We start from the raw sequence: 57,671 nt of genomic DNA on the forward strand, positions 1-57,671 counted from the left end.
ACGGCCTGCCCGCCCAACTCGACGCCGTGGTGGCCAAAGGGATGGCCAAAAACCCCGACGACCGCTACGACACCACCAAGGAATTGACCGCTGCAGCCCGCGCGGCCATCACCGGCCCTCCTACCGGACCGCAACCCGTGATGACTCCGCAACCGATTCCGCCCGGGCCGGGCGGGGTGGATCCGAGATTCGCTCCCGCTGCCGGGCCGTGGCACGGCGCCCCCGCGGCCGCGCCGTGGCCACCACCCGGGCCCCGACAGCAACCCGTGGCGTTCGCCGCCGGCGGTCAGGTTGGTCGGTGGCAGCGGCACGCGGTCGCTGTCACCGCGGTTTGCGCCGTTGTCGCCGTCGCGATCGCGGTGCCGATCATCTTCGTGGCCACCGGGTCCTCCGAAGCGGCGGGACCGGCGTTGCTGTCGGTGCAGCAGGTCAACAACGTCATGGGCGAAAAGAACTATCGGCTCATCGACTCGGCACGCAAACTCACCGAGCCCGGCTTCACCGTCACGCCGCAACAGTGCGGAGCAATTCAGTCGATCGATATGAAAGCGGCATTCGCTGCCGTCGGCATCAACACGGCCGATTCCCAGACGTTGCACGCCACCGGAAACGACATCCGGGGCAGCGTGGATCAATATCTGGCGAACGCGCCATCGGTGTCGGCGGCGAATCGCTTTCTGCAACAACGACTGCAGGCCTGGCGCAGCTGCAACAACCTCGATTACTCGGCCGGTGGCGTCAAGATGAAAGCGACGATCGTCGCGGACGGGCGCACCAAAATATCCGCGCAATACCATTTCGTCGACGACAGCAGCTTCCTGTGTCAACAGAACGTGGCCACGTCCGACACCGCCATTGCGACCGTCATCGTCTGTGACAACCGGGCCGGCGTCGAGTCGAAGGCAGACACCCTCGTTTCCAAAATCCTGGCGGCATCATGAATCGCAAACTGCTGACATGCGCGCTGATCGCGGTCGCCGCTGTCGCGATCATCGTCACCACCGTCGTCCTGCGGGCCGGTAACAGCCGGGCCAAGCCATCGACCGAGCAACCGTTGGCCCCGGCGCTCACCGTCTCAACGCTGACCGAGGCAGAGATCCGGTCGGCGGTCGGCGACAACTCGTTCGTGACCTCGAGTCGGTTCAGCCGGCTGTCGAAGGATCCGGTCCGGGTGAATCCCGCCACCTGTATCGGAATTTCCATGATCGTGCCGCCCGATTCCCTGACCGGCATCGACTGGGTGGCGCTCAGGGGCGCGGTGGGATCGTCCCCGCAAGGTGAACGGACGCATTACGTCGCGCAGGGAATGGTCGCCCTCGGCACCGAAGACAAGGCCAAGACATATCTCCGGACGGCGACGCAGTCGTGGCAGAAATGCAACGGCCAGTCATACACCGTCGACGCCAGCGGCACCGTCGGCCATTGGTTGATGAAGTCGTTGAAACAGACCGACACCACCCTGACCGCGGCCATTTCGCAGGAGAATTCGCGATACACCTGCCAGCACGTGCTGACATACCAAACGCAGTATGTCATCGACGTGGTGGCGTGCGGTTACGACACCGTCGACCAGGCTCAGGTTGTCGCCAACCGCATCACGAGCAAATTGAGCAGCAATCTCGCCAACCCGTAACGGCTAGCGGTTCTGGAATTGCGGCTTGCGCTTCTCGGCGAATGCGCGCGGGCCCTCTTTCGCGTCGTCGGAGAGAAACACCGAGACCCCGATCTGGGTGTCGATCTTGAAGGCTTCGTTTTCGTGCATGCCTTCGGTTTCGCGAATGGTGCGCAGGATTGCCTGGACCGCCAGCGGCCCGTTGTTCTCGATGATCTCGGCGAGTTCGAGGGCCTTGGTCAGCGCTTGGCCGTCCGGGACGACATGCCCGATCAGCCCCATCTCCCTGGCCTCGGCGGCGGTGATGTGCCGACCGGTCAGCAGCAGATCGCAGGCCACCGTGTAGGGAATCTGGCGCACCAGTCGCACGGCCGAACCGCCCATCGGGTACAGACTCCACTTGGCCTCGGAGATGCCGAACTTCGCGCTCTCGCCGGCGATACGTATATCGGTGCCCTGCAAGATCTCGGTGCCGCCGGCGATCGCGGGTCCTTCGACGGCGGCGATCAACGGTTTGGTGAGTCGGCGCCCCTTGAGTAGCGCATCGATGCGCGACGGGTCGTAGCTGCCGTCCTTGAACGAATCCCCCGGCGGCTTCTGCGTCGCCGTTTTGAGGTCCATGCCTGCGCAGAAGTAGCCACCGGCGCCGGTCAGGATGGCGCACCGAATGTCGGGGTCGTTGTCCACCCGGTCCCAGGCCTCGACCATGATCCGCATCATTTCGGTGCTCAGAGCGTTGCGACGGGCCGGCCGATTCATCGTGACGATCAGCGTGTGACCGCGCTGCTCGACCAGCGCGTCGGCTTCCGAAGAACCGGATTCGTTTGCTGGGCTCTCGCTCACCGGGACCGCCTTTCGCGCGACATCGGGCATCAGCTTGTCAAGAAATGTAACACGTTCTAATTTGGTGGCCGTGGCCCTGAATATTGCTGACCTCGCCGAGCACGCCATCGACGCTGTGCCGGACCGCGTAGCGCTCATCTCCGGTGACGAGCAGTTGACCTACGCCGAACTGGAAGAGAAGGCCAACCGCCTCGGGCACTACCTGATCGACCAGGGTGTGCAGAAGGGCGACAAGGTGGGCCTGTACTGCCGCAACCGCATCGAGATCGTCATCGCGATGCTGGGCATCATCAAAGCGGGCGCGATCCTGGTCAACGTCAACTTCCGCTATGTCGAGGGCGAACTACGCTACCTGTTCGAGAACTCCGACATGGTGGCGCTGGTGCACGAGCGGCAGTACGCCGACCGGGTCGCCAACGTGCTGCCCGACACCCCCGACGTCAAGACGATCCTGGTGGTCGAGGACGGCTCCGACAACGACTATCAGCGCTACGGCGGCGTCGAGTTCTACGCCGCGCTGGAGCAGGGGTCCCCCGAGCGCGACTTCGACGAGCGCAGCGCCGACGACATCTACCTGCTCTACACCGGCGGCACCACCGGCTTCCCCAAGGGCGTGATGTGGCGGCACGAGGACATCTACCGCGTGCTGTTCGGCGGAACCGACTTCGCCACCGGCGAATTCATCAAGGACGAGTACGACCTGGCCAAAGCGGCCGCCGCGAACCCGCCGATGGTCCGCTACCCGATCCCGCCGATGATTCACGGCGCCACCCAGTCGGCCACCTGGATGTCGCTGTTCTCGGGCCAAACCACCGTGCTGGCACCGGAATTCAACGCCGACGAGGTATGGCGGACGATCCACCAGCACAAAGTCAACCTGCTGTTCTTCACCGGTGACGCGATGGCGCGCCCGTTGCTCGACGCGTTGTTGGCACACCAGGGCGCCGGCAACGAGTACGACCTGTCTTCGCTGTTCCTGCTCGCGTCGACGGCCGCGCTGTTCTCGCCGAGCATCAAGGAGAAGTTCCTCGAGCTGCTGCCCAATCGCGTCATCACCGACTCCATCGGGTCGTCGGAGACCGGTTTCGGCGGCACCAGCATCGTCGCCAAGGACGCGCCGCACAGCGGTGGTCCCCGGGTCACCATCGACCACCGCACGGTGGTCCTGGACGAGGACGGCAACGAGGTCAAGCCGGGCTCGGGCGTGCGCGGCTTCCTCGCCAAGAAGGGCAACATCCCGCTCGGCTACTACAAGGACGAGAAGAAGACCGCCGAGACGTTCCGGACCATCAACGGGGTCCGCTACGCGATCCCCGGCGACTGGGCGCTGGTCGAGGAGGACGGCAGCGTCACCATGCTGGGACGCGGTTCGGTGTCGATCAACAGTGGCGGGGAGAAGATCTACCCCGAAGAGGTCGAGGCCGCCTTGAAAGGCCACCCCGACGTGTTCGACGCGCTGGTGGTCGGGGTGCCCGACCCGCGCTACGGCCAGCACGTCGCCGCCGTGGTGCAGGCCCGGCAGGGGGCGCGGCCCTCGCTGGCGGAGCTGGACAGCTTCGTGCGGTCGGAGATCGCGGGATACAAAGTGCCGCGCAGCCTCTGGTTCGTCGACGAGGTGAAGCGCTCGCCCGCGGGCAAGCCGGACTACCGGTGGGCCAAGGAGCAGACCGAGGCCCGGCCCGCCGACGACGTGCATGCCGCGCACGTAACCGCCTGACCAGCCGGCGATCAGCCCGGGGCGCCCACCGTGCCCCGGGGGCCGGTGTTCCCGGCGTCGCCGTCGATGCCGTCGACTCCCGGCGCACCCAGATGAGCCGGATTGGCGGCGGTGCCCGGGGCATTGCCCGCGCCGCCGTCCCCGCCCGCTCCGCCGAGCCCACCGAAGCCGGCGCCGCCGCCCGAGCCGCCGGCGGCCTGACCGTTGGGACCGATTCCGCCGGCCCCGCCCTGCCCGCCGTTCCCGCCCCGGCCGCCGTCGGCGCCGTTTCCGCCATCGCCACCGTTTCCGCCGTTGCCGCTGTAGGCATTGGATGCGGCGGGACCACCCTTGCCGCCGTCACCGCCGGCGCCACCGGCCGCGCCTACTCCTCCGGTGCCGCCGTCGCCGCCCAGGCCACCGACGCCACCGACCGCGCCGGTGAGATCGCCGACGGTGCCGGCGTTGCCCCCGGTGCCGCCCGCGCCGCCGTCGCCGCCGGTGCCGCCGGTGCTGGTCAGTCCGCCGGCGTCGCCGCCGCGGCCACCGGTTCCGCCGTTACCGCCGGGCTCGTAGGCGCTGTAGCTGAGCCCGCCGTTTCCACCGTTTCCGCCGCGTCCGCCCGTCCCCCCGGCGCCACCGTCGCCGCCGTCGCCCGCGTGGTAGTAGAAGTCGATATCCCAGGCGTTCGGACTGAGGACTTCTCCGCCGTCGCCGCCGTTTCCACCGTTTCCGCCGGCACCGCCCCGGCCGCCGTCGCCGCCCTGGCCGCCCTGGCTGGGAAAGTTGTTGTTGACGGTACGGTCGGCGTCGCCGCCGCGCCCGCCGTTTCCGCCGTTCGCGCCGGTGCCGCCGTCGCCGCCGTTGCCGCCGTCGCCACCGACGGCAACGATCATGTTGCCACTGGTGCCGGTGCCGCCACTGCCACCGTTGCCGCCTTGCTGACCGGTCGTCACGCCGTTTGCGCCACTCTCACCGTTCGCCCCCCAGGGGATGCCGTCGGCACCGTCGGCACCGTCGGCGGCGTTGTCGATGTGTATCGGCGGGGGATTGGTGCCCTCACCGCCGGTACCGCCCGACCCGCCCTGGCCGCCGGCCCCGCCGTTGCCGACGGTGCCGGCCTTGCCTTCGACGCCGCCGCCGGCGCCGCCCGCGCCGGCCAAGCCACCGTTGCCGCCGTCCCCGCCGATCCCGCCGCGGCCGCCGTCACCGCCGGTGACGTGCACCGCCGCTCCGGTGCTGGTTCCGCCGGTGCCGCCGGTGCCGCCATCGCCGGCCTTGCCGCCGTTGCCTCCGGTGCCGCCACCCACACCGCCGACACCGTCGCCACCGTCGCCGCCATCACCACCGTTACCGCCCTGGCCGCCGGTGCCACCGGTGCCGCCGGTGCCGCCGTCAGTGCTGTCGGTACCGCGGTAGCCGACAGCGCCCCGACCCCCGTTTCCGCCGTTTCCGCCGAGACCACCCTTGCCAACAGCCCCGGCGGTGCCGTCCGGGCCTGCGTCACCGCCGGCGCCGGCGTCGCCGCCGCGGCCGCCGTCGCCACCGTCGCCGCCGTGCGCGCCGTCGGTGGTGCCGGCCCCGGCCCGGGCGCCTGCACCGCCCTTGCCACCCGAACCGCCCTCCCCGCCGCGGCCGCCGCCGGAGCCGGCAGCGCCGCCCTTGCCAGCGTTGCCACCGTCACCCCCGTCGCCGCCGTCGCCGCCGGCCTGACCGCCGACGCCGCCGTTGTTGCCGCCGACACCGTCACCGCCTTGGCCGCCGTTGCCGCCGGCCCCGCCGTTGCCGCCGCCCGCGCCACCCCGGCCGCCGGTTCCGCCGTCGCCCCCGGCAAACCCGGAGGCACCCGCTGCGCCCGGCGTGCTGGTCGACGTGCCGCCGAGGCCGCCGCCGCCGCCGTCGCCACCCCTGCCGCCGTCGGCGCCGCCGCCTCGTAGTCCGTGTTCGCCGGTGTCGCCGCCGGTTCCGCCGCTGCCGACTGTGCCGCCGCTCCCGCCGTCGCCCGCATCGCCGCCTGCGCCCCCGTTGCCGGCGTCACCCCCGATGCCCGTGTCGTTGGCGACGCCCGACCCGCCGTTGCCGCCATAGCCGCCGTTGCCGCCCTGACCGCCTTTACCGCCGCTGCCGTTCGTACCCCCGGCGCCCGAGTTGCCGCCCTGGCCACCTTCACCGCCCTTGCCGCCGGCGAAGCCGTCGGTGCCGTCTGCGCCGGTATTCGACGCCGCGCTGATGCCGTTGCCGCCGGTCCCGCCCGTGCCCCCGGTCCCGCCGGTACCACCGGTGCCGGCATCGCCTCGGGCGCCGTCGGCACCCCCGTGCCCGCCGCTGCCCGCGCCACCGCCTGCACCGCCTTGACCAGCGTCTCCGCCGGTGCCACCGGTGCCACCCTGGTGGCCGACCCCGCTGGAGTTGTCGGCGCCCGATCCGCCCTGTCCACCGGTGCCGCCCTGCCCGCCGGTGCCGCCCTGGCCGCCGCTGCCGTTGGTTCCGCCCGCGCCGGTCTTACCGCCTGCCCCGCCCTCACCACCGGTACCGCCGACGAAACCGGTGTCGCCCGTGGCGCCGCTGCCCGCAGCCGCGTCGGCACCCTTGCTGCCGGTGCCGCCGTCCCCGCCCCGACCACCGGTGCCGCCGGTGCCGGCGTTGCCGGCCACCCCGCCCTGCCCGCCGGTTCCCGCCGCACCACCGAGCCCGGCATCGCCGCCCGCCCCGCCCTTTCCTCCGGTGGCGCCGTCGCTGCCGGCGACGGTCGCACCACCGGTGCCACCCTTGCCACCCGTGCCACCATTTCCGCCGACGCCACCCGAACCGTTGATTCCGCCGTCGACCGCGTTGCCACCCTGGCCACCGTCGCCCCCGGGGCCCCCGGCGAACCCGTCGCCGCCGGTGAGCCCGGCGGCGGATTTGGTACCGGCTAAGCCGCTGCCACCAGCACCCCCGGCGCCTCCGGTGCCACCGGTGCCGGTGCTGCCTGCGTGGCCGGCCACACCGAACAATCCGCCTGCCTCCCCGCCGGCACCGCCGTGACCGGACACCCCGCCCACACCGCCCTGGCCTCCGGTGCCCCCGATGCCACCCAGACCGGCGACCGCGCCGTCCGCACCAGTTCCGCCGGCGCCCCCGGTGCCGCCCGCTCCGGCCGCCCCGCCGGTACCGCCCGGGCCCAGCAGCAGGGCGCCGTGACCGCCGGCGCCGCCGTCTCCGCCGATACCACCGGTGCCGCCGACCGCTGCGGTGGCGCCGGCACCGCCGGTGCCACCCACACCTCCAGCACCGCCGGCACCACCGCGGGCCAGCAGTCCGCCCGCACCGCCGACTCCACCACGCCCGCCGTCGCCACCGGTACCACCACCCTCGGATCCCGGGTCGCCCGCGCCGCCGGTCCCGCCGGCCCCGCCGGCGCCGAACAGCCATTCCGCGCGCCCGCCTGCCCCGCCCGTGCCGCCACCGGAACCACCGGTGCCACCGGCGCCGCCACCACCCCACAGCAGTCCGCCGTTGCCGCCGGCGCCACCCGTGCCACCGCCGGATCCACCGGTGCCGCCGGCACCTCCGACGCCGAGCAGCCAGCCCCCGCTGCCACCGGCGCCGCCGTGGCTGCCGGCACCGCCGGTACCGCCCGTACCGCCCCGGCCCAGTAGTCCAGCCGACCCGCCGTTGCCGCCGGCCTGCCCGGCGGCCCCGGCCGCACCGTTACCGCCGTCACCGAACAACCAGCCGCCGTCGCCGCCGCTGCCACCGGGCGTGGTGGCGTCGGCCCCGTTGCCGAACAGCGGCCGGCCGAAGATGGCCGGCGGGGTGATCGCGGCAGCCGATGCGGACTCGGTGCCCGAGTAGGCCACGGCCGCCGCGCTGAGCGCACTGGCGAATTCCTGCTGGAACGCGGCCACCTGCGTGCTGACCGCCTGGTAGGCGGTGCCGTGCGCACCGAACAACGCACCGATCTGCGCCGACACCTCGTCGGCCGCCGCTGCGGCCAGCTGGGTGGTGGCCTGCGCGGCGGCAGCGTTCGCGTGCTGCAGGGCCGACCGGATCTCGGCCAGGTTTTCTGTCGCAGTGGCGATCAGATCGGGTGCGGCGGAAAGGAACGTCATCACGCGACTCCGGCATTGTGCACGACTATTCGAGAATCGACGTTTCCGTCAATTGTCACGGAAATCTATCGCGATTTCGCCGGGCACGTAGTGGTTTCGGCGAGAGAACCAGTTCGTCGGACTCAACTCCGGGCCGGTGTCTACAGTCGCGTCGTGAGCGACTTCGTCAAGAGCCGGGTGGGCGCGCCGGACCGTTTCTTCGCGTGGGAGGCCGCCGGTCTGGGTTGGCTCGCCGACGTCGACGGCGGCGTGCCGTGCGCGCGGGTGGTGTCCGTGGACGCGACCAGCCTCACCCTGCAACGACTCGAATCGGTGCGGCCCAGCGGCGCGGCGGCGCGGGAGTTCGGCAGCAGGCTGGCCGTCACCCACGACGCCGGAGCGGCGGCCTTCGGCGTCGGGCCCGACGGCTGGGACGGCCCGGGATTTTTCGGGCCACTGTCCCAGCCGCTGCCGATGTCGCTGCGCGGGCACCGCAGTTGGGGTCTTTGCTACGCCGACGAACGGCTGGCCCCGATGGCCGAGCTGGCCGGCGGCCAACTCGATGGCAGCACCCGTGACGCCGTCGATGCGGTCGTGCGGCGTTGTCGTGCAGGCGACTTCGACGACGACGACCCGCCCGCCCGGCTGCACGGCGATCTGTGGAGTGGCAACGTGATGTGGACACCGGCCGGTGTGGTGTTGATCGACCCCGCCGCGCACGGCGGCCACCGTGAGACCGACCTGGCGATGCTTGCGCTGTTCGGCTGTCCGCATCTGGACGCGGTGATCGCCGGGTACCAGCACGTGCGACCGCTGCGACCCGGATGGCGCAGTCGAGTGCGGCTGCATCAACTGTTCCCGCTGCTGGCGCACGTGGTGCTGTTCGGCGGCGGTTATCTGAGTCAAACGCACGCGGCTGCACGCGAGGCGTTGCAGGCGTGACCTGTTGCCGCTCCGCGGCCGGCATCGTCAGCGAGTTAGAGTCAACGCGCGATGGCGATCGACGTGTGGATGCAGCATCCGACTCAGCGGTTCCTGCGCAACGAGATGCTGGCCTCGCTGCGACGCTGGACCGGGGGGTCGATCCCAGATGCCGAGATACCCATCGCGGCCACGGTGGCCTCGATGGACGCCGGCGGCGTGCAGCTCGGCCTGCTGAGCGCGTGGACCGGACCGGGTGGGTTGGATCTGGTCTCCAATGACGAGGTAGCCCAATGGGTTTCGCTGTACCCGGATAGGCTGGCCGGGTTGGCGGCGGTGGACCTGGACCGTCCGATGCGGGCCGTACGAGAACTGCGTCGCCGCGTCGCCGACGGCTTCGTCGGGCTGCGGGTGGTGCCGTGGCTGTGGAACGCACCGCCCACCGACCGGCGCTACTATCCACTGTTCGCCCAGTGCGTCGAGTCCGGCGTGCCGTTCTGCACCCAGGTCGGACACACGGGTCCGTTGCGGCCGTCGGAGACCGGTCGACCCATTCCATATGTCGACCAGGTGGCACTGGACTTCCCGGAACTGGTCATCGTGTGCGGCCACGTCGGCTATCCGTGGACCGAGGAAATGGTCGCCGTGGCCCGCAAGCACGAGAACGTCTACATCGACACCTCCGCCTACACGGTGCGTCGCCTTCCCGACGAACTCGTCCGATTCATGAAAACCGGTACGGGGCAACGCAAAGTGTTGTTCGGCACCAACTATCCGATGATCTCCCATTCGCACGCCCTCGCCGGCATCGACCAACTCGGACTCAGCGACGAGGCGCGGCGCGACTTCCTGCACGGCAATGCCGAGCGGGTCTTCAGGCTGCAACGAAAGGCGGACAGATGAACGGAGCCCAGGCACTGATCAACACCCTGGTCGACGGTGGCGTCGACGTGTGCTTCTCGAACCCGGGCACCTCGGAGATGCACTTCGTCGCCGCCCTGGACACCGTGGACCGAATGCGGGGCGTACTAACCCTTTTCGAGGGTGTGGCCACCGGCGCCGCCGACGGTTACGCGCGCATCACCGGTCGGCCCGCCGCCGTACTGCTGCATCTGGGACCCGGACTGGGCAACGGGTTGGCCAACCTGCACAACGCGCGGCGCGCCCGCGTCCCGATGGTGGTGGTCGTCGGCGACCACGCCACGTACCACAAGAAGTACGACGCCCCACTGGAATCCGACATCGACGCCGTCGCCGGCACCGTCTCGGGCTGGGTGCGCCGCACCACCGACGTCGCCGAAGTGGGGGCCGACACCGCCGATGCCATCGCCGCCTGCGTGTCCGGCTCGATGTCCTCGGCGCTGATCCTGCCCGCCGACGTGTCCTGGTCCGACGGCGGCCGGCCGGCCAAGACGGTCGCTTCCTCGTTCTCCGGCGGGCACGTCGACAACGGTTCGGTGGCTGAGGTTCTGCGCTCGGATGAACCCACCACCATCCTGATCGGCGGCGACGCCACCCGCGGGCCGGGGCTGGCCGCGGCCGCGCGGATCGCCGCAGCCACCGGTGCCCGCCTGCTGTGCGAGACCTTCCCCACGCGGCTCGAACGCGGTGCCGGCGTTCCGGCCGTCGAACGTCTGGGGTACTTCGCCGAAGCCGCGGCCGCCCAACTCGAGGGCAGCAAGCATCTGATACTGGCCGGGGCCAGGTCGCCGGTCTCGTTCTTCGCTTACCCGGACCTGCCCAGCGACCTCGTGCCGCCGGGTTGTCAAGTCCATCGGCTCGCTGAATTCGGTTGCGCTGGAATAGCTTTGGTTGCCCTGGCCGAGGAGTTGGCGCCGGGAACCGAGGTGCCGGTGGCGGTGGCGTCGCGTCCGGAGCTACCGTGCGGGCCGTTGACGGCGGCATCGGCGGCCGACGTGATCGGAGCGCTGCTGCCCGAGCGCGCGATCGTCGTCGACGAATCCAACACCTCAGGTCTGTTGCTGCCCGCCGCCACCGCCGGCGCCCCGGCGCATGACTGGCTCACCCTGACCGGCGGCGCGATCGGCTACGGCATCCCGACCGCGGTGGGCGCCGCCGTCGCGGCACCGGACCGTCCGGTGCTGTGTCTGGAGTCGGATGGTTCTGCGATGTACACGATTTCGGGAGTGTGGACCCAGGCCCGGGAGAACCTCGACGTCACCACCGTCATCTACAACAACGGCAAGTACGACATCCTGCGCATGGAACTGCAACGCGTCGGCGCCGGGTCGGCGCCCGGCCCCAAAGCCCTGGACCTGCTCGACATATCCCGTCCCACAATGGATTTCGTACAGATCGCGCAAGGTATGGGGGTGCCGGCGCGACGGGCCGGCACCGCCGAGGAACTGGCTGACGCGCTGCGCGACGCCTTCGCCGAACCCGGCCCACACCTGATCGACGCCGTAGTGCCGTCGCTGCTGGGATAGCCGTGCTCAGGTGACCTGACCGTCCTGGCCCGGGTTGCCGGGCGACCCGCTCGAGCCGTTGATGTTGCCACCGCTGATACCGCCGTCGCCACCCTCGCCGCCGTCGCCGCCGGTGCCGCCGGGCGAGCCGACGCCGTTGCCGCCGTCGCCCCCTCTGCCGCCGTCGCCGCCGTCGCCGCCTCGGTCGTACTGCGAACCACCGCCCTCGCCGCCCTCGCCGCCGGTGCCACCGGGGCCGCCCCTTCCGCCGGTGCCGCCCGGGCTGGGGTTGCCGCCGTGTCCACCCCGGCCGCCCTGGCCGCCCGTGCCCCCGTCGCCACCGTCATACCCATTCGCCCCGTAGCCGCCCGTGCCACCGGTCCCACCGAGGCCGCCTTTACCCGCGTCGCCACCATCGCCGGGTGCCCCGCTGCCCAGGCCGGCGTCGCCGCCGTCGCCGCCATCGCCGCCGTAGCCGCCGGGCGAGGCTGATCCGCCGGTACCATCGGCACCTGGCAAGCCGGTCCCACCGGTCCCGCCTGCACCGCCTACCCCACCGTTGCCGTTGGTGCCGCCCAGCGCGGCCGATCCCCCGTCGCCGCCGTCTCCACCGCGACCACCCACGTCGGCGTCATGACCGTTGCCGCCTTTACCTCCGGTCCCGCCTTCTCCGCCGACACCGGCGTTGCCGTTGGTGCCGCCGGTATTGGCCAGCCCGCCGGCACCGGCGTCGCCGCCTTCGCCGCCCCGACCGCCCGCGGCAGCCACGCCGGCACCCGCGTCACCGCCGCGGCCGCCTTCCCCGCCCTTGCCACCGTTGCCACCGAGACCGCTGGCCGCGCTACCCTGCGCGCCGGTGTTCAGGCCACCGATGCCGCCATTCCCGCCGCCACCGCCGTCGCCACCGACTCCGCCCGGAATGGTCGGGAAGCCGTTACTGCCGCGACCGCCGTCGCCACCGTCACCGCCAGTGCCCGCGCCGCCACCGAGAGCGGCCGCACCGACGCCGGTACCGGCATTGCCGCCCTGGCCACCTTCCCCGCCGCTCCCACCGTTTCCGCCGGGAACACCGATCGGGGCCTCCGGCGCGTCACCCCCGTCGCCTCCGTCACCGCCGCGCCCGCCCTCGCCGCCGTTACCGTTGGCGCCGCCGATACCGGCCCGGCCGCCGTCGCCGCCGCGCCCCCCGGTACCGCCGTTCTGGCCGCCGTCACCGTTGCCGTCGGCTGCGTTCGCTCCGTTGCCGCCGTCGCCGCCGCGGCCGCCGTCACCGGCGGTTCCGTCGTAACCCTGCGCTCCGCCGACATTGGCGTCCCCGCCCGCTCCCGCATTCCCGCCGGTCCCGCCCGTGCCACCGGACCCGGCGGCACCCAGGGGCCCCGATCCGCCCTTGCCACCGGTACCGCCCAGGCCACCGTCGCCGCCGTTGCCACTGTTGACACTGCTGACACCGTCGGTGTTGAGGCCGCCTCGACCGCCCTGGCCGCCGTCGCCGCCGTTGCCGCCGAAGCCACCTTCGGAGTAGGCGTCTCCGGCTCCGCCCCGGGCGCCGCCACCACCGTTGCCGCCCTCGCCGCCTAGTCCGCCGCTGCCGCTGGCGCCGTTGCCGGTGCCGGCGTTCCCGCCGTCGCCACCATTGCCGCCGTTGCCGCCATACCCTCCGACGCCGCCCGAAGTGACGACTCCATCCGCGCCGATTCTGCCGTCGCCGCCGTCGCCGCCATGGCCACCGGCGCCGCCGTCGCCGTTGGTGCCGCCGACGCCGGCGTTGCCGCCGTTGCCGCCCAGGCCGCCGTTCCCGCCGTAAAAGCCGCTCTGGCCCAGGTTGGGACCGTCGTTGCCTTCTCCGCCCTTCCCCCCGCTGCCTCCGTTGCCTCCCGTGCCGGCGTTACCCTCAGTACCGCCGAGGTTGGCGACGCCGCCCGCGCCTGCGTCGCCGCCATACCCGCCATCACCACCCGAACCCCCGTTAGTGGTGCTGCCGGCCCCACCCGTGCCGCCGTCACCGCCGCGGCCACCGTTACCGCCGGTTCCGCTTGCGACACTGGTCGGGCTGCCGGACGCGGGGTTGTTCAAGCCGCCGACTCCACCTCGGCCGCCCTGACCGCCGTTGCCGCCCAACCCGCCGGATTGAGTCGGGGCACCGTTGCCACCCCGGCCACCCTCGCCACCGTCGCCGCCGGTTCCGGCTGCGCCGCCACTGGCGACCGCGCCGAGTCCCGAGCCGGCATTTCCGCCGTAGCCCCCTTCTCCGCCGTTGCCACCCTGACCGCCGGTACCGCTGAATCCGTTGGCAGCCGCTTTGCCGGCACCACCGTGGCCGCCGTCGCCGCCGCTGCCGCCGGCACCATTGGTACCGCCTGCGCCGGCATAACCGCCATTACCCCCCAGGCCGCCGCCACCGCCCCCGTAGCCCGCCTGGCCCGCAGCAGAGCCCGCAGCACCGACTCCACCATCGCCACCGTCGCCACCCTTGCCCCCGATCCCGGCGCTGCCTTCGGCACCGCCGACATTGGCGAAGCCGCCCTGCCCGGCGTCACCGCCGTTACCGCCGGTTCCACCCAACCCCGCGGTGTCGAGGGTGCCGGTGCCGCCGGTACCGCCCTCGCCGCCTTGACCGCCGTTCCCACCGGTTCCGCTGCCGGTGCTGCTGAGGGCACCGGTGTCGAGGCCGCCCCGGCCGCCCTGACCGCCCTGGCCGCCGTCGCCGCCTTGGCCGCCACCCTGGTTGAGGCTGCCGTTACCACCGCGGCCGCCACCGCCACCGTTGCCGCCGGTGCCGGCCGCGCCGCCGACCGCCCCTGCACCCACTCCGTCGCCGGCGTCGCCACCGTCGCCGCCGGCACCGCCGTCGCCGCCTTCGCCGCCCTGTCCGCCGAAGCCGGCGGCTGCGGCGTTCCCGGCACCGCCATTACCGCCGGTGCCGCCGGTGCCGCCAACTCCATTGGTGCCACCGGCACCCGCAGCACCGCCGTCGCCACCCCGGCCGCCCTCTCCGCCCTGGTAGCCGGCCTGACCGGCACCGCTGCCGCCGACTCCGACGCCACCGTTACCGCCGCCGCCGCCTTTGCCGCCGGTCCCTGCTTTGCCCTCGATGCCGCCGACGTTGGCCGCACCGCCCGCGCCGGCGTCGCCACCCTCGCCACCGACGCCGCCCGAGCCCGCGGTGCCGATGGTGCCGGTCCCGCCGGTCCCACCGTCTCCGCCCTGTCCGCCGGTGCCGCCGGTTCCGCTGACGGCGCTGCTGGCAGAGCCGGTATCCAGGCCACCGGTGCCACCCTGTCCGCCGCGGCCGCCCGCGCCACCCTGGCCGCCACCCTGGTTGAGGCTGCCGTTACCACCGCGGCCACCTTCGCCGGCGTCGCCGCCGGCACCTGCCGCGCCCCCGCGTGCGGCCGCGCCGGTGCCGTCACCCGCGTTCCCGCCATCGCCTCCGTCACCGCCGTCGCCCCCTTGGCCGCCGGTGCCGCCGAACCCGTTGGGGGCAGCCTTCCCGGCACCGCCTCCTCCGCCGCGACCGCCTTCTCCGCCGGCGCCGTTGACACCGCCCGCGCCCGCCGCGCCGCCGTCCCCGCCCTGTCCACCTTCGCCGCCGGTGAAGCCGCCCTGACCGGCGCCGAGGCCTGCGGCGCCGGCACCGCCGTCACCACCCCGACCGCCCTTGCCGCCGGTGCCGTCGTTGCCGACGGTGCCACCCGTGCCGCCGGATCCGGCGTTACCGCCTGCACCTGCATCACCACCGTCACCACCGGTGCCACCATCGCCACCGATCGTGGTCAAGCTGGCCGCGCCCTTGCCCCCCGTGCCGCCGGTACCACCGGTACCGCCCTTGCCGCCGGAACCATTGACGCCGCCCGGGCCGGAATCGCCGCCCACACCGCCGGCGCCACCCGCACCACCGGCAAAGCCCGCGACACCGTTGGCGCCGGTGCCCGCAACCGCGGACGCGCCGGTGCTGCCGTCGCCGCCGTTGCCGCCCTCGCCACCCAGACCACCGACACCGGCGGCACCTGCTGCACCCGAGGCACTGAACAACTGGCCGGCACCACCGGCCCCGCCCTGGCCGGCGTTTCCGCCGGTCCCGCCGGTCCCGCCGGTGCCGCCGATCCCGCCGAGACCGGCCACACTGCCGGCGCCCCCGTCACCGCCGTGCCCTCCGATACCACCGGAACCGCCGAGACCGCCGTGGCCACCCGCGCCGAGGAACAGCGCACCCTGGCCACCGGCGCCCCCGCTGCCGCCGGCGCCGCCGGTGCCACCGCTGTTCCCGACCGCCGCACCCGTGCTGCCCGCACCGCCGGCCCCACCGCTGCCGCCGTTGCCGCCGGCCCCACCGCCGGCGAACAGGCCACCGGCGCCGCCGGCACCGCCGGTGCCACCGGCGCCACCGCTGCCGCTGCCGGTCGCATCGGTGCCGGCACCACCGTCGCCGCCGGCTCCACCGGCACCCCACAGCAACTCGGCGCGGCCACCCGCCCCGCCGGTGCCGCCGCCGAACCCGCCGGTGCCGCCGGTGCCACCGCCACCCCAGATCCAGCCGCCGCTGCCGCCCGCTCCGCCGGTGCCACCCCCGCTGCCCCCGAGGCCACCCGCGCCGCCCACACCGAACAGCAGCCCGGCCGCGCCGCCGGCGCCACCGGTCGCGCCGCCCGCTCCGCCGGCACCCCCGACCCCGCCGTTGCCCCAGAGTCCCGCCGCGCCCCCGGCGCCGCCGGCCTGCCCGGCGGCCCCGGCCGCGCCGTTGCCACCGTTGCCGTAGAGGATCCCACCGGCGCCGCCGGACCCACCCGGCGTTGTGGCGTTGGCGCCGTTGCCGATCAACGACCGTCCCAGCAGGGTTTGGGTCGGTGAGTTGATGACTGCCCACACGGCTTGCTCGGCGTTGAACGTCTCGGCCGTCGCATAGCTCCCGGAGCCGGCGCTGAGCGCAGCGACGAATTGTGCGTGAAAGGCACCCAACTGGTCGCTGATCGCCAGGTAGTCCCGGCCGTAAGCGCCGAACAGCGCTGCGATGCGGGTGGACACCTCGTCGGTGGCCGCGGCCAGGATCTGCGTGGTGGACGACGCGGCCGCCAGGTTGGCGGCTTCGAGCGTGGACCCGACCTTGGTCAGTTCGCCGGCAGCCGCAGCCACCATGTCCGGCGCAATGGAGACGAATGGCATGCGGCGGTTCCCTTGACTCGACGCGCCGCCAGCAACGCCTGGATACGGCGCACACATTTACGCGGGGGATGGTATTACGCGCCTGCCCAAAAAGGATGAAGTTCGGAACATTTGAAGTTCCAGTGGATTTGGAGCAGATGCTCAACGAAGCCGAATTGTCGAAAGTTATTTCGCACCGCATCACTACTCTGTTTCAGTAAACCCAGCCAGCGGCCGGCCGGCCAGGCCATTGCGGTGCGACTGCCGGGTGCGGGTCAAGCCGCCGAGCTCAGGTGCCCGCGCCATGGCACCGGAGCTCAGTGACGGATCGGGAAGACCGGATCGCCGCAGTCGACGCCCTCGGCCGAGAGCTGTCGTTTGAGCACCTTGAAGGTGACCGTGCCCGGCAACCCGGCGCTGATCCGCACGTACGACGGCCACTGCTTGGGTCCGAGGTCGGGTTGGTCGGCCAGGAAGGCGCGGAACGCGGCCGTGTCGAACTGTGCACCGTCGACCAGCACCAGCGCGGCCATCACCCGGTCGCCGACCACCGGATCGGGCACCGGGTACACCGCGGCTTCGCGTACCTGCGGGTGTCGCAGCAGGACCCGTTCGATCGGCGCGGTGCCCAGGTTTTCGCCGTCCACCCGCATCCAGTCGCCGAGTCGGCCGGCGAAGTAGGCGTAGCCGGCCTCGTCACGGTAGGCGAGGTCGCCGCTGTGGTAGATGCCGCCGGCCATCCGTTCGGCCTCGGCGGCCGCGTCGTTGTAGTAGCCCTCGAAGCGTCCCGGCCCGGCGGTGTTGACCACCTCGCCGACCACGCCCGGCGGGCACGGCTCGCCGGTCTCGGGATCGACGATCTCGATACCGGCCGGCAGCGGGCCCAGCGATCCGGCGGGGGTGTCGGGTGTCCGGGCGATCGCCACGCCACCCTCGGTGGAACCGAACCCGTCCTGCACCCGGCAACCGAACCGGGCGGCGAAGCGGTCGATGTCGGAGGGGACACCCTCGTTGCCGTACACCGCCCGCAACGGATTGTCGGCGTCGTCGGGTTGCTCGGGCGTGGCGAGCACGTAGGACAGGGGCTTGCCCACATAGTTGGCGTAGGTCGCGCCGTAGCGGCGGACGTCCGGCAGGAACTGCGACGCGGAGAACTTGCGCCGCAACGCCAGCGAGCCCCGGCAGGCCGCGGCCACCGCCCAGCCGACCAGCACCGCGTTGGAGTGGAACAACGGCATCGACACGTAGCAGACGTCGTCGCGGCCCAGGCCGAAGCGCTGCGCCATCGTCGAACCGGCAACCGCCACCTTGCCGTGGCTGCACTTCACCGCCTTTGGCTCGCCGCTGGTTCCCGAGGTGAAGATCAGCATGAAAAGGTCTGTGGGACAAGCAGATTGGAAATCAGACTGGGCGTCCCGGTGTGCGGCCAGCTCGGCGGCCCACGAATCGGAGTCGACGTCGACGTAATCGATGTCGTCGAGGGTGTGCGCCGATCCGGAGTCGGCCAGCACCAGCTGACAGTCGGCGTGGTCGATGTCGCGGGCCAGTGCGGCACCGCGGCGTACCGGGTTCAGTCCCACCGGGACGATGCCCGACATCCCCGCGGCCACCAGCATCGCGGAGAAGAACGGGGTGTTCTGCAGCAGCACACCGACGTGCGGCGGCCGGGCCGGATCCAGCCGGGCCCGCACCGCGGCCGCGATCGCCGCGCCGTGCCGCAGGTGATCGCGCCAACTGGTGAAGGAATCCTCGAAGTAGACGCCGCGGTCGCCGATCTCGGTCAGCGGCACCAGCAGGTCGGTGACGGTGGGATCGCACACGGCACTAGGCCGGCGTCTCCGCCAGCTCACGGCCGATCAGACGCAGCTGCCCGGTCGCCCCACCCAGCGCGAACTCGGCCTCCTTGGCGGCCAGGAAGTAACGATGGACGGGGTGGTCGGTGTCCACCCCGACACCGCCGTGCACGTGCACGATGGTGTGCGCCACCCGGTGTCCGGCGTCGGCGGCCCAGAACGCGGCGGACGCCACGTCGATCTCGGCCGGAATGTCCTCGGCCACCTTCCACGCGGCCTGGGTCAACGTCAGTCGCAGTCCCTTGACGTCGATGTAACCGTCGGCCAGGCGCTGACCGACAGCCTGGAAGCTGCCGATCGGGCGGTCGAACTGCTCTCGGGTCCGGGCGTATTCGGCGGTCAGCTGCAGGCCGCGCTCCAGCACCCCGAGCTGGTAGGCGCTGCGGCCCAGGGCCGCGATGGTGCGCAACCAGGCCACCACGACACCGTCGCCCACTTTGCGGTCCGCCGGCACCTCGGTGCCGTCCAGGGACAGCTGCCCGACGCTGCCCAGGCCCGTGGTCTGCAACGGTGTCACCGTCACCCCCGGATCATCCGCGGCAACCAGGAATACCGCTGTGCCGGAATCGGTTTCGGCGGGCACCAGGAAGGCGTCGGCGACCGGCGCGAAACCGACCTGGGTGCGGGTGCCGGTCAATCGGTACCCCTCGCCGGACCCGGCGGCGCGCACCGGTCCCTCGCCCATCTCACCGGCCAGCGCCACCGTCAGGATCTTCTCGCCGCGCACCGCGTCAGCGCCCCAACTGCGCTGCAGCTCCTCGGAACCGAAGCGGGCCAGCGCACCGGACGCCAGCACGATCGAGTCCAGGTAAGGCACGGCGGCCAGCTGGTGTCCGAGCGCGACCAGGATCGCGACCTGCTCGAGCACCCCGAACCCGTCGCCACCCACCTGGGTGGCGGCCGCGCTGGTCAGAATGTCGCTGTCGATCAGCTTGCGCCACAGCTCGCGGTCGAAGCGTTGCTCGAGGCCGTCGAGTTCCCGCTGACGTGCCGGCGTGCACACCGCGTCCACAATGCTGTCGACCAGGCCTCCGAGGTCCTGGGCCGCTTCGGTCGTCGAGAAATCCATGAAAAGGTCCGTCCTGTCAGAGGATTCAGCGGTTGGCCCGGGGCAGGCCGAGAGCGACCATGCCGATGATGTCGCGCTGGACTTCGTTGGTGCCGCCGCCGAAGGTCAGGATCAGGCAGGCCCGGTGCATGCGCTCGACTCGGCCCCGCAGCAGTGCTCCGGGGGAGTCCTGACGCAGGGTGGCCCCGGTGCCCAGCACCTCCATCAGCAGCCGGTAGGCCTCGGTCGCCAGCTCGGTCCCGTACACCTTGGCCGCCGACGCGTCCGCCGGATTCAGCGACTCGGCATCGGCCGAGGCCAGCTCCCAGTTGATCAGCTTGAGCACCTCGGCCTTGGCGTGCACCCGGGCCAGGTTGATCTGCACCCACTCCGAATCGATCAGCCGCGCGCCGCCGTCGTCCTTGGTGTTCTGCGCCCATTCACGAACCTCGCGCAGGGCCACGATGATCGGTTGTGCCGACACCAGTGCGACGCGCTCGTGATTGAGCTGATTGGTCACCAGCTTCCAGCCGGCGTTCTCCTCGCCGACCAGGTTGGTCACCGGCACCCGCACGTCGGTGTAGTAGGTGGCGCTGGTGTCGGGGCCGGCCATGGTGTGCACCGGCGTCCAGGAGAAACCCTCGGCTGTGGTCGGCACCACCACCATCGAGATGCCGCGGTGCTTCTTGGCTTCGGGATTGGTGCGCACCGCAAGCCAGACCCAGTCCGCGTAGGCGATCAGGCTGGTCCACATCTTTTGACCGTTGATCACGTAGTCGTCACCGTCGCGCACCGCGGTGGTGCGCAGGTTGGCCAGGTCGGTGCCGGCGCCGGGCTCGGAGTAGCCGATCGAGAAGTGCAGCTCACCGGCGGCGATCTTGGGCAGGAAGAATTTCTTCTGCTCGTCGGTGCCGAACGCCATGATCGTCGGCGCCACGCTGTTGATCGTCAGGAACGGCACCGGCGCACCCGCGATGGCGGCTTCGTCGGTGAAGATCAACGAGTCCATCGGCGCGCGGTCCTGACCGCCGTACTCCCTGGGCCAGTTCAGCGTGAGCCAGCCGTCCTTGCCCATCTGCGCCACGGTCTCGCGGTACACATTGCCGGTGCCGTATTCGCCCTGCACCGAACTCAGTGCCTCGCGGCGTTCCGGGGTCATCAGCCCAGCGAAGTACGAGCGCAGCTCGCGACGCAGCTCCTCCTGTTCAGGGGTGTAACTGATCTGCATTTCCGCTGCCTCCGATCGAGCGACCGTGCCCAAAGAAAGTCTCAGTGCAGCCGCCGTCTTCGACACCAGCGGATACCCATCCGTCATCCCGGTTGTAACACGTTCTAGTCTGGGAATCCAGCGACCTTTCTGCAGATGTGCCGGGGCCTTATGGTGGTGCAAGATGAAGACCGAGTTCGGATTTACGCGTATTCCCTAACTCCCAGCCCAGGTTCAAGGAGGATGCCGTGCGAGTGAAAGTTGACCGTGACCGGTGCGAAGGTAATGCCGTGTGCTTAGGGATAGCACCGGACATCTTCGACCTGGACGACGAGGACTACGCCGTGGTGAAGACCGATCCCATCCCCGACGGCCAGGAGGATCTGGCCGAGCAGTCGATCGCCGAATGTCCGCGCGCCGCCCTGGTACGAGAAGACTAGAGGTATTCATAAATTGAGTAGCAGCACGAATGCGACCGATCTCTCCGGAAAGGTCGCGGTGGTCACTGGTGCCGCCGCCGGCCTGGGCCGCGCCGAGGCGATAGGTTTGGCCCGGTTGGGCGCCACCGTCGTCGTCAACGACATCGCCGCCGCCCTGGACGCCTCCGACGTCCTCGACGAGATCGGCACCGCCGGATCCAAGGCGGTGGCCGTAGCCGGTGACGTCAGTGCGCGCTCGACCGCCGACGAACTCGTCACCACCGCAGACGGACTGGGCGGGCTCGACATCGTCGTCAACAACGCCGGCATCACCCGCGACCGGATGCTGTTCAACATGACGGACGAGGATTGGGACCAGGTCATCGCCGTGCACCTGCGCGGCCACTTCCTGCTCACCCGCAACGCGGCCACCTACTGGCGGGCCAAGGCCAAGGAAGCGGGCGGCTCGGTCTACGGCCGGATCGTCAACACCTCCTCCGAGGCGGGCCTGGTCGGACCGGTCGGGCAGGCCAACTACGGCGCCGCCAAGGCGGGCATCATCGCGCTGACGTTGAGCGCGGCGCGCGCGCTGGGCCGCTACGGGGTGTGCGCCAACGCGATCGCCCCCCGCGCTCGCACCGCGATGACGGCCGACGTGTTCGGCGCGGCGCCCGACGACGGCGAGGTCGACCCTCTCTCACCCGACCACGTGGTGACCCTGGTCGGGTTCCTGTCGTCGCCGGCGGCCGCCGAAGTCAACGGCCAGGTCTTCATCGTCTACGGCCCGCGGGTGACGCTGGTCGCCGCCCCGACCGTCGAGCACCAGTTCGACGCCGGGGCCGACGCCTGGGATCCCGCCGAACTCAGTGCCGCGATGCAGGGCTACTTCTCCGGTCGTGACCCGGAACTCAACTTCGCCGCCACCGCGCTGATGGACTGACCACCGGTCATCTCCCGGCAACCGCGTGACGGGCCGTAGCCAGACGTCGAAATCACGCGTTTTCGCTGATGGAGGTGGAGTACCAGCTGTGCATCTTCGCCGCAAAATATTTGGGGTTAATCGACACTCGGAACTTGTTCTAGTTAGTATGAGCCCGCTCACACCAGGCAACGAGTCATCCAACGGTGTGTTCCGGTCAAGAAAATGTCGCCGCGAGCCGCAGATTGGGGGACCCGTTTTTGTTGCAGCGAATTGCCGTACCAGCCCGGGCCGTCGGTGGCTTTTTCGAGATGTCGATAGAGACCGCACGGGCCGCCTTCCGGCGGCCGTTTCAGTTTCGGGAGTTCCTGGATCAGACCTGGATGGTCGCGCGCGTCTCCCTGGTGCCGACGTTGCTGGTGTCCATCCCGTTCACCGTGCTGGTCGCCTTCACCCTGAACATTCTGTTGCGTGAGATCGGCGCCGCCGACTTGTCCGGTGCCGGAACGGCTTTCGGCACCATCACCCAGCTGGGACCGGTCGTCACGGTGCTGGTGGTGGCGGGTGCCGGCGCCACCGCGATCTGCGCGGACCTGGGCGCACGCACCATCCGCGAAGAGATCGACGCGATGCGGGTGCTCGGCATCGACCCGATCCAGCGCCTCGTGGTTCCCCGGGTGTTGGCCTCGACGCTGGTTGCGCTGCTGCTCAACGGCCTGGTGTGCATCATCGGGCTGTCCGGCGGCTATGCCTTCTCCGTCTTCCTGCAGGGGGTCAATCCGGGCGCGTTCATCAATGGACTGACCGTGCTGACCGGCCTGCGCGAGCTGATCCTGGCCGAAGTCAAAGCGTTGCTGTTCGGCGTGATGGCCGGGTTGGTCGGGTGCTATCGCGGCCTGACCGTCAAAGGCGGCCCCAAGGGCGTCGGCAACGCCGTCAACGAAACCGTCGTCTACGCATTCATCTGCCTGTTCGTCATCAACGTGGTCATGACGGCCATCGGTGTCCGAATCTCAGCGAAATAGGGACGAGGTAACGGTGGGGGTCAGGCGAGCGATGGTGAGTATGCGATGAGCTACGACGTCACCTTTCGCCTGCGCAATTTCTTCTCGAGGTTCGCCGAACCGGTCGACAACTTCGGCGAGCAGGCGTTGTTCTACGGCGAAACCTTCCGCTACGTGCCCAACGCGCTCACCCGCTACCGCAAGGAGACCATCCGCCTGGTCGCCGAGATGACGCTGGGGGCGGGCGCACTGGTGATGATCGGCGGCACGGTCGGCGTCGCGGCCTTCCTCACCCTGGCCTCCGGCGGGGTGATCGCGGTGCAGGGTTATTCATCGCTGGGCAACATCGGCATCGAGGCGCTCACCGGGTTCCTCTCGGCCTTCCTCAACGTGCGCGTCGTCGCGCCGGTCATCGCCGGAATCGCGCTGGCGGCCACCATCGGCGCCGGGGCGACGGCTCAACTCGGTGCCATGCGGGTGTCCGAGGAGATCGACGCCGTCGAGTGCATGGCGGTGCACTCGGTGTCCTACCTGGTGTCCACCCGGCTGATCGCCGGTCTGGTCGCGATCGTCCCGCTGTACTCGTTGTCGGTGCTGGCCGCGTTCTTCGCGGCCCGGTTCACCACGGTGTTCGTCAACGGCCAGTCCGCCGGCCTGTACGACCACTACTTCAATACCTTCCTGATCCCGTCCGACCTGCTGTGGTCGTTCCTGCAGGCGATCGTGATGTCGATCGCGGTGATGCTGGTGCACACCTATTACGGGTACAACGCCAGCGGCGGATCGGTCGGCGTCGGCATCGCCGTCGGGCAGGCGGTGCGTACCTCGCTGATCGTCGTCGTGGTGATCACCCTGTTCATTTCACTCGCCGTGTACGGTGCGTCCGGCAACTTCAATCTGTCGGGGTAACGGGCATGTCAGACACTGGATCGCGACGCACAGCCGGCCGGGTGGCCGCAGCGGTGCTGGGCGGGTTGCTGGTGGCCTCGGCGGTGTTGACCTATCTGTCCTATTCAGCCGCCTTCACCTCCACCGACACGGTCACCGTCTCGTCCAAGCGGGCCGGGCTGGTGATGGAGCCCGGGGCCAAGGTCAAGTTCCGCGGGATCCAGATCGGCAAGGTCGAGGACATCACCTACAGCGGTGAGCAGGCGCGGTTGAAGCTGGCCATCTACAGCGACGACATGCACTACATCCCGTCCAACTCGACGGTGCAGATCGCCGGCAACACGATCTTCGGCGCGAAGTCGGTGGAATTCATTCCGCCCGCCGGCGACAAAGCCGGGCCCCCGTTGCGCAACGGTGCGCAGGTGGAGGCCTCGGCGGTGCAGCTGGAAGTCAACACGCTGTTCCAATCGCTGCTCAACCTGCTGCGCAAGGTCGACCCGATCGAGTTGAACGGAACGTTGAGCGCGCTCTCCGAGGGCCTGCGTGGCCACGGCGATGACTTCGGGGCATTGCTCACCGGGCTCAACACCCTCACCCGCCAAGCGAATCCGAAACTGCCTGCATTGCAGGAGGATTTCCGCCAGGCGTCCGTCGCGCTGGGCTACTACGGTGACGCGGCACCCGACCTGGACACCGTCGTCGGCAACCTGCCGACGATCAACCGGACCGTGGTGGATCAGCAGCAAAACCTCAACACCACGTTGCTGGCCACGATCGGGCTGGCCAACAACGGCTACGACACGCTGGCCCCGGCCGAACAGAACCTGATCGACACGGTCAACCGGCTGCGCGCCCCGCTCAAAGTGGCCGCCGACTACTCGCCGGAGTTCGGCTGCCTGCTGGCCGGAATCGACCGCGGCATCAAGGAATTCGCACCGCTGATCGGGGTGCGTAAGGCGGGCCTGTTCACCTCGTCGAGCTTCGTGATCGGCGCCCCCGCTTACACGTACCCGGAGAGCCTGCCGCTGGTGAACGCCTCCGGCGGGCCGAACTGCCGCGGCCTGCCCAACATCCCGACCAAACAGACCGGCGGCTCGTTCTACCGGGCGCCGTTCCTGGTCACCGACAACGCGCTGATCCCCTACGAGCCCTACACCGAGTTCCAGTTCGACGCGCCCTCTACGCTGCAGTTCCTCTTCCACGGCGCCTTCGCGGAACGGGACGACTCTGATGGCCAGCGGGGCAATGCCGTCGCACCGGTCGATGGTGATCAAGGTCAGCATCTTCACGGTGGTCATGTTGCTGGTCAGTGCGGCGCTGGTGGTGGTGTTCGGTGACTTCCGGTTCGGTTCGGAGAGCACGTATCACGCCACCTTCATCGACGCGTCGAAGCTCAAGGGTGGTCAGAAGGTCCGCATCGCCGGTGTTCCGGTCGGCGCGGTCTCGGGGGTCAAACTCAACCGCGACAACACCGTCGACGTGGAGTTCGGCGTCGACTCGCGCTACACGCTGTACTCGTCCAGCCGTGCGGTGATCCGGTACGAGAACCTGGTCGGCGACAGGTTCTTGGAGATCACCTCCGGGCCCGGCGAGCTGCGCAAGCTACCGGCCGGCGGAACCATCAACTCTGCGCACACCCAGCCCGCCCTGGATCTCGACGCACTGCTCGGCGGACTCAAGCCGGTGCTCAAAGGGTTGGACGCGGACAAGATCAACGCGATCAGCGGCGCGGTCATCGAACTGCTGCAGGGGCAGGGCGGAGCATTGTCCAGCGTGCTCGCCGACACCAGTGCCTTCTCTTCGACGCTGGGCAAGCGCGACCAGCTGATCGGCGACGTGATCACCAACCTGAACACCGTGCTGGGCACCATCGACCAGCGCAGCGCCCAGTTCTCGACCAGCGTCGACCAACTGCAGCAGCTGATCGACGGACTCGCCAAGAACCGGGACCCGATAGCCGGTGCGATCCCGCCGTTGTCGTCGACGGTGACGGATTTGACCGACCTGCTGCGGAATTCGCGCCGGCCGCTGCAGGGCGTACTGGAAAACGCCCGGCCGTTCGCCACCGAGTTGGACACCCGCAAAGCCGAAATCAACAACGACATCGAGCAATTGGGCGAGGACTACCTGCGGCTGGCCGCACTCGGCACGTACGGTTCGTTCTTCAACATCTATTTCTGCTCGGTCACCATCAAGATCAACGGGCCGGCCGGTTCGGACATCCGGCTCGGCCTGGGCGGCCAGGTCGATTCGAGCAAGGGGAGGTGCGCCTTTGCCAAGTAGCAAGCCGAGCAGCCAACGTGACCGTGATCCGCTGCGTACCGGCGTCATCGGCCTCACGGTGGTGATCTGCGTCGTCCTGATCGCCTTCGGCTACGCCGGGTTGCCCTTCTGGCCGCAGGGCAAGACCTACGCCGCTTATTTCAGCGACGCGGCCGGTATCACCTCAGGCAACAATGTGCTGGTTTCGGGCGTCAAGGTGGGCAAGGTCTCCGACGTCAGCCTGGCCGGGGACACCGCCAAGGTCACCTTCACCGTGGACCGGCACGTCGAAGTCGGCGACCAGTCGCTGGCCGCCATCCGCACCGACACCATCCTCGGTGAGCGGTCGATCTCGGTGAGCCCGGGCGGCCGCGGCCACGCGACGGTCATCCCGCTGAGCCGCACCACCACGCCCTACACGTTGGCCGGCGCGCTGGAGGATCTCGGCCAGAACGCCACCAATCTGAACAAGCCGCAGTTCGAGCACGCGTTGCAGGTGCTGACGAACACCCTGCACGACGCGACGCCGGGCCTGCGCGGCGCTCTGGACGGCGTCACCACGCTGTCCCGCACGCTGAATTCCCGCGACGAGGCGCTGCAAGGTTTGCTCACCCACGCCAAGTCGGTGACCGCGGTGCTGTCCGATCGCGCCGGGCAGGTCAGGCAGCTGGTCGACGACGGCAACCAACTGTTCGCGGCCCTCGACGAACGCCGTGCCGCGCTGGGTTCGCTGATCTCCGGTATCCAGGGCGTTTCCGCGCAGCTCTCCGGCTTCGTCAACGACAACCGCAGGGAGTTCGGCCCGGCGTTGTCCAAGATCAACGATGTGATGGCCAACCTCAACGAGCGGCGGGACTACATCACCGAGGCCCTCAAACGACTGCCCACCTACGCCACCACGCTGGGGGAGGTGGTGGGCTCCGGACCCGGCTTCAACGTCAACGTCTTCGGCGCGATCCCCGCGCCACTGGTCGCGGCGATGTTCGACTTCGTCTTCCAGCCGGGCAAGCTGCCCGACAGCCTCGCCGACTACCTGCGCGGCATGATCCAGGAGCGCTGGACGATCAGGCCGAAGTCGCCATGACCACCGCGAAGCGATTCGGCAGCAAAGGCCTGCGGACCGTCACCGTCGTGGCCTTGGTGGCGGCGCTGTTGGGCGGCGCCTACGTGCTGTTTTCTGCCGGCGGCGGTGGGCGCAAGCTGACCGCCCACTTCACCTCCGCCGTCGGGCTCTACCCCGGGGACCAGGTACGCATCCTGGGCGTTCCGGTCGGCGAGATCGAGTCGATCGAGCCGCGGGCCTCCGACGTGCTGATCACGATGACCGTCGGCGACGACGTCAAGATCCCCAAGGACGCCAAGGCCCTGATCATGTCGCCGAACCTGGTGGCGGCGCGGTTCATCCAGCTCACCCCGGCCTACACCGGCGGCGCGGTGCTGCCCGACGGCGCGAGCATCGACTTGTCGCGCACCGGGGTCCCGGTGGAGTGGGATGAGGTGAAGAAGTCGCTGACCGACCTGTCGGTGTCGCTCAGCCCGGCGGCGGGCGAGATGCAGGGCCCGCTGGGCGCGGCGATCAACCAGGCGGCCAACACCCTCGACGGCAACGGGCAGTCGTTCCACAGCGCGCTGCTCGAGCTCGCACAGGTGGCCGGGCGCCTGGGGGATTCGCGCAGCGACATCTTCGGCACTGTCAAGAACCTGCAGATCCTGGTCGACGCGCTCTCGCAGAGCAACGAGCAGATCGTGCAATTCGCCGGCCATGTGGCGTCGGTGTCGCAGGTGCTGGCTGACAGTACCCGCGATCTCGACCAGACCCTGGGCACTCTCAACCAGGCACTCACCGACGTCCGCGGTTTCCTGCAGGAGAACAATTCGACACTGATCGAAACGGTCGATCAGCTCAAGGACTTCACCCAGACCCTGAACGACCAGAGCGACAACATCGAGCAGGTGCTGCACGTCGCGGGTCCCGGCATCACCAACTTCTACAACATCTACGACCCTGCGCAGGGCACCCTGAACGGGCTGCTCTCGCTGCCGAACTTCATGAACCCGGTGCAGTTCATCTGCGGTGGTTCCTTCGACACCGCGGGCGGCCCGTCGGCTCCCGACTACTACCGGCGCGCCGAGATCTGCCGCGAGCGGCTGGGACCGGTGCTTCGCCGGCTGACCGTCAACTACCCGCCGATCATGTTCCACCCGATCAACACCATCACCGCCTACAAGGGCCAGATGATCTACGACACCCCGGCGACGCAGGCCAAAGCCCAGATGCCGATTCCGGAGCTGACCTGGATTCCGGCCAAGGGTGCCGGGCAGCAACCCGCGCCCGGCAATACCACCGACCTGCAGGGCCTGTTCGTCCCGACGGCTCCGGGGCCCGCCTCGCCGCCGGGATACGGCCCGGCGCCGGGTCCCGCCACAGCGCCCGCCCCGGGCCCGTTGCCCGGTCCCGCCGGGCCGCTGCCCGCCGAGCAGGGAGCCGGCAGATGAGGCGAATCTGGTTGCGCGCGGGTGTTTGTGCGCTCGGTAGCACGCTGCTCGCCGGCTGTTCCTTCGGCGGACTGAACTCGCTGTCGATGCCCGGGACCGCGGGCCACGGCGGTGGTGCGTACTCCATTACCGTCGAACTCAAGGATGTGGCGACACTGCCGCAGAACTCGCCGGTGATGGTCGACGACGTCACCGTCGGCAGTGTGGCCGGCATCGCCGCCGAGCAACGTGCCGACGGATCCTTCTATGCCGCAGTGAAACTGGCGCTGGACAAGAACGTGGTGTTGCCCGCCAACGCCATTGCGCGGGTCTCCCAGACGTCGCTGCTGGGTTCGCTGCACATCGAACTCGCCCCGCCGGTCGGCAAGCCCGCCTCGCCGAACAAGCTGCGGGACGGGTCGCGCATCATCGAGGCCAACACCGGCCGCTTCCCCACCACCGAGGAGGTCTTCTCGGCGCTGGGCGTGGTGGTCAACAAGGGCAATGTGGGTGCGCTGGAAGAGATCACCGACGAGACGTATCAGGCGGTGGCCGGTCGGCAGGGACAGTTCGTCGACCTGGTGCCGCGCCTGGCCGAGTTGACGTCCGGGCTCAACCGGCAGGTCAACGACATCATCGGCGCCATGGAGGGGTTGGACCGGTTCTCGGCGATCCTGGCGCGCGACAAGGACAATCTGGGCCGGGCGCTGGACACGCTGCCCGAAGCGGTCCGGGTGCTCAACAAGAATCGCGACCACATCGTCGAAGCGTTCAGTTCGCTGCGTCGGCTGGCCAACGTCACCTCGCACGTGCTGTCCCAGACCAAGGTCGACTTCGCCGCCGACCTCAAGGATCTGTATTCGGCGCTCAAGGCGCTCAACGACAACCGCAAGAACTTCGTGACGTCGCTGCAGATCATGCTGACGTTCCCGTTCCCGAACTTCGGCATCAAGCAGGCGGTGCGCGGTGACTACCTCAACGTGTTCACCACGTTCGACCTGACCCTGCGCCGGCTGGGGGAGACGTTCTTCACCACCAGCTACGCGCTCGACCCGAACATGATGCACATGGACGAGGTGCTCACTCCGCCCGACTTCCTGATGGGCTCGCTGGCCAACCTGTCCGGACAGGCGGCCGACCCGTTCAAGATTCCGCCCGGCACGGCAGCACAGTAGAGGCGGGACGATGATAGACAGACTCACCAAGATCCAGCTGTCGATTTTCGCGATCATCACGGTCATCACCCTGGCCGTGATGGCGATCTTCTATCTGCGGTTGCCGGCCACCTTCGGCATCGGAACCTACCGTGTGAGTGCCGATTTCGTGGCCGGCGGGGGTCTGTACAAGAACGCCAACGTCACCTTCCGCGGCGTGGCGGTCGGCCGGGTCGAATCCGTCGGGCTGAACAAGAGTGGCGTCACCGCCCAGATGCGGCTCAACAGCGGAACCCCGATTCCGGCGAACGTCACCGCCACCGTGAAAAGCGTGTCGGCGATCGGCGAGCAGTACATCGACCTGGTGCCGCCGGCGAACCCGTCGCCGGGCAAGCTGCGCAACGGCGCCAAGATCGACCGGGCCAACACCCAGATCGGGCAGGACGTCGCCGATTTGCTGAAGCGGGCGGAGACACTGGTCAACAGCCTGGGTGACACCCGGTTGCGCGAAGTCCTGCACGAGGCGTTCGTGGCGACCAACGGCACCGGCCCGGAATTGGCCCGGTTGGTCGAGTCGGCACGGTTGCTGGTGGACGAGGCCAACGCCGACTACCCGCAGGTCTCGCAGCTGATCGACCAGGCCGGGCCGTTCCTGCAAGCCCAGGTCCGCGCCGGCGCCGACATCAGGACCCTGGCCGACGGGCTGGCACGGGTGACCTCCCAGGTGCGGGTCGCCGACCCTCGGCTGCGCGACACGCTGGCCACCGCCCCGGGCGCGATCGACCAGGCCAACGAGACGTTCAGCGGCATCCGCCCGTCGTTCCCGGCGCTGGCGGCCAACATGGCGAATCTGGGCCGGGTCGGCGTGATCTACCACAAGTCGATCGAGCAACTCCTGGTGGTCTTCCCGGCGCTGTTCGCGGCCATCACCACCGCGGCTGGTGGCGCGCCGCAGGACGAGGGCGCGAAGCTGGACTTCAAGCTCGACCTCAACGACCCGCCGCCGTGCAGCACCGGTTTCATCCCCGCGCCGCTGATGCGCACCCCGGCCGACGAGACGGTGCGCGAGGTCCCGCGCGACATGTACTGCAAGGCAGCGCAGAACGACCCCACCACCGTGCGCGGCGCCCGCAACTACCCGTGCCAGGAGTTCCCCGGCAAGCGGGCACCCACGGTCCAGTTGTGCCGTGACCCGCAAGGGTTCGTGCCGATCGGCAGCAACCCGTGGCGCGGCCCGCCGGTCCCGTACGGCACTCCGGTCACCAACGGGTTGAACATCCTGCCGCCCAACCACTTCCCGTACATTCCGCCGGGAGCGGACCCCGATCCGGGCATCCCGATCGCGGGCCCACCGCCGCCCGGGGTGGTGCCGGGCCCGGGTCCGGCTCCGCATCAGCCGGCGTTCAACCATCCGCCGCCCAATGACAGCGGGCCACCGCCGGGCAACCCGTCGTACATGCCGCCGGGTGTGCCGCCGGTGCCGCCGCAGCTGCCGTACCCGAAGTACCTCGAGCCGCCGGGTCCGCCGCTGGGCACCGGCCCGGCGCCCGGTCCCGAGCCGCAGGCCGCCGGTCCGGCCTACACGACGTACGACCCGGCTACCGGACGGTTCGCCGACCCGGCCGGTGGCACTGGTATCTTCGCGTCCGGCGTGAGCGGCACGTCCACCGCCGAGAATTGGGTGGACCTGATGCTGGCGCCCAAAGCGTTCTGACGAGCAAGGTTCAGTGGTTCCGGTGGTGACAGAAACACAGTCGACGACCCCGCGCGTACGCCGCAAGGCGTCGCGGGCGGCGGGACCGCCCACGGCCGAAACGAACGGCAAGAGTCCCGCCCCGGGCGATGCCGCGGTTGAGGCGACGACACCGCGGACGGTCCAACTCGACAAACGCACCGCAAAGGCCAGACCGCCGCGGCGACGGCAGCCGCACCGGCGGTTGGTCGGCTGGATTTCGCTGGCGGCCGCGATGGTGACAATCGCCGGGCTGACGGCGGTGGTCACCGTCCTGCTGCTCCAGCACCGGCACGCCGACGCACGTCAGGCCCGCGAGCAGCGTTTCGTCGACGCCGGCAAGCAGACCGTGGTCAACATGTACAGCTACACGCCGGACACCATCGACGAGTCGGTCAACCGGTTCGTCAACGGCACCAGCGGGCCGCTGCGCAGCAAATTCGGCACCGAGAGCATCGAGTTCCTCAAATCGCTGTACCGCAAGACCAACGCGACCTCGGAGGCCGTCGTCAACGGTGCCGCCCTGGAGGGCATCGACCCGGTCAGCAACAACGCGTCGGTGCTGGTGGCGGTGCGGGTGACGGTCGCCGACATCGACGGCGTGAACAAGCCGTCCGAGCCCTACCGGCTGCGGGTCATCGTGCACGAGGACGACGCCGGCCGGATGACCGGTTACGACCTGATGTACCCCAACGGGGGTAACTGATGCGCTGGTTGCGGTGGCTGTTCACCGCCGCCGCCAGCCTGGCGATCGCGCTGGTGGTGGGGCTGTCGGCGGCCGGGGGCTGGATGTACTGGGACCGGGTGGAGGCACGCGGCGAACAAGCGGCGCGCGATACCCTGCCGAAGCTGGCCGAGAAGGAGATCCCGCAGGTCTTCGGCTACGAATTTCAGACCGTCGAGCGCACCCTGACCGAAGCCTTTCCGCTGCTGACTCCCGCGTATTTGCAGGAGTTCCGCAAGGGCGTCAACGAGCAGATCATCCCCGAGGCCAAGAAGCGCGAGGTCGTGGTACAGGCCAGCGTGTCCGGCGTGGGAGTGATGTCGGCCAACCGGAATTCGGCGGCGGTCATGGTCTACATGAACCGCATCGTGACCGACAAGACCCGCCAGCCCATCTACGAGGGCAGCCGGCTCCGGGTGGAATTCCAGCGCATCGACGGCAAGTGGCTGATCGCCAAGATCGCGCCTATCTGAGCTCGACTAGAAGCACATCGCGTATTCGTTGCAGTTCAACGGATACCGCTCGACCGGGCTGGGCGGCGGGCCGATCAAGGCCAGGGAGAACGGCTGCTTGGTCATCCCCGGCTGCAGGCCGCACACCGCGTCGTTGAGGATGGTGTGGGTGCCCGACATCGTCTCGTCGCTGAACGCATAGGTTTCGTGGGTTTCGGCGAATCCACCGCCCGGACACGAAATGCCCTCTGATTTTTTGACATCCAGGGTCCACAGCATGCTGCTCATCCGGGCCCGGCCGCTGAAGTTCTGCAGATGTTCGGCCCGGGTGTTGTTGGCCGGGGTCGTGCTGACCACGTTCAGCGCGCAGTTCATGGCGAAGACGATCGGGTCCGAATAGTCGTTCATATTGCGGGTTCCCGACGGTTGAACGCACAACGCGCTGATGGCCCAGACGGCGCCGGACACACCGGCCTGGTTGAAGGCGTAGCTGCCGTCGGCCGGCGGTCCGATCGCATGGGCCGGAGTGTCGGAATCCAGCGCCATCCCCACAGCGACGGCCGTGCTCACGACGGCGCTGACGGCCAGTCCGCGACGGATCTTCACGAAACTCTCCCTATCGGTGCTTGTTCCCACGCCGAGCGCTGCACCTGAGTATCACAGCGTTTCGGCGGCAGCACCATGGTTCAGTCGGAGCCGTTCGGACGCCCATCGGCCAGCGCGTCCAAAAAGGCCCGCGCCCAACGGTCCACGTCATGGGCGAGCACCTGGCGGCGCAGCGCGCGCATCCGGCGCCGGCCCTCTTCGTCGGACTGGGTGAGCGCGGCCTCGATCGCATCCTTGACACCTTCGAGGTCGTGCGGGTTGACCTGGTAAGCCTGACGCAGTTCTGCTGCGGCGCCGGTGAATTCGGACAGCACCAGGGCCCCGCCCAGATCGCCGCGGCAGGCGACGTACTCCTTGGCCACCAGATTCATGCCGTCGCGCAGCGGGGTGACCAGCATGACGTCGCTGGCCACGAAGTACGCGACGAGTTCGTCGCGCGGGACCGGCCGGTGCAGGTAGTGCACCACCGGGTGACCGACCTCGGCGTACTCGCCGTTGATGTGCCCGACCTGCCGCTCGATGTCGTTGCGCAGGATCTGGTAGCTCTCGACCCGCTCCCGGCTGGGGGTGGCCAGCTGGACCAGTACGGTGTCGTCCCGTTTGGCGCGCCCCTCGTCGAGCAGCTCGTTGAACGCTTTGAGCCGCACGTCGATGCCCTTGGTGTAGTCGAGGCGGTCGACACCGAGCAGGATCTTGCGCGGGTTGCCCAACTCGGCGCGGATCTCCCGGGCCCGGCGGCGGATGTTGCGGTCGCGGCCCGCCCGATCCAGCTCACTGGAGTCGATCGAGATGGGGAAGGCGCCCACCCGGACCTTGCGGTCGTCGAGCTGCACTTCGCCGAAGCGGGAGCGCACCCCCACGGCTCCCCGCGAGGTCTCGACACCGACCAGCCGCCGGGACAGGATCAGGAAGTTCTGGGCGCCGCCGGCCAGGTGGAAGCCCACCAGGTCGGCCCCCAGCAACCCCTCGATGATCTCGGTGCGCCACGGCAACTGCATGAAGAGCTCGACCGGCGGGAACGGGATGTGCAGGAAGAATCCGATGGTCAGGTCCGGCCGCAACTCGCGCAGCATCTTCGGCACCAGCTGCAGCTGGTAGTCCTGCACCCAGACGGTGCCCCCCTGGGCGGCGGCGCGCGAAGCCGCCTCGGCGAACCGGCGGTTGACATCGACATACCGCTCCCACCACTCGCGGTGGTAGGCCGGCTTGACGATCACATCGTGATAGAGCGGCCACAGCGTGGCGTTGGAGAACCCTTCGTAGTACTGCGCGACATCCGCGGCGCTGAGCCGGACCGGATACAGCTGCAGGTCGTCCTGGGCGATCGGCGCGTCTTGCTGTTCGACGTCGTCGTCAACGACCCCGGGCCAGCCGATCCAGGCCCCGCGCCGCTTGCGCAGCAGCGGCTCCAGGGCCGTGACCAGGCCGCCGGGGCTGCGTTTCCAGTTGACGGTGCCGTCGGGGAGCCGTTCCTGATCGACCGGCAGACGGTTGGCGACGACGACGAAGTCAGAGTCCCCGCCACCCTTGGGAGCCATTAGTTGTCGAGTTTCGCCGGCCCGATACCCAGCATGGACAGAAAGACCCGGCACTCGTCGGCGTCGTTGGCGTATGCGGCGACAACGCGTCGAGCCTGGCTGGCCGTGCTGTCGGCCAGCGGTTCCACGTCGCCGATGTCACCGTGGTCGGTCTTGGTAGGCATTACTCAACTGTAAGGGAAGCCGGGTCGCCGGCGCTTTCTAGTCCGGCACCCGGGTCGGCGTGCTCACCGGGGCGCGCCGCCCCAGCTACGGCCCGCTTACAGACCGTCCGTAATGTGTAAAGACCTAGCCCGTGACAAGTGAGGTGGGCGCATGACACTCTCCGATCAGGACAGCGCCGAGGCGCAGGAGTACCAGGCCCCGGAAATGGTGGCCTACGAGACCCTCGACGAGGGTCGCATCGCACGCATCTGGTTGAACCGACCGGCCGAGCACAACGCCCAGAACCGCACCCTGCTGGTGCAGTTGGACGAGGCTTTCCGGCGCGCCGAGGCCGACGACACCGTCCGGGTGGTGATCCTGGCCGCCCGGGGCCGCAACTTCTCCGCCGGCCACGATCTGGGTTCGGAGGCCGCGCTGCTGGAGCGAAAGCCCGGCCCGGCCCAGCACCCGACGTTCCAGTCGCACGGCGCCACCTTGACGCCGATCGTGGAGAAGCTCTACCACCAGGAGTGGCACTTCTTCTTCGAGAACACCGCCCGCTGGCGCGATCTGCGCAAAATCACCATCGCGCAGGTGCAGGGCAACGCGATCTCGGCGGGGCTGATGCTGATCTGGGCCTGCGACCTGATCGTCGCGGCCGACAACGCGAAGTTCAGCGACGTGGTCGCGGTGCGGCTGGGCATGCCGGGCGTCGAATATTATGCGCATCCCTGGGAGTTCGGGGCGCGCAAGGCCAAAGAGCTGCTGTTGACCGGTGATTCGCTGGACGCCGACGAGGCCTACCGGCTCGGCATGGTGTCCAAGGTGTTCCCGGTGGACGAGCTGGAGGACAAGACGCTGGAGTTCGCGCGCCGCATCGCCGAGCGACCGACGATGGCCGCGCTGCTGGTCAAAGCTTCGGTGAACGCCGCATCGGACGCGATGGGGTTCACCGAGGCGCTGCGGCACGCGTTCCACGTCCACGAGCTAGGGCACGCGCACTGGGCGGCCCACAATGAGAACAGATTCCCGGTCGGGCTGCCGCCGGACGTCGAGGACTGGCGTACCGCCAGGCCGACCAAGATCGCCCGTCGCGACGAGCCCTGACCGAGAGAGGGTCTTTCCGTGCAGCTTTCGTTTGACGACCGGACGTATCTGGTCACCGGTGGTGGTAGCGGGATCGGCAAGGCGGTGGCGACCGGGCTCGTCGACGCCGGCGCGTCGGTCATGATCGTGGGCCGCAGCTCCGACCGGCTGGCGCAGGCCGTCGAGGAGATCGAGGGGCTGCAGCTGCCCGGCTCGATCCGCTACGAACCCGTCGACGTCACCAACGAGGACGAGGTCACCAGAGCGGTCGACGCGACGACCGCCTGGCACGGCCGGTTGCACGGCGTCGTGCACAGTGCCGGGGGATCGCTGACCATCGGACCGCTCACCCACACCGACTCCGACGCCTGGCGGCGCACCGTCGACCTCAACGTCAACGGCACCATGTACGTGCTCAAGCACGCCGCCCGCGAACTGGTGCGCGGCGGCGGCGGGTCATTCGTGGCGATCTCCTCGATCGCGGCCAGCAACACCCACCGCTGGTTCGGGCCGTACGGGGTCACCAAGTCGGCCATCGACCACATGATGCAGCTGGCCGCCGACGAACTCGGGGCGTCGTGGGTGCGGGCCAACAGCATCCGTCCGGGTCTGATCCGCACCGACCTGGTCGACGCCAGCGTGATCCAGTCGCCGGAGATCAGCGGCGACTATGCGCTGTGCACGCCGCTGCCGCGGGTGGGTGAAGTCGAGGATGTGGCCAATCTGGCCATGTTCCTACTCAGCGATGCCGCCAGTTTCATCACCGGCCAGTGCATCAACGTCGACGGCGGCCACATGGTGCGCCGCGGCCCGGACTATTCGTCGATGATGGAGCAGATGTTCGGTGCCGACGCGCTGCGCGGCGTGGTCTGAGCAAGCCGTGCAGCGACTCGTTGGCCAGCGGATCCTGGTGACCGGCGCGGCGTCGGGGATCGGTCGGGCGACCGCGCTGCGCTTACTGGACGAAGGTGCCCGGGTGGTGGGGGCCGACGTTGCCGCCGACGCGTTGACCGCCGTCGGGGAACGGGCCGGTGACCGGTTCACCGCGCTGCCGATGGACGTGGCCGACGAGCAGGCGGTGATCGACGGGGTGCGGACGGCGGTCGGCACCCTCGGCGGCCTGGACTCCGTGGTGAACGCCGCCGGCATGCTGCGTGCCGCCCACACCCGGCAGACCAGCCTTCAGTTGTGGAATCAGATCATCACCGTGAACCTGACCGGCACCTTCCTGGTGGTCCGCGAAGCGTTGCCCGCGCTGCTGGACAACGCGCGCAGCACGGTGGTGAACTTCAGTTCCACTTCGGCGACCTTCGCGCATCCCTACATGGCGGCCTACGCCGCCAGCAAAGGCGGGGTGCAGGCGTTCACCCACTCGCTGGCGCTGGAGTACGCCGGCGCCGGTCTGCGGGCGGTATGCGTGGCGCCGGGCAGCATCAAGTCCGGAATCACCGACGCCACCGGCGGATACATCCCCAAAGACGCGAACTGGTCGCTGTTCGGCCGGCTGATGCCGATCCTGCCCACCACCGAAACGTCCAGCGGCACCGGGATGGCGGACCCGTCGGTCATCGCCGGTGTCATCGCGATGCTGGTCTCCGAGGACGGCGCGTTCATCACCGGGACCGAGATCCGCATCGACGGCGGAACCCACGCCTGACGCGGCTCAGTTGACGCAGGGCACGCCGCCGCCGTCGATCGGCTTGCCGCGATCGGGCGTGGGATACGGCGTGAAGTTGCCGTTGTAGTAATAGCCGCTGGTCGATGTCGTGGTCGTGGTGGTGCTGGTGCTCGTGGTGGTGGTTTCTTCGGCGGCGGGCAGCGAGAAGTTGGTGTCGACAGTCACCCGGATATGTCCGGCCGCAATGTTCGGGCTCGGCTGTAGCGGAGCGTCGACGCCGAGCAGCGTGGCCAGGTTCTGCGCGTCGGCTTCCGCACCCGGACCGTATTGGAGCGTGGTGGACGTCGGGTCGCCTGACTCGCGGTCGCGGACCTGTCCCGCAGTGAAACCGCGCTTTTTCAGCGCGGTGGACAGTTGGCTGGCCATGCCGCCGATGCTGCCGGCGTTGACCACGTCGACGACGGTCGCCGGGTTCGGTTTGCTGCTGGTGGTGGTCGCCGGGGTCGGGGCGGCAACCGTTCCGAACGCCGCCGCGATCTCGGCCTTGATCGCGGCCGGATCGATGATGTTGACGTCCTGGCCGTCGATGTTGTCGTAACGCACCACCGGCAGCGTGCGGAACTCGACGTTCCCACCGGCGAGTTCGCCCATCCGGCGGAACAGGCCCTCGTCCCAGCCCGCCGACAGCACGACGTCTTTGCGGGCCACGGCCATCAGGCTGTTGAGGCGGTTCAGGTCGGTGAAGGTGCCCGTACTCTGCAGGTCCCGCATGACCGAGGACAAGAAGGCCTGTTGGCGGTGGGTGCGGTCCAGGTCGCCGTTCTCCAGACCGTGCCGTTGCCGGACGAACGACAGCGCCTGGGAGGCGTCCAGGCGCTGACGCCCGGCCGGGAAGTCGGCGCCGGAGTAGGAGTCATAAACGGGATGGTTCAGGCATACCTCGACGCCGCCCAGCGTTTGGGCCAGGTCATAGAAGCCGGCGAGGTTGATCTCGGCGAAGTAGTCGATCGGAACGCCGGTCAGGCTGCGCACCGCGCGCAGCGTGGCGGCCCGGCCGGCTTCGCGGCCCCGGGCTTCCAGCGCGCGCTGGGTGAGCGAGCCCTGATTGGCCAGCTGGTTGGCGATGTACTGCTTGGTGAGCCCGTACGCCTCTTTGATCTTGATGTGGTTGTAGCCCGGGACGCCGTTGAAGGGCACCCAGTCGTCTCGTGGGATCGAGAAGGCGACGACTTTACCGTCGGCGCCGACGTGCACGAGGATCAGCGTGTTGGTGTTGTAGCCGCCCTGGTCGGAGTCGCCGGCGTGCAGGTGCTTCAAGATCGACCAGGGCAGGTCGTTGCCCTCCTGGTCTTTGCGGGAGTCCAGCCCGATCAGCAGGATGTTCATGGTGTTTCCGCTGGACCGCGGGTCCTCGGCGGTCAACGCCTGCGAAATGGTGATGCCGCCGAGCGCGCCGTGCGCGACCCAGTAGCCGGCCCCGGTCATCCCGACCGCCACTGCCGAGGCCAGGGTCATGAAGACCCGCGACAGCCGCTTGGCCAGTCGCGACGGCCGCCGAGCAGCGCGGCGGTCTGATCGGAGGCGGTGGTTACCGCCGGAGCGCGCCACTACCGTCCTCGGCCAACCACCCACCAACCGGCCGGCGCCCGGCCGGCGGTTTGCGGTGCAGTCGTTTCAGGCATGACGTCCAGTATGCGACAGATTGCTGCGGAGCCCATGCTCCACGGGTAACGATGTGGGCAGACTCACCTGGTGGGCAGGTCAGACACCCTTTCGGGGGAGTTTCGCGCGATATCCCGGAGCTCAGCAGTACTGATAGTCGATGTGCCAGCGGCCGTTGACGTAGTCGGCCACGAAGTGACCGCCCAGGGCCGGGTTGGCGTCGTTGATCATGCCTGCGCCCCCGGCGTTGGGGGTGAATCCGGGCGGATCCCAGGTGACGGACCGCGGGTTGGCCGGTGCATCGGGGGTGCAGCCGGCCTGTTTGGCGACGTAGCCGTCGGCGATCCGGCGTTCCGCGGTGGCCTGGTCGCCACCGTCCGGCGCCGGATCGGCCAGGCACAGATAGTTGGCGCCGCAGTAGTTCTCGCTGACGTTCACCAGCGCCACATCGGTCACAGGTACCGCGGCGAGGGAGCCGCCGAGCATCATCGCCACTACGACCAGTCCCGCTATTCGAGCGTTCATCGGACCCTCTCGATCTCCTCACCGGAGGTGTAATACAACGGGATGTCCATACCCGTCACTATCTCGAATACCACTATCCCGAACGGTTCGACTTCGTAGTAGTAGTGCACGTCGCCGCGGGCGTCGACCGTGGTGGCGCAGGTCCGGTCCGGCGCACCGCAGCGCTGCTTGACCGGCATGGCCAGCGCCGCGACCACGACCACGGTGCAGATCCCGATCACCAACGGCGCTTTCATCGAAAAGTGCGTCTCATTTCGTCGTCCGTGCACTTCATCGGGAGTCTAGTGACCTGGGCGCGGGTAGGTTGCACTGCTATGAGCGCCCCCATACCGGTCGACGCGGCACCGGTACCCGGTACGTCACCCACCCGCGTCGAGGTGCTGGGCAACATCGGGCCCAACTGGTTCGCCTCGGTGATGGGCACCGGAATCGTGGCCATCGCGGGCGCCACGCTGCCGGTCCAGGTGCCGGGGCTGCGTGGTTTCACCCACGGCGTCTGGATACTGGCCGCGGCTCTGCTGGCAGTGCTGGTCGTCCTGGTGGGTGGCCATTGGCTGCGCAATCCCACCGTCGCCCGCACCCATGCCCGCAATCCGCAGATGGCGCATTTCTACGGTGCCGCGCCGATGGCGATGATGACGGTCGGCGCGGGTGCGGTGCTGGTGTCGGGGGATCTGCTCGGCGAACGCATCGCGGTGGACCTGGACTGGGTGCTGTGGACGGTCGGCACCGTCGGTGGGCTGTTCACCGCGGTGAGCATCCCGTTCCTGATGTTCACCCAGTTGCGCGTGGAACCTGACGCGGCGTTCGGGGGCTGGCTGATGCCGGTGGTGCCGCCGATGGTGTCGGCCGCGACGGGCGCGCTGCTGCTGCCGCACCTGCCGCCCGGAACAGGCCGCGAGACGATGCTGTTCGGCTGTTACGCCATGTTCGGTATGTCGTTGCTGGCCTCGCTGAACATCATCGCGATGATCTGGAGCAGGTTGGTGCTCTACGGCACCTCGGGTTCGGCGCGGGTGCCGACACTGTGGATCGTGCTGGGTCCGCTGGGGCAATCCATCACCGCGGCGGGCCTGCTCGCGTCGGCTGCTGAGACCGGCGCGGTGGATCATCGGCTGGCGGCAGCCATGACCGCGTTCGCCGTCATCTTCGGGGTCCCGGTGTGGGGTTTCGCGGTGCTGTGGATAGCGCTGGCCACCTCGCTCACCGTCCGCACGTTGCGGCGCGGCATGCCGTTCGCCCTGACCTGGTGGAGCCTGACCTTCCCCGTCGGCACGTTCGTCACGGGCACGGCACAGCTGGCGTCGCACACCCACCTGCCGGCGTTCACGGTGGCCGCAACCGTCGCCTACGCCGGCCTGCTGCTGACCTGGGTCCTGGTGACCGTCCGGACCGCGCGCGCCAGCCTGCGGGGCAATCTGCTCAAGCTGGCGCCCAGCGCGGACCCGGTCAAGGCCAGCAAGGACTGACCGCAGGCGTTGCCCGTCGGTGCGCCTCGGCGTTTGGTGAGTCACCCGGCACGGCTCAATGCGAAGATTGCTGCCCGTGACAGGAAATCTTGTTTCGTTGCTGACCAAGCTGATACCGCTGGCTCTGGTCATCGCGGTATCGCCGTTGACGATCATTCCTGCGGTGCTGGTGCTGCACGCACCGCGGCCCCGGCCGACGGCGATTGCGTTCCTGGCCGGGTGGGTGCTCGGGTTGGCCGCGCTGACCGGCATCTTCGTCGCCGGATCCGGTTTGTTCGCGGGCCTGCACCAGGCGACGCCGCAGTGGGCGTCCTGGTTGCGGGTGGTGTTGGGCACCGTGCTGATCCTGTTCGGCGGCTATCGGTGGCTGACCCGGCATCGGGAATCCGACACCCCGCGCTGGATGCGCGCTTTCGACACCATCACCCCTGGGCGCGCGGGCATCGTCGCGGTGGTGTTGACGGTGGTCCGCCTCGAGGTGTCGCTGTTGTGCCTGGCCGGCGGCTTGGCCATCGGAACCAGTGGGCTCGCCGCAGGCGGGAAGTTTTTGTTCGCCGCGATCTTCGTCGTCCTGTCGGCATCGACGGTCGCGATCCCGATCGTCGGTTATCTGAGCGCCGGGGACCGCCTCGACGACAAGCTCGACCGGCTCAAGGACTGGATGGAGAAAAACCACGCCGCCATGCTCGCCGTCGTGCTGCTGCTGATCGGCGCGATGGTGCTCCACAACGGAATCAGCGCCCTGTGATGTGACCCCCTGCGGCCCCGGCCGGGACCAGCTATCCCGCGTCCCACTTTTCGTGCTTAGCTAAGTGGCAAAGCCGGGCGTCGCCGCCCGCACGGCTCTAATCTTTTTCTTGAATAGCATCGATAACTTTCGCTTGAGGGGGCGGAGTGCAGGGCACGACCTTCGGCCGCTACCAGTTCATCGAGTTGCTGGGACGCGGCGGCATGGGTGAGGTGTGGCGCGCCTACGACACCGAGACCCAGCGTGTCGTCGCCGTGAAGGTACTGCCGGCCAACCTGGCCAACGACCCCACCTTCGAACAGCGGTTCCGCCGCGAGGCCCTGGCGGCGGCCGGCCTCAACGACCCGCACGTGGTGCCGATCCACCACTTCGGGGAGATCGAGGGCCGGCTCTATGTCGATATGCGTCTCGTGGTGGGCCGGGACCTGCAGGCGATCATCGCCGACGGCGCACTGGAGCCGGAACGCGCGGTCAACATCATCGAGCAGATCGCGTCGGCGTTGCGCTCGGCGCACCGCATCGGGTTGGTGCACCGCGACGTCAAGCCCTCCAACATCCTGGTCACCGAGGACGACTTCGCCTACCTGATCGACTTCGGCATCGCCCGTGCGGCGGGCGATTCGCACATGACCGGTACCGGCAACGTGATCGGCACCTGGGCCTATATGGCGCCGGAGCGGGTGACCAGCGGCCAGACCGACCCGCGCGGCGACACCTACGCCTTGGGATGTGTGCTGCACGAGTGCCTGACCGGCGAACAGCCGTTCCCCGGCGGCAGCCTCGAGCAGCAGATCGGCGGTCACCTGAGCCTGCCGCCGCCGCGGCCGTCGGCGCTGCGCCGCGGCATACCCGAGGAACTCGACAACGTCGTCGCGACGGCGATGGCGAAGAGCCCCGACCAGCGCTACCCGACGGTCACCGACATGGCCGCGGCCGCCCGGGAAGCGGTCACCGGCACCCGGCCCATTCCGATGCGCCGGCCCGAACCGGTTCAGCAACGCACCCAACTCGCGCCGCCGCCGAACCGGCCGCCGCAGCAGAAACCCCCGATGCGCCCCGGCTCCGGCTACCCGGACCAGGGGCAGCGGCGCCCGCCCCCGGACCCACGCCGGCCTCCCGGCGGGCCGGGCCAGTACCGGCCGAACGTCGACCTGAACCAGTACCGCGCGCCCGTCGAACCCAACCAGCAGCGGCCCCTACCCGACCGCAATGTGCAGCGCCCGACCACCGACCCGAACCTGCGTCGGCCCCTCACCGATCCCACCCAGCGCCGCCCGGCCGCCGATGTGAATCAGCAGTCGCCGTCAAGCGCCGACGAACCGACGCTGTACCGACCGGCCAGCGGCGATCCGCAAACTCCGGCGCCGTGGCCGGCGGCCGAGGAGAACACGCCCAAGCCGCCGGCGAAACGCCGCCGCAAGCCGCTGATCCTGGCGGGGGCGGGGGCACTGCTGACCGTCGTCGCGGTGGTCGCGGCGGTCGTGTTGACCAGCGGCGGTGGTGGCAGTAGCGGGAGCCGGCCGACCGCGGAGCACTCCAGCGGTGCGCAACCCGGCGAGCTGACCAACAGCGGGCCGTTCACCGGCACCTACACCGCCGACTTCGGCCCGAAAGTGTCGCTCGCGGGCAAAGAGGTGCCGAATTCCGAGCCGCCCGGCCAGGAGACCTGGTTGCTGCGCTCGGCATGCAACGGGTCGGGAACCGAGTGCGTCGCCACCGCGCAGCGCAGCGACGGCACCTACAACCACACACCGAAGCTGATTTTCGACGATGTCCGGGGACGCTGGATAGCCGTCGCGCTCGAGGGCGGCAAGTGCAACGACAAGAGCATCGAAAAATGGAACTACGTCTGGCTGCAGCCGCACGCCGACGGCACCATGGTCGGGGAATGGATCACCGACTCGCTGGATTGCTACAGCAAGCGCACCGTCACCTTCACCCGCAGCGGCGACGCGGATGTCGCCGGCCTGTCCGACCCCGCGGAGCAGCCCGCCCGGGTGTTGTCCCCCGCGCAGGCGCTGCACGGCTTTTACCATCTGCTGACGACCTACACCGGACCCAATGCGCCCAAGCCGCAAGAAGCCGACTACAACGTGGACACCATCTGCCTGCGCACCGGGGACCGGTGCAACAGTCGGTTCGTCCGCAACGGCAGCAGCGGGACCCAGCTCCTGCTGTTCGCCGACAACGTCTGGACCCGCGACGACGAGTACGACGCGGCCTGTCCGGCCGGGGGCACCTCGCACGTCAGGATCAAGGGCACCTTCCCGCTGCCCGAGCCGGCCCAGGATCCGATATCGGTGCTCACCGGCAGCGGCACCAAGGACGAATCCGGCAGTTCCTGCAAGGGCGGGCCGTATGACATGACGTTCACCCGCACCGGCGGCTGAGGGCCGCCGGTTTTGAAATTCCACCGGCGCGGGTAGGCCAATCGAGGCCGACAGAGGTATCCGCACGGGATGCCGTGAGGAGAGGCATTGATATGCGCGCTGAAGAAGGCGACGAATCAGTCAAGGACTACGCCATCGAGGGCGAGCAGACGCTGGACAAGATCAAAGACGCGCAGCGTGCGGGTGCCAACCCGCTGACCCGGATCGGGTTGTGGTTGCGCGACCGGTTGCCCGGGAGGCCGCGCACCTGACGCCTCGCCCGTTTCCGGGCACTGTCGGGCGGGTATGAGACCGCTGGTCTCGTTTCGAGACTGTCAGTCTTGTTTTGCTCCTGTCCAACAAAAGAAAGCGGGCCGATGACCGGTTTCGCAGTCCGGACCCGCAAACGGTCCGATCAGTCAGGGTCCGACACCTTCGCCGATGGATCCCGCGCTCGGCGCGGCTGGACGCTGTTCATCGCCTGTGCCGGTGTCGCCCTCGTGATCGCGTCCATGGTGTCGCTGAATACCGCGCTCAGTGACATAGCCATCGCCACCGCGGCGACGCAGACGCAGCTGACCTGGATCGTGGACAGCTACACGCTGCTGCTCGCTTGCCTGCTACTGCCGGCCGGGGCGATCGGCGACCGGTACGGACGCCGCAGTGCCCTGCTGGTGGGAGTGGCCATCTTCGCGATCGCATCGGCAGCGCCCCTGGTCTTCCACAGTCCCATGCAGATCATCGCCGCGCGCGGCCTCGCCGGTGCGGGGGCGGCGTTCGTGATGCCGGCGACGTTGTCGCTGTTGACGGTGGCCTACCCGCCCGAAGCTCGCACCAAAGCGGTCGGCATCTGGGCCGGCGTCGCCGGCTCCGCGGGTCTGTTCGGGTTGGTCGGGACCGGACTGCTGATCGAGTTCTTCGACTGGCGGTCGATCTTCTGGACGCTCGCGATCGGCGGACTGGTGGTTTTCGCGGCGACACTGACCATTGCGGAATCACGCGATGTCGATGCCCCGCGGCTCGACGTTCCCGGTGCGGTGACCATCGGGGCGGCGGTGGCGGTCTTCGTGTTCGGCATCCTGCAGGCGCCGGCACACGGGTGGAGCGACCCGCGCGTCTTCGGCTGTCTGATCGCAGGCTCGGTGCTTGCGGTGGTGTTCGGGTTCGTTGAATTACGGCGGCCGCAACCGCTGCTGGACATCCGGTTGTTCGGCAATCCCAACTTCGGCACCGGCGCCGCGGCCATCACGGTGGTGTTCATGGCCACTTTCGCGCTGTTCTTCCTGGTCGTCCAGTACCTACAGCAGGTCAAGGGATACTCGGCGCTGGTCGCGGCAATTGCGTTGAGCCCCATGGGTTTCCCGTTGCTGACGCTGTCCGCGTTATCGTCCTGGTACGTGCCCAAGCTCGGCCTGCGGGTGGTGGTGTTCGCGAGCATGGTGCTGGTCTCGGTCGGCTTCCTGTGCATGTGCACTCTGGACGTCGACTCGTCCTACGCCGAAGTGTGCTGGCCCCTGATGGTGATCGCCACTGGATTCGGATTGTGCACGGCGCCAACGACATCGGCGATCATGACGGCCGCACCCGATCAGAAGCAGGGGGTGGCATCGGCGGTCAACGACGCGACCCGCGAGGTCGGCGGGGCCTTGGGCATCGCGTTGGCCGGGTCCATCCTCGCCGGCAGTTACAGCCACCACATCGCCGCCGCCCTCGGCAACTATCCCGAGCCGGTGCGCGGACCCGTCACCGACTCGTTGTCCAAGGCGCTGGCTGTCGCGAATCATCTTGGGCCGCAAGGGATGCAGCTCGCCGAACGCAGCAAGGAAGCGTTCGTGACGGCATCCAGCGCGTCCTACGGGGTGATGGCGCTCATCGTCGCCATCGCCGCGGTCATCATTCCGCTGTTCGCGCCCGGGCGTGACGGCGAGCCGCTGGCGATCGTGCGGCGGCTGCGTGATCGCCGGGTCCGCGCTAGGCAGGAGCGTCCTACCATTCCGTGATGGCGACGGTAGCCGAACCTTTCAGCACCCGCGGACCGGGCGGCGTGCGGATCGTCTGGGACCGGCTGGGTGATCCGCAGGCGCGCGCGGTGGTGTTCCTGCACGGCGGTGGGCAGACCCGGCGCTCGTGGGGGCGGGCGGCGGCAGCGGTCGCCCAACGCGGGTTCCAGGCTGTCACGGTGGATCTGCGCGGTCACGGCGAATCGGATTGGTCCGACGACGGTGACTACCGCGTGGTCACCTTCGCCGCCGACGTCGCCGAAGTGTTGCGTGACCTACCGCCGGACCCGGTGCTGGTCGGGGCTTCGCTCGGCGGGTTCACCTCGATGCTGTTGGCAGGGGAGGTGTCGCCGGGTATCGCCAGCGCGGTGGTTCTGGTCGACATCGTGCCGAACATGGAGCAATCGGGCGCCGACCGGATCCACGCCTTCATGTCCGAGCGGGTGGAAACGGGCTTCGGGTCGCTCGAAGAGGTCGCCGATGCGATCGCCGAGTACAACCCGCACCGGCCTCGACCCACCGACCTGGACGGGTTGACCACCAATCTGCGCCGCCGCGGCGACCGGTGGTACTGGCACTGGGATCCGCAGTTCATCAGCGGCACCGCGGCGTTCCCGCCCTTCGAGGTGACCGACCCCGACCGGATGCACGCAGCCATCGAAGTGATTCTGCGAAATGGCCTGCCTGTCTTGCTTGTTCGAGGCCAGGTCAGCGATCTGGTCAGTCAGGAACGCGCCGCTGAATTCCTGGCGCGTTTCCCGCAGGTCGAGTTCACCGATGTCCGCGGCGCCGGTCATATGGTTGCCGGCGACCGGAACGACATCTTCGCCGACGCCGTGCTGGATTTCCTCGGCCGCCACGTCGGCCCTGGCTGAGGGCTGGTCGGCCAAATCTGTGCGCGGTATGAATTGGTTTGCGGAGGCGATCTGGCGGGTACCCGCGCGCAGCGCTTGGTTGGGGCCGACACCAGTGACAAGGAGAGCAGTGGTGAAGCGTCAGTTCTGGATCGGTGTGACGAGTGTGGCAGTCGTGATCGCGGCGGGTACCGGTTGTTCGAGCGACAAGGACAAGTCCACCGCCGGCCAGCCCAGTGGGGCGCAGTCGGCGCCGGCCGGCCCGGTGATCATCGTCGACGGCAAGAACCTGAACATCACCGGCGCCGTGACCTGCACAGTGGCCGGGCCCAACACCAACATCGGCATCGGCGATGCGTCCGCCGGGATCGGTGCGGTGGTCAGCAACGCCAACCCGCCGATCGTGCACGCGGTCGGACTGGGCAGCGTCGACGGGATCACGCTCGGCTTCTCCGACGCAGCGCCCAACCAGGCCACCAACGCGGGGGCGGCGAAGAAGGACAAGACCTACGCCATCAAAGGCACCGCGTCGGGCGTCGACATGACCAACCCGCAGCAACCGCAGCCGGTGACCAAGTCGTTCGAAATGAGCGTGACCTGCCCGTAGCGCGGGCGGACGAACCCAGGAGGGGACGCAGCTATGACTATCAAACGGGTCGTCGGCGCGGCGGCTGTCGCGACAGGTCTGGGGATATCCGCGATCATGCTGGACGCGGGGCTCGCCAACTCCGCCCCGGACACCCCGACGCCGGGAACCGGAACCAATACCCCGGCCCCGCAGACCACGGTGCCGCGGCCGCAGACCACGGCACCGCAAAGTCAGGCGCCGCAAACCTCCGCGACGGCTCCGGCGAGTAGCGCGCCGCCGACTGCCCAGACCACCACGGCGCCGGCCACCCCGACGACCACGCAGGCCACCACGCCGACGGTGACGACCACCTCGCCGAGCGCCGCCACCACCTCCACCACCCCGTCGACCACCACGTCCAGTTCGTCGACCAGTACGACGCCGAGCGGGCAGACGACCACGTCGAGCGGGCAGACGACCACGTCGAGCGGGCAGACCACCACGACTCCGGCCGGACAGTCCAGCACCCCGACGGCTCCCGGTCCGGGCATCACGATCGTCATCAACGCCCCGGCCACCCAGCCGCCGCACCCGCCGTTCATTCCGCGCGGACCGCTGGAGCAGCCCAACAACCAGGTGGGTGGTCCCATCAACACGCTGGCCGGCATCCTGTTCCCCGGCCGCGGCGCGCCACCTCCGCCGCCGCAACGCGGCTTCGGCTACAACAACGGCCCCCCGCCCGGCCAGCAGCCGCCCAACTGGCAGGGTCCGCCACCTCCCGGTGGATGGAATGGCCCGCCGCCCCCCGGTGGATGGAACCGGCCGTACGAGGGACCTCCGGCGCGTGACCTCGGCTACGGGCAGCGCGATTTCGGCCCGTTCGCGTACAACAACTTCACCGCGCTGCCGGTCTTCAACTGGCAGTACGGCGGCTGGGGTTACTGGTTCTTCGGGACCTGGATCCCGCTGTACTAGCCTCGGAGTTCGCGCAGCCCAATCCTGTTGTCCGGCAGGGCGGCTCGGGCGCGCCATTAAGCGCAGCCCGCTGATCTCGGAGCCTGCTGCCGCCGCAACCGGACGCCGCCGCGAAAAAGAGTCCGGGTCAACGGCACTCAAGTGGACTACGGTCACATGCGAGGAGCCTGATCACCAGGTGGTGCCGGCAAAGGAGAGCTATGAGCAGAACGGCCAGGCGGCTGGGTCCGCAAGACATGTTGTTCCTCTACGCCGAGACCCCGAGCACCATGATGCATGTCGGTGGGCTGATGCCCTTCACGCCGCCGCCGGATGCGCCGCGTGATTTCTTGCGGCAGTTGGTCGACGAGAGCAAGGCCAACGAGGTGGTGGAGCCGTGGAATCTGAAACTCAGCCATCCCGATCTGCTGCGCAGCCCGATCCAATCCTGGGTGTGCGACGAGAAGTTCGACCTGGACTACCACGTCCGGCGTTCGGCACTGGCCAGCCCGGGCGATGAACGCGAACTCGGAATCCTGGTGTCCCGCTTGCACAGTAACGCCCTGGACATGCGTCGGCCGCCGTGGGAGATGCACTTCATCGAGGGCCTCGAGGGCGGCCGGTTCGCGATCTACATCAAGATGCATCACGCGCTGATCGACGGGTACACCGGCCAGAAGATGCTGGCGCGCAGCCTGTCGACCGATCCCCATGACACCGAACATCCGTTGTTCTTCAATGTCGCCGCCCCCAAGCGGGTCTCCGCCGACAAGCCGGAAGGCGGCGGTGGGATCGCCACCAACGTGCTGGGCAGTATCGGGGGTGTGTTGAGCAGCCTGGGCGGCGTGGTCAGCGGCATGGGCAGCGCCATCGGCTCGGTCGCGGGTGCGGGCAGGTCCACGCTGGATCTGACCAAGGCGCTCGTCAACACCCAGATCCGCACCGACAACGAGTACCGCAACCTGATCGGCTCAGTGCAGGCGCCGCACTGCGTCCTGAACACCCGGATCAGCCGCAACCGCCGCTTCGCCACCCAGCACTATCAGTTGGACCGACTCAAATCCATTGGCGTCGCGAATGATGCGACGATCAACGACGTCGCGCTGGCACTCGTGGGCGCCAGCCTGCGGCGGTTTCTGGACGAGTTGGGCGAACTCCCCGCCAAGTCGTTGATCGCGATGCTGCCGGTCAATGTCCGGCCCAAGGACGACGAGGGTGGCGGCAATGCCGTCGCCGCCATCCTGGGGTCGCTGGGCACCGACGTGGCCGATCCCCTCGAGCGGCTGCAGGTGGTCAAGACCACGACCCGAATGGCCAAGGCGGAGTTGTCCAAAATGAACAAGGACGCCATCCTGGCCTACACGACAGCTTTGATGGCGCCGTTCACCATGCAGGTGGCCAGCTCGCTCGCCGGGGTGCGAACGCCGTTGCCGTACGCGTTCAACCTGTGCGTCAGCAACGTGCCCGGACCGCAGGACGTGCTGTATCTGCGCGGTAGCCGGATGGAGGCGTCCTTCCCCGTCTCGCTGGTGGCGCACAGTCAGGCGCTGAACGTCACGCTGCAGAGCTATGCGGGCACGTTGAACTTCGGATTCATCGGGTGTCGCGACACCCTGCCGCACCTGCAGCGGCTGGCGGTCTACACCGGCGAAGCGCTCGACGAATTGGAGGCCGCTTCCTAGGGCGGCGGATGACCACCATGGAGGGGCGATTCGTCCGGTTCGGCCGCGATGCCGGACTGGCGACCGTCGAACTGATCAACTCGAAACCGCTGAATATCATTGGCAGCGCGGCTAATTCAGAATTGGCCGACGTGTTCGACGTCATCGGTCAGGACGCTGAGGTGCGGGTGGTCGTGTTCCGCGGATCGGGGGACCGGGCGTTCATCGGCGGTGCCGATATCAACGAAATGGTCGCCCTCGAACCGGCCGGTGCCGAGGTGTTCATCCGTGGACTCGCGGGGCTGTGCGAAGCGATTCGGCGCTGCCCCGTCCCGGTCATCGCTCGGCTCTCGGGCTGGTGCCTGGGTGGGGGTCTGGAGGTCGCGATGTCGTGCGATCTACGAATTGCCGAGTCCGGCGCCAGATTCGGAATGCCAGAGGTTGCCGTCGGCATCCCGTCGGTGATTCACGCGGCGCTGATGCCGGCGCTGATCGGGGCGTCGCGCGCCGCGTGGTTGTTGCTGACCGGCGAGACCATCGATGCGGGCACGGCCGCGGACTGGGGCCTGGTACACGAAGTCGTCGCGCCCGACGCGCTGGACGCCCGCATCGGCGAGCTCGCGGCACGGCTCGTCGGATTTGGTCCACACGCGGTTCGCCAGCAGAAGCGGCTGCTCAACAAGTGGTTCGACATGACGGTGCACGAGGCGATCGAGGACAGCGTCGAACAGTTCGGTCACGCCTTCCTGACCGGCGAACCGCAGCAGCACATGCAGGCGTTCCTGTCCCGCAAGAGCGGAGAGCGCTGACCCGCCCACCAATTCTGGTGATAACGCCGTGATTGCCCGGCCTGCGCGCCATGATGATCACTACGCGATACCAATGGGGGTAGGGCGATGTCATTTGTGCTGGTTGCGCCGGGCATGCTGCAGACCGCGGCGACATCGACCGAGATCGCCGCGCCACCTACCCCCGTGCACGTGGCGGCGCTGCCGTCCACCGCGGTAGCCGCAGCAGCCGCCGACGAAGTCTCAACCGCCATCGCCGAGTTGTTCGGCACGCACGCCCGGCAATTCCAGGCGGCAGCGGCCCAAGCGGCGACCTATCACGAGCAGTTCGTCAGCGCGTTGAACGGTGCGGCTGCCGCCTATGCAGATGCTGAAGCGGCCATCGTCGTCACGTTGCGCGTGGCCGCGGCCGACGGGTTTCAGATCGCGATGTACGGGCCGATTCATGCGGCCGGTCAGGCGTGGATCGCCAGCCCCGTCGGTCAGGCGTTGGATCCGATCGTCAATGTCCCCAGCAGCATGCTGCTGGGGCGTCCGCTGATCGGCAATGGTGCGCCCGGAACGGCGACGGCGCCCACCGGGGGTGCGGGGGGTCTGCTGTTCGGTGACGGCGGCCCCGGCTTCAGTCCGGCCAGTGGCGCCGGAGGCAGCGGCGGCAACGCCGGGTTGATCGGCAACGGCGGTCCCGGCGGTACCGGCTCCGGTGGCGGACCGGGTGGTGCCGGCGGTTCCGGCGGCTGGCTGCTGGGCAATGGCGGCATGGGCGGTCCCGGCGGGACGGATGGTGCCGGCGGACAGGCGTTCTTCTTCGGCAACGGCGGCCCCGGCGCCACCACCGGTCGTGCGGGACTGTTCATCGGCACCGGTTCGTACGGCGATGCGGGTGGTGGCGGCCAGCAGATTGTCATCGATTTCGTCCGGCATGCCCAGTCGGTGGCCAACGCACAGGGCTGGATCGACACCGCCGTGCCTGGCGTGAACCTGACCCCTGCGGGCGTGCAGCAGGCGACCAACGTGGCAGGGGTGCTGTCGCCGAGTACGCAATACTCCGGGGTCTTCGCGTCGCAGCTACTCAGGGTGCAGCAGACTGCGACCGAACTGACCTCCGCCTACGGTGTATTGCCCGGGCTCAACGAGATCCACGCGGGAATCTTCGAAGGTTTGCCGCAGATCAGTCCCGCCGGTCTGCTCTACCTGGTCGGACCGATCGCCTGGACCCTGGGATTCCCGCTTTTCCCTACGCTGGCCCCCGGATCCACGGACTTCAACGGCATCGTTTTCAGTCGTAACTTCGACAGCTCGCTACAGGCGATCTACGGCGGTGCGCTGGCGAATCCGGTGCCGGGCGACACCTCCGTCGCGTATTCCAGCGCTTTCACCATCGGCGTCGGCACGCTGATGAACGTCGACAACCCCAATCCGCTACTCCTGCTGACACATTCGTTGCCCAACACCGCAATAGTGCAGGTGACCGGCAACCCGGCCGGCGGCTGGACCATGAACAGCTGGGACGGCATCCCGATCGGCCCGGCGAACTTACCCACCGCCTTGTTCGTCGACTGGCGCAACTTCATCACCGCCCCGCAATACGCGGTCTGGGACGTCGGGCTGTCGTTGCTTTCCGGGGATCCGGCGGCGGTTGTCACCGCGGTTCGCGACGGCATCGACGAGATCGCCACGGCCACCGTCCAATTCCCGGCCGCGGTGGCCGAGGACGTGATCGCCGCGCTGCGCGGTGACATCGTGGCCCTGCCCAGCCTGGCCCTCTGACCGACAGGTGTAACCGTTCCGCGGTTTCAGCTGGCTGCCGGTACCGACTGCAGGTGCCGGCGCGTGCGTCGCCGGCTGATGCGCTGCATCACGGCGCGAGAGCGCGGGCCGCCGCTGCGCGAGTCAGCCGATGCCGACCAGTCCGCGAGCGACACGGCCGCAGTCGTTGCAGCACCGGCGTATTCGCCGTCGGCGCCGATGAAGTCGTCGATCAGACTCGCCACCACGTCCGTTCGTTCGGTCTGCGGGTGGTGGTAGACGCCGTCGAGGATGTGCAGTCGGCTGTGTGGCATAGCCTGGTGGGCCGCGTAGGCGTGCGAGACGGGGATCACCCGATCTTTGTCGCCGCTGATGATCATCACCGGCACGTTCGCGTTGAGGTGCAACTTGTTCAGCGCGCACACGAACTGGCCGCGCCGGTCGACGACAGCGCGCAGGGTGCGCAGCAAAGCCCGCCGGTTCTCGGGGTTGGAGAGCGCCGCGTGGGCTTCCCAGTGCTCGTCCAGGCGAGTCTTGTGCTCGTCGTTGGACCCCAGGGCCGTCACGGCTTTGCGCACCGCGATCATCGGCCGCGACGCCGCCGCCTGCAACAGAATCTCGGACCCGGGCAGCGAAATCAGCCGCAACGTGCGGTTCACTTCGGCGCCGAGTCCACCGCTGCTGATCAGGATCAGCCGCTCGCAGTAGTCACGGTGCTGGTGGGTGAACTGCATTGCGATTCCACCGCCCAGGGAGTGGCCCACTACGGTCACGCGGGGGATGCCCAACGCGTCCAGGAAGTCCCGCAACCACACCGCGTACGCGCCCAAGGAGTAGTCGCCGCGTGGCTTGTCGGTCTGTCCGTGGCCCAGCAGGTCCGGCGCGATGACCCGGAATCGCTTGGACAACGCGGGAATGATGGCGCGCCAGTTGTTCGAGCTGCCGCCGATGCCGTGGATCAGCAGCAGCACCTCGCCAGCGCCTTCGTCGCGGTAGGCGACGCGGTCACCGTGTAGGTCGATCGTGCGAACTTCGCTCATTTTGGCCTGCTTGGTCACTTCGGTGTGAACGGACATGGATGGTGCTGATGAAGTGAGTCTGCGGAGCAGGCCTTGCAGGTTTCTTGGGAACTTCTAAACGCAACCCGATCTGGGGATTGACGCCTGATGCCGGGTCGGGGTCAATCCCGGATGCGGGTGAAGACCTGATCGTAGGGACCGCCCTTGCAGGCACTGCCCGACGCGTCTTCCATCCCGTGCCCGGACAGCGTGGGGATCGGATCGCCGGCCCCCTTCGGCAGCGGGAACACCCCCGTCACCCGGACGTGGCTGGTCCCACCGGCCGGACAGGGAACGTCTTCCTCGGAATTTTCCGTCCACGCGTTGTTGGCGAAGATGAACAGCTGATGGTCGGACAAATCCGTCAGCACGAACCGGCTCAGACAGCGGTCCCCGGCGCGCATGCAGAAGGTGTCCACGCTGAAGTCCTGGTCTGCGGGCCTGGCCTGGCCGGCCGCGGTGGTGAATTTCGAGCGGTAGAACCCGCGCAACCCCAGGGCCGGAGAATTCACCCGGGCCGGCAGGGCGGACGGGTCGGGCAGGCCGGAGACGTCGGCATCGCCGGTTCTGGTGAACGTCACACTTCTCTTGCTGTAGCACTTCACCGAGTCGTCGATCCACTCACCGGCCATGCTGCCGTCCGGGCGGGGTAGCAGATAGACCCAGTGCCACTCTTCGATGTCTTCGTTACCGCACCGTTCGGTGTCCAGTGCAACGGCGATCCAGCGTCCTTTGATGTCGTCGAACACCAGGCTCGTCGGGTGCTTGAAACTGCCGGAGCTTCGTGACCCGGTGGCCACGCACCCCTTGGCGCCGCAGACCGACCGCAGTTTCCACGTCTCATTGCCCGGCGGGTCCTGGCCGGCCTCAGGTTTGCCGTCCAGGCCGATGCTCTGACCGAAGGCCAGGGTGTAGGTGCCGGTCAGCGGGCCGCTGTTCGGTCCGCTCGCCGCGGTCGTGGTTCCGCTGCCGCCCTTGTCCCCGGAGCCACTCAGCGCGAAGGCTGCGACCAGCCCGATGACCAGGACAGCCGCTGCAATGCTGCCGATCAGCATCATGCGACGGCGTTTGGGATCGGCCTTCGCGCTCTGCCCGCCACCGGAGGCAGCCGGGCCGGAGGGCGGCACGGATGGGCTCGAAGGACCCGTCGGGCCACCGTGCCCGTACTGCCCGCCGGGCGCATCGGTGCCCCCGGTCGGGTATTGACGGTACTGGGTTGCGTCGGTGTTCGAGACGGCCCGGTTCTGAGCCGGCTGGTGGTAGTTGCGTGGCTGGTTCGGGGGTCCCTGCGGTATCGGCAGGCGCTGCGTTTCCGACTGACCGGGGTCGGTGTTGCGCGGGGCGGGGGGCAGCACCGTGGGCTGGGTGATCGCCGCCTTGGCCGCTGCGGCCATCTCGATCGGACTCGAATACCGCTGGTCGGGATTCTTGGCCATCCCGATCGCGATGACGCCGTCGAGCTGCAGCGGTAGACCTTGTCGCAGCGCAGACGGTCGCGGTGCCGGCAGGCCCAGGTGGCCGCCGATCTGCTGCTCGATGCTCGAGCCGGGATACGGCTGGCTGCCGGTGAGGCATTCATGCAGCACGCATGCCAGGGCGTAAGTGTCGCTGCGCGGGTCGGTCTGTCCTTGGCTCAGCCGTTCCGGCGCCATGTAGGCCCAGGTGCCGATCACGCTGCCGGTGTTGGTCATCCGCGATTCCCCGGCCGCGCTGGCGATGCCGAAGTCGATCAGATACGCGAAATCGTTCGGGGTGACCAGGATGTTGGACGGCTTGACGTCGCGATGCACCAGCCCGATCTGGTGTGCGTCGTACAGCGCCGAGGCGATCTGCTCGACGATCAGCACCGCCCGCGCCGGGTCCATCACCCCGTCGGCGATGATGCTCTGCAGGTCGCGGCCCTTGATCAGGCGCATGTCGACGTAGAGGCGACCGTCGATCTCGCCGAAGTGGTGAATCGGTATGACGTGCGGGTCGTTGAGCCCGGCGGCGGCCAACGCCTCCCGGCGGAACCGCTGCACGAAGGTCGGATCGGCGGCCAGGTTGTCGGACAGGACTTTGACGGCGACCACGCGCGAGGTCTCCGTGTCGTAGGCCCGCCAGACCTCACCCATCCCACCCCGGCCAATGAGCTCGATCAACCGATAGCGGCCGAACGGCGTCCCATCCTGGTCCACAAACCCCCCTATGCAGGTGTCGCCAAAACCGTTGACCCACTGATCTAACGGCAATGTCAAGCCCTGGACAGCGGGGCGATAGCGAACTCAAACAAAAATCATAGATTTTGCATACGCTAATCCGATTGCCAAACCCGCCGAAATGTGATCCACCGGCGGCTACGCGGTGCTGCCACCGAAGGGTTATCCAGGCTCGGGCGATGTTACCCAGTGGGATCGGGTCCAGGAAATCTTCTGCGCTAGCGGTGAATATGTATGCCACACATGTGCACATGGTGTACGTCCGGATTCGCCGCAGTGGCCCCGCTCGCGCGAGCGGAGACGGCAGAGCCCCCTGTCAGGATTGAACTGACGACCGCTCGCTTACAAGGCGAGTGCTCTACCACTGAGCTAAGGAGGCCGGTGAAGCCGGTCAAGCCTAACCGGTGACTAGTCGGGGTCGACGATTCGTGTGGTGCGCACCGACCGCGCTGACGAGCGCGGACGCCGACCCGGCAGCGGGATGCGGTCGGCGATGGTGCTCAATGGGTTGACCACCATCGTCAGCGAGATGACAGCCTCCTGCAGCGTCGCGATGGCCGGTTCCAGCGCTTCCATCCCGGGCGCGAGCCGGGCCAGGGTGTCGGCCACATCGGCCAGTTGCTCCAGCGGACCGTTCTTGGCGGTCAGCGTGTCGATGAGGCCGCCCTCGGCGAGCAGCTTGTCGGCCAGTCCGTCTTCGGCCAGCACCCGCTCGATCATTCCGTCCGCGCCCATCAGCTGGTCGGCCAGCCCGCCGGGTTGCAGCGCGCGGTGCAGTCCGCCGCCCTCGGCGGTCAGGCGGTCGATCAGCCCACCCTCCGAGGTCAGCAGGTCGACGACGCCGCCGGGTCGCAGCATCCGGTCCATCGGGCCGTTGGGCGCGATGGCGCGGCCCAGCGGCATGTCGTCGTCCAGCAACCGGGCCAGCCGGTTGGCTCGGGCCAGCGCATCGTCGATACCCAGCATGTTGGCCATCGCATTGGGCCCACCGGTGCTGCCGGTCTCGCCCAGCGCTTGCTTGGCAACGCCCACCGCGGCGCCGGCAAGCGTCAGGCTCGCCTCCGCGGCAGCCAGCCCGGCGCGGGCGGGGGCGGTCGCGATTCCCAACACGGCTTTGACGAGGTTCATCCTGCGAGTCTATTCGCGACGCGTGCTGATATCGCTGTGTGGGGGCTACGCGGAAACGCCATCTGCTGGCAGACTGCTAGCAGAGTACGTACAACGAC

46 protein-coding genes, 1 tRNA gene and 1 pseudogene are annotated in these 57,671 nt (G+C 69.0%); 32 read left to right on the plus strand and 16 right to left on the minus strand.

Going from position 1 to position 57,671, the window contains the following annotated elements:
- Both ACZYZ9_RS21835 and ACZYZ9_RS21840 read left to right on the plus strand, forming a co-directional pair.
- A partial coding sequence (locus tag ACZYZ9_RS21835; protein ID WP_463828368.1) for a sensor domain-containing protein occupies positions 1 to 941 on the plus strand: 941 nt, incomplete at its 5' end.
- The gene (locus ACZYZ9_RS21840; protein ID WP_463828369.1) at positions 938 to 1,633 is read left to right on the plus strand and encodes a sensor domain-containing protein; all 696 of its coding nucleotides are present in this window, start codon (positions 938 to 940) and stop codon (positions 1,631 to 1,633) included. The genes ACZYZ9_RS21835 and ACZYZ9_RS21840, both read left to right, overlap by 4 nt.
- Before the next feature lie 3 nt (positions 1,634 to 1,636).
- Here the strand turns inward: ACZYZ9_RS21840 and ACZYZ9_RS21845 are convergent, their stop codons facing one another.
- A complete protein-coding gene (locus ACZYZ9_RS21845) occupies positions 1,637 to 2,455 on the minus strand; it encodes a crotonase/enoyl-CoA hydratase family protein (RefSeq protein ID WP_463828370.1) in 819 nt (272 codons plus the stop codon).
- Between the two features lie 64 nt (positions 2,456 to 2,519).
- On the opposite strand from ACZYZ9_RS21845, the gene ACZYZ9_RS21850 reads away from it, so the two are divergent.
- Complete coding sequence (locus tag ACZYZ9_RS21850; RefSeq protein WP_463828371.1) at positions 2,520 to 4,172, plus strand: acyl-CoA synthetase; 1,653 nt, start codon at positions 2,520 to 2,522, stop codon at positions 4,170 to 4,172.
- An 11-nt stretch (positions 4,173 to 4,183) separates the two neighbouring features.
- On the opposite strand, the gene ACZYZ9_RS21855 is transcribed toward ACZYZ9_RS21850, so the two are convergent.
- Positions 4,184 to 8,245, minus strand: a complete 4,062-nt coding sequence (locus tag ACZYZ9_RS21855) for a PE family protein (RefSeq protein ID WP_463828372.1) — start codon at positions 8,243 to 8,245, stop codon at positions 4,184 to 4,186.
- 153 nt (positions 8,246 to 8,398) lie between these two features.
- Here ACZYZ9_RS21855 and ACZYZ9_RS21860 point away from each other — a divergent pair, with 153 nt between their 5' ends.
- The 3 genes from ACZYZ9_RS21860 to ACZYZ9_RS21870 are packed head-to-tail and all read left to right on the plus strand — an operon-like array spanning position 8,399 to position 11,592.
- On the plus strand, positions 8,399 to 9,166 hold the full coding sequence (locus ACZYZ9_RS21860) for a fructosamine kinase family protein (RefSeq protein WP_463828373.1): 768 nt from the start codon (positions 8,399 to 8,401) through the stop codon (positions 9,164 to 9,166).
- 51 nt (positions 9,167 to 9,217) lie between these two features.
- The gene (locus ACZYZ9_RS21865) at positions 9,218 to 10,048 is read left to right on the plus strand and encodes an amidohydrolase family protein (RefSeq protein WP_463828374.1); all 831 of its coding nucleotides are present in this window, start codon (positions 9,218 to 9,220) and stop codon (positions 10,046 to 10,048) included.
- Positions 10,045 to 11,592: an acetolactate synthase large subunit gene (locus ACZYZ9_RS21870; protein WP_463828375.1), complete on the plus strand. Its 1,548-nt coding sequence runs from the start codon at positions 10,045 to 10,047 to the stop codon at positions 11,590 to 11,592. The genes ACZYZ9_RS21865 and ACZYZ9_RS21870 overlap by 4 nt, the downstream gene beginning before the upstream one ends.
- Before the next feature lie 6 nt (positions 11,593 to 11,598).
- On the opposite strand, the gene ACZYZ9_RS21875 is transcribed toward ACZYZ9_RS21870, so the two are convergent.
- From ACZYZ9_RS21875 to ACZYZ9_RS21890, 4 genes are all read right to left on the minus strand, one after another.
- On the minus strand, positions 11,599 to 16,734 hold the full coding sequence (locus ACZYZ9_RS21875; protein WP_463828376.1) for a PE family protein: 5,136 nt from the start codon (positions 16,732 to 16,734) through the stop codon (positions 11,599 to 11,601).
- A 296-nt stretch (positions 16,735 to 17,030) separates the two neighbouring features.
- The gene (gene fadD17, locus ACZYZ9_RS21880; RefSeq protein WP_463828377.1) at positions 17,031 to 18,533 is read right to left on the minus strand and encodes a long-chain-fatty-acid--CoA ligase FadD17; all 1,503 of its coding nucleotides are present in this window, start codon (positions 18,531 to 18,533) and stop codon (positions 17,031 to 17,033) included.
- Between the two features lie 4 nt (positions 18,534 to 18,537).
- On the minus strand, positions 18,538 to 19,635 hold the full coding sequence (locus ACZYZ9_RS21885) for an acyl-CoA dehydrogenase family protein (protein ID WP_463828378.1): 1,098 nt from the start codon (positions 19,633 to 19,635) through the stop codon (positions 18,538 to 18,540).
- 25 nt (positions 19,636 to 19,660) lie between these two features.
- Positions 19,661 to 20,842, minus strand: coding sequence for an acyl-CoA dehydrogenase (locus tag ACZYZ9_RS21890; protein ID WP_463828379.1), 1,182 nt, complete (start codon positions 20,840 to 20,842; stop codon positions 19,661 to 19,663).
- Positions 20,843 to 21,069: 227 nt separating this feature from the next.
- Here ACZYZ9_RS21890 and ACZYZ9_RS21895 point away from each other — a divergent pair, with 227 nt between their 5' ends.
- The 12 genes and pseudogenes from ACZYZ9_RS21895 to ACZYZ9_RS21950 all read left to right on the plus strand — a co-directional run bounded on the left by ACZYZ9_RS21895 (position 21,070) and on the right by ACZYZ9_RS21950 (position 32,871).
- Entirely contained in the window at positions 21,070 to 21,261 is a 192-nt protein-coding gene (locus ACZYZ9_RS21895) for a ferredoxin (RefSeq protein WP_463828380.1), read from the plus strand.
- A 13-nt stretch (positions 21,262 to 21,274) separates the two neighbouring features.
- Positions 21,275 to 22,180, plus strand: coding sequence for a 3-oxoacyl-ACP reductase (locus ACZYZ9_RS21900; RefSeq protein ID WP_463828381.1), 906 nt, complete (start codon positions 21,275 to 21,277; stop codon positions 22,178 to 22,180).
- A gap of 239 nt (positions 22,181 to 22,419) precedes the next feature.
- Positions 22,420 to 23,184: an MlaE family ABC transporter permease gene (locus tag ACZYZ9_RS21905; RefSeq protein ID WP_463828382.1), complete on the plus strand. Its 765-nt coding sequence runs from the start codon at positions 22,420 to 22,422 to the stop codon at positions 23,182 to 23,184.
- A 45-nt stretch (positions 23,185 to 23,229) separates the two neighbouring features.
- Positions 23,230 to 24,072: an MlaE family ABC transporter permease gene (locus ACZYZ9_RS21910; protein ID WP_463828383.1), complete on the plus strand. Its 843-nt coding sequence runs from the start codon at positions 23,230 to 23,232 to the stop codon at positions 24,070 to 24,072.
- Between the two features lie 5 nt (positions 24,073 to 24,077).
- Positions 24,078 to 25,277 (plus strand): annotated as a pseudogene (locus tag ACZYZ9_RS21915) (MCE family protein); the annotation flags it as partial.
- 4 nt (positions 25,278 to 25,281) lie between these two features.
- On the plus strand, positions 25,282 to 26,334 hold the full coding sequence (locus ACZYZ9_RS21920) for an MCE family protein (RefSeq protein WP_463828384.1): 1,053 nt from the start codon (positions 25,282 to 25,284) through the stop codon (positions 26,332 to 26,334).
- Positions 26,324 to 27,397 carry a virulence factor Mce family protein gene (locus ACZYZ9_RS21925; protein ID WP_463828385.1) on the plus strand — a complete coding sequence of 358 codons (1,074 nt, stop codon included), beginning with the start codon at positions 26,324 to 26,326 and terminating at the stop codon, positions 27,395 to 27,397. The genes ACZYZ9_RS21920 and ACZYZ9_RS21925 overlap by 11 nt, the downstream gene beginning before the upstream one ends.
- Positions 27,394 to 28,809, plus strand: coding sequence for a virulence factor Mce family protein (locus tag ACZYZ9_RS21930; RefSeq protein WP_463828386.1), 1,416 nt, complete (start codon positions 27,394 to 27,396; stop codon positions 28,807 to 28,809). The genes ACZYZ9_RS21925 and ACZYZ9_RS21930 overlap by 4 nt, the downstream gene beginning before the upstream one ends.
- The gene (locus tag ACZYZ9_RS21935) at positions 28,806 to 29,963 is read left to right on the plus strand and encodes an MCE family protein (protein ID WP_463828387.1); all 1,158 of its coding nucleotides are present in this window, start codon (positions 28,806 to 28,808) and stop codon (positions 29,961 to 29,963) included. The genes ACZYZ9_RS21930 and ACZYZ9_RS21935 overlap by 4 nt, the downstream gene beginning before the upstream one ends.
- 10 nt (positions 29,964 to 29,973) lie before the next feature.
- Positions 29,974 to 31,656, plus strand: coding sequence for a virulence factor Mce family protein (locus tag ACZYZ9_RS21940; protein ID WP_463828388.1), 1,683 nt, complete (start codon positions 29,974 to 29,976; stop codon positions 31,654 to 31,656).
- A gap of 22 nt (positions 31,657 to 31,678) precedes the next feature.
- On the plus strand, positions 31,679 to 32,380 hold the full coding sequence (locus tag ACZYZ9_RS21945) for a mammalian cell entry protein (protein ID WP_463828389.1): 702 nt from the start codon (positions 31,679 to 31,681) through the stop codon (positions 32,378 to 32,380).
- A complete protein-coding gene (locus ACZYZ9_RS21950) occupies positions 32,380 to 32,871 on the plus strand; it encodes a mammalian cell entry protein (RefSeq protein WP_463828390.1) in 492 nt (163 codons plus the stop codon). The genes ACZYZ9_RS21945 and ACZYZ9_RS21950 overlap by 1 nt, the downstream gene beginning before the upstream one ends.
- A gap of 6 nt (positions 32,872 to 32,877) precedes the next feature.
- Here ACZYZ9_RS21950 and ACZYZ9_RS21955 read toward each other — a convergent pair whose 3' ends face one another.
- The 3 genes from ACZYZ9_RS21955 to ACZYZ9_RS21965 all read right to left on the minus strand — a co-directional run bounded on the left by ACZYZ9_RS21955 (position 32,878) and on the right by ACZYZ9_RS21965 (position 35,158).
- Entirely contained in the window at positions 32,878 to 33,456 is a 579-nt protein-coding gene (locus ACZYZ9_RS21955) for a hypothetical protein (protein WP_463828391.1), read from the minus strand.
- A gap of 80 nt (positions 33,457 to 33,536) precedes the next feature.
- Positions 33,537 to 34,994 (minus strand): alpha,alpha-trehalose-phosphate synthase (UDP-forming), encoded by a 1,458-nt coding sequence (locus ACZYZ9_RS21960; RefSeq protein WP_463828392.1) that lies wholly within the window; start codon positions 34,992 to 34,994, stop codon positions 33,537 to 33,539.
- Positions 34,994 to 35,158 carry a hypothetical protein gene (locus ACZYZ9_RS21965; protein ID WP_463828393.1) on the minus strand — a complete coding sequence of 55 codons (165 nt, stop codon included), beginning with the start codon at positions 35,156 to 35,158 and terminating at the stop codon, positions 34,994 to 34,996. Before ACZYZ9_RS21965 ends, ACZYZ9_RS21960 begins: the two co-directional genes overlap by 1 nt.
- A 151-nt stretch (positions 35,159 to 35,309) precedes the next feature.
- On the opposite strand from ACZYZ9_RS21965, the gene ACZYZ9_RS21970 reads away from it, so the two are divergent.
- From ACZYZ9_RS21970 to ACZYZ9_RS21980, 3 genes are read left to right on the plus strand one after another with little or no spacing between them, the layout of a single operon-like run.
- Positions 35,310 to 36,245: an enoyl-CoA hydratase gene (locus tag ACZYZ9_RS21970; protein ID WP_463828394.1), complete on the plus strand. Its 936-nt coding sequence runs from the start codon at positions 35,310 to 35,312 to the stop codon at positions 36,243 to 36,245.
- 18 nt (positions 36,246 to 36,263) lie between these two features.
- Positions 36,264 to 37,097, plus strand: a complete 834-nt coding sequence (locus ACZYZ9_RS21975; protein WP_463828395.1) for an SDR family oxidoreductase — start codon at positions 36,264 to 36,266, stop codon at positions 37,095 to 37,097.
- 7 nt (positions 37,098 to 37,104) lie between these two features.
- A complete protein-coding gene (locus ACZYZ9_RS21980) occupies positions 37,105 to 37,881 on the plus strand; it encodes an SDR family NAD(P)-dependent oxidoreductase (protein WP_463828396.1) in 777 nt (258 codons plus the stop codon).
- Positions 37,882 to 37,887: 6 nt separating this feature from the next.
- On the opposite strand, the gene ACZYZ9_RS21985 is transcribed toward ACZYZ9_RS21980, so the two are convergent.
- From ACZYZ9_RS21985 to ACZYZ9_RS21995, 3 genes are all read right to left on the minus strand, one after another.
- On the minus strand, positions 37,888 to 39,450 hold the full coding sequence (locus ACZYZ9_RS21985; protein WP_463828397.1) for an LCP family protein: 1,563 nt from the start codon (positions 39,448 to 39,450) through the stop codon (positions 37,888 to 37,890).
- Positions 39,451 to 39,645: 195 nt separating this feature from the next.
- A complete protein-coding gene (locus ACZYZ9_RS21990; protein WP_463828398.1) occupies positions 39,646 to 40,029 on the minus strand; it encodes an integrase in 384 nt (127 codons plus the stop codon).
- On the minus strand, positions 40,026 to 40,265 hold the full coding sequence (locus ACZYZ9_RS21995; RefSeq protein ID WP_463828399.1) for a hypothetical protein: 240 nt from the start codon (positions 40,263 to 40,265) through the stop codon (positions 40,026 to 40,028). The genes ACZYZ9_RS21990 and ACZYZ9_RS21995 overlap by 4 nt, the downstream gene beginning before the upstream one ends.
- A gap of 78 nt (positions 40,266 to 40,343) precedes the next feature.
- On the opposite strand from ACZYZ9_RS21995, the gene ACZYZ9_RS22000 reads away from it, so the two are divergent.
- From ACZYZ9_RS22000 to ACZYZ9_RS22050, 11 genes are all read left to right on the plus strand, one after another.
- Positions 40,344 to 41,498: a TDT family transporter gene (locus tag ACZYZ9_RS22000; RefSeq protein ID WP_463828400.1), complete on the plus strand. Its 1,155-nt coding sequence runs from the start codon at positions 40,344 to 40,346 to the stop codon at positions 41,496 to 41,498.
- A 58-nt stretch (positions 41,499 to 41,556) separates the two neighbouring features.
- The gene (locus tag ACZYZ9_RS22005) at positions 41,557 to 42,246 is read left to right on the plus strand and encodes a GAP family protein (protein WP_463828401.1); all 690 of its coding nucleotides are present in this window, start codon (positions 41,557 to 41,559) and stop codon (positions 42,244 to 42,246) included.
- Positions 42,247 to 42,449: 203 nt separating this feature from the next.
- Entirely contained in the window at positions 42,450 to 44,636 is a 2,187-nt protein-coding gene (locus ACZYZ9_RS22010) for a serine/threonine-protein kinase (RefSeq protein WP_463828503.1), read from the plus strand.
- A gap of 92 nt (positions 44,637 to 44,728) precedes the next feature.
- The gene (locus tag ACZYZ9_RS22015; RefSeq protein WP_463828402.1) at positions 44,729 to 44,887 is read left to right on the plus strand and encodes a hypothetical protein; all 159 of its coding nucleotides are present in this window, start codon (positions 44,729 to 44,731) and stop codon (positions 44,885 to 44,887) included.
- A gap of 105 nt (positions 44,888 to 44,992) precedes the next feature.
- Positions 44,993 to 46,615 (plus strand): MFS transporter, encoded by a 1,623-nt coding sequence (locus ACZYZ9_RS22020; RefSeq protein ID WP_463828403.1) that lies wholly within the window; start codon positions 44,993 to 44,995, stop codon positions 46,613 to 46,615.
- Positions 46,615 to 47,490, plus strand: a complete 876-nt coding sequence (locus ACZYZ9_RS22025) for an alpha/beta fold hydrolase (protein ID WP_463828404.1) — start codon at positions 46,615 to 46,617, stop codon at positions 47,488 to 47,490. Before ACZYZ9_RS22020 ends, ACZYZ9_RS22025 begins: the two co-directional genes overlap by 1 nt.
- A 112-nt stretch (positions 47,491 to 47,602) precedes the next feature.
- Positions 47,603 to 48,076, plus strand: coding sequence for a lipoprotein LpqH (locus ACZYZ9_RS22030; protein ID WP_463828405.1), 474 nt, complete (start codon positions 47,603 to 47,605; stop codon positions 48,074 to 48,076).
- A 96-nt stretch (positions 48,077 to 48,172) separates the two neighbouring features.
- A complete protein-coding gene (locus tag ACZYZ9_RS22035) occupies positions 48,173 to 49,012 on the plus strand; it encodes an MAP_0585 family protein (protein ID WP_463828504.1) in 840 nt (279 codons plus the stop codon).
- Positions 49,013 to 49,212: 200 nt separating this feature from the next.
- Entirely contained in the window at positions 49,213 to 50,673 is a 1,461-nt protein-coding gene (locus ACZYZ9_RS22040) for a WS/DGAT/MGAT family O-acyltransferase (protein ID WP_463828406.1), read from the plus strand.
- A gap of 8 nt (positions 50,674 to 50,681) precedes the next feature.
- Positions 50,682 to 51,461: an enoyl-CoA hydratase gene (locus ACZYZ9_RS22045; protein WP_463828407.1), complete on the plus strand. Its 780-nt coding sequence runs from the start codon at positions 50,682 to 50,684 to the stop codon at positions 51,459 to 51,461.
- 87 nt (positions 51,462 to 51,548) lie between these two features.
- Positions 51,549 to 53,210, plus strand: coding sequence for a PE domain-containing protein (locus tag ACZYZ9_RS22050; RefSeq protein WP_463828408.1), 1,662 nt, complete (start codon positions 51,549 to 51,551; stop codon positions 53,208 to 53,210).
- Between the two features lie 26 nt (positions 53,211 to 53,236).
- Here ACZYZ9_RS22050 and ACZYZ9_RS22055 read toward each other — a convergent pair whose 3' ends face one another.
- The 4 genes from ACZYZ9_RS22055 to ACZYZ9_RS22070 form a co-directional block, all read right to left on the minus strand.
- Entirely contained in the window at positions 53,237 to 54,229 is a 993-nt protein-coding gene (locus ACZYZ9_RS22055; RefSeq protein WP_463828409.1) for an alpha/beta fold hydrolase, read from the minus strand.
- Between the two features lie 140 nt (positions 54,230 to 54,369).
- On the minus strand, positions 54,370 to 56,424 hold the full coding sequence (locus ACZYZ9_RS22060; protein ID WP_463828410.1) for a serine/threonine-protein kinase: 2,055 nt from the start codon (positions 56,422 to 56,424) through the stop codon (positions 54,370 to 54,372).
- 328 nt (positions 56,425 to 56,752) lie between these two features.
- A tRNA-Thr gene (locus tag ACZYZ9_RS22065) sits at positions 56,753 to 56,824 on the minus strand.
- A gap of 29 nt (positions 56,825 to 56,853) precedes the next feature.
- Positions 56,854 to 57,573 carry a hypothetical protein gene (locus ACZYZ9_RS22070; protein WP_463828411.1) on the minus strand — a complete coding sequence of 240 codons (720 nt, stop codon included), beginning with the start codon at positions 57,571 to 57,573 and terminating at the stop codon, positions 56,854 to 56,856.
- Between the last annotated feature and the right edge of the window lie 98 nt (positions 57,574 to 57,671).

This window comes from Mycobacterium sp. IDUB_28 (genome assembly GCF_055419285.1).

What these genes read in the sequence shown, in the direction of transcription:
- ACZYZ9_RS21840 (WP_463828369.1), top strand. Translation starts at nt 938, where the DNA reads ATGAATCGCAAACTGCTGACATGCGCGCTGATCGCGGTCGCCGCTGTC.
- ACZYZ9_RS21855 (WP_463828372.1), bottom strand. Translation starts at nt 8,245, where the DNA reads ATGACGTTCCTTTCCGCCGCACCCGATCTGATCGCCACTGCGACAGAA.
- ACZYZ9_RS21865 (WP_463828374.1), top strand. Translation starts at nt 9,218, where the DNA reads ATGGCGATCGACGTGTGGATGCAGCATCCGACTCAGCGGTTCCTGCGC.
- ACZYZ9_RS21870 (WP_463828375.1), top strand. Translation starts at nt 10,045, where the DNA reads ATGAACGGAGCCCAGGCACTGATCAACACCCTGGTCGACGGTGGCGTC.
- ACZYZ9_RS21875 (WP_463828376.1), bottom strand. Translation starts at nt 16,734, where the DNA reads ATGCCATTCGTCTCCATTGCGCCGGACATGGTGGCTGCGGCTGCCGGC.
- ACZYZ9_RS21885 (WP_463828378.1), bottom strand. Translation starts at nt 19,635, where the DNA reads ATGGATTTCTCGACGACCGAAGCGGCCCAGGACCTCGGAGGCCTGGTC.
- ACZYZ9_RS21890 (WP_463828379.1), bottom strand. Translation starts at nt 20,842, where the DNA reads ATGCAGATCAGTTACACCCCTGAACAGGAGGAGCTGCGTCGCGAGCTG.
- ACZYZ9_RS21910 (WP_463828383.1), top strand. Translation starts at nt 23,230, where the DNA reads ATGAGCTACGACGTCACCTTTCGCCTGCGCAATTTCTTCTCGAGGTTC.
- ACZYZ9_RS21920 (WP_463828384.1), top strand. Translation starts at nt 25,282, where the DNA reads ATGGCCAGCGGGGCAATGCCGTCGCACCGGTCGATGGTGATCAAGGTC.
- ACZYZ9_RS21930 (WP_463828386.1), top strand. Translation starts at nt 27,394, where the DNA reads ATGACCACCGCGAAGCGATTCGGCAGCAAAGGCCTGCGGACCGTCACC.
- ACZYZ9_RS21935 (WP_463828387.1), top strand. Translation starts at nt 28,806, where the DNA reads ATGAGGCGAATCTGGTTGCGCGCGGGTGTTTGTGCGCTCGGTAGCACG.
- ACZYZ9_RS21940 (WP_463828388.1), top strand. Translation starts at nt 29,974, where the DNA reads ATGATAGACAGACTCACCAAGATCCAGCTGTCGATTTTCGCGATCATC.
- ACZYZ9_RS21950 (WP_463828390.1), top strand. Translation starts at nt 32,380, where the DNA reads ATGCGCTGGTTGCGGTGGCTGTTCACCGCCGCCGCCAGCCTGGCGATC.
- ACZYZ9_RS21960 (WP_463828392.1), bottom strand. Translation starts at nt 34,994, where the DNA reads ATGGCTCCCAAGGGTGGCGGGGACTCTGACTTCGTCGTCGTCGCCAAC.
- ACZYZ9_RS21965 (WP_463828393.1), bottom strand. Translation starts at nt 35,158, where the DNA reads ATGCCTACCAAGACCGACCACGGTGACATCGGCGACGTGGAACCGCTG.
- ACZYZ9_RS21970 (WP_463828394.1), top strand. Translation starts at nt 35,310, where the DNA reads ATGACACTCTCCGATCAGGACAGCGCCGAGGCGCAGGAGTACCAGGCC.
- ACZYZ9_RS21990 (WP_463828398.1), bottom strand. Translation starts at nt 40,029, where the DNA reads ATGAACGCTCGAATAGCGGGACTGGTCGTAGTGGCGATGATGCTCGGC.
- ACZYZ9_RS21995 (WP_463828399.1), bottom strand. Translation starts at nt 40,265, where the DNA reads ATGAAAGCGCCGTTGGTGATCGGGATCTGCACCGTGGTCGTGGTCGCG.
- ACZYZ9_RS22000 (WP_463828400.1), top strand. Translation starts at nt 40,344, where the DNA reads ATGAGCGCCCCCATACCGGTCGACGCGGCACCGGTACCCGGTACGTCA.
- ACZYZ9_RS22005 (WP_463828401.1), top strand. Translation starts at nt 41,557, where the DNA reads ATGCGAAGATTGCTGCCCGTGACAGGAAATCTTGTTTCGTTGCTGACC.
- ACZYZ9_RS22010 (WP_463828503.1), top strand. Translation starts at nt 42,450, where the DNA reads ATGGGTGAGGTGTGGCGCGCCTACGACACCGAGACCCAGCGTGTCGTC.
- ACZYZ9_RS22015 (WP_463828402.1), top strand. Translation starts at nt 44,729, where the DNA reads ATGCGCGCTGAAGAAGGCGACGAATCAGTCAAGGACTACGCCATCGAG.
- ACZYZ9_RS22020 (WP_463828403.1), top strand. Translation starts at nt 44,993, where the DNA reads ATGACCGGTTTCGCAGTCCGGACCCGCAAACGGTCCGATCAGTCAGGG.
- ACZYZ9_RS22025 (WP_463828404.1), top strand. Translation starts at nt 46,615, where the DNA reads ATGGCGACGGTAGCCGAACCTTTCAGCACCCGCGGACCGGGCGGCGTG.
- ACZYZ9_RS22035 (WP_463828504.1), top strand. Translation starts at nt 48,173, where the DNA reads ATGCTGGACGCGGGGCTCGCCAACTCCGCCCCGGACACCCCGACGCCG.
- ACZYZ9_RS22040 (WP_463828406.1), top strand. Translation starts at nt 49,213, where the DNA reads ATGAGCAGAACGGCCAGGCGGCTGGGTCCGCAAGACATGTTGTTCCTC.
- ACZYZ9_RS22045 (WP_463828407.1), top strand. Translation starts at nt 50,682, where the DNA reads ATGACCACCATGGAGGGGCGATTCGTCCGGTTCGGCCGCGATGCCGGA.
- ACZYZ9_RS22050 (WP_463828408.1), top strand. Translation starts at nt 51,549, where the DNA reads ATGTCATTTGTGCTGGTTGCGCCGGGCATGCTGCAGACCGCGGCGACA.
- ACZYZ9_RS22055 (WP_463828409.1), bottom strand. Translation starts at nt 54,229, where the DNA reads ATGAGCGAAGTTCGCACGATCGACCTACACGGTGACCGCGTCGCCTAC.
- ACZYZ9_RS22070 (WP_463828411.1), bottom strand. Translation starts at nt 57,573, where the DNA reads ATGAACCTCGTCAAAGCCGTGTTGGGAATCGCGACCGCCCCCGCCCGC.